This is a genomic window from Pseudorhodoferax aquiterrae, assembly GCF_014652235.1.
Taxonomy (GTDB): Bacteria; Pseudomonadota; Gammaproteobacteria; order Burkholderiales; family Burkholderiaceae_C; genus Pseudorhodoferax; species Pseudorhodoferax aquiterrae.
In genome coordinates this window covers 1-54,479 of the sequence record NZ_BMYK01000015.1, presented here as the reverse complement: position 1 = coordinate 54,479, position 54,479 = coordinate 1, and the positions used below count along the sequence as shown (strand labels likewise).

Below are 54,479 nucleotides of genomic sequence, written 5' to 3'. Positions count from 1 at the left end.
ACATGCAGGAGATCAGCAGGGCGGACATGGCCGAGACGCCTGCACGCACGGCAGGCCGCTCGCCCAGGCACAGGTCGCGGTAGAGAAAATACAGTTCCATGCGCAGGAGCGCAGGCGCGGCATTATCGGTGCCACACGGTGCCGAGTCGGCCATTGGGACTCTGCTATCCTCGCGGGCTGTGGCGCACCCGCCACCGTCCCCCCCCCACAGCAGCCTCCCGTGCCAAGTCACCTCACATCCCTGTGCCTGCGGCCGTCGGCGGGTGGATGTTCTCGGGCGCGGCGTGCGCGTCTGCCAGCCATGTCGGGCGCGGGATTGCGCTTCTGTCCTATCGCGGGCCGGCGCCGCGGAACCGAGGATGGTCGGTGGCCGCGTGACCAACATTTTGAAACCTTGAGCGGGAACTTCCTGGGGCTGATCTGACCCGAGTGGCTCGCGTTCATTACATTTCTTCCATGCCATTTGAGTTTTCCTCCCGCCGCCGGCAATGTGTCGCAGGCCTGGCGCTGGCCGGCGCCTTGCCCGCCTGGGCGCAGTTCCGCGTCGAAGTGACGGGCGTGGGCCTGACCCAGCTGCCGATCGCTGTCGCCACCTTCCGGGGCGACGATCAGTCGCCGCAGAAGATCGCCGCCATCGTGCAGGCCGACCTGGAACGCAGCGGCCAGTTCCGCGGGGTCGATGTCTCGGGTGCCGCACTCGACGAAGCCTCCCGGCCCGACATGTCGCTGTGGCGCCAGCGCGCCGCAGACTCGCTCTTGACCGGCAGCGTGACGCGTCTGGCCGATGGCCGCTTCGACGTGCGCTTCCGTCTGTGGGACGTGGTGCGTGGCCAGGACCTGGGCGGTCAGAGCTACAGCGTGGTGCAGGCCGACCTGCGCCTGTCGGCCCACCGCATTGCCGACTATGTCTACGAGAAGCTGACCGGCGAACGCGGCGTGTTCTCCACGCGCATCGCCTACGTGACGCGCGCCGGCCAGCGCTACACGCTGTGGGTGGCCGATGCCGATGGCGAGAACAGCCAGACCGCGCTGGCCAGCCCCGAATCCATCATCTCGCCGGCCTGGTCGCCGACCGGCCAGCAACTGGCCTACGTGTCCTTCGAGTCGCGCAAGCCGGTGGTCTACGTGCACGACGTGGCCAGCGGCCGGCGCCGGCTGGTGGCCAACTTCCGCGGCTCCAACAGCGCGCCGGCCTGGTCGCCGGACGGCCGCACGCTGGCCGTCACGCTCACGCGCGATGGCGGCTCGCAGCTCTACGCCATCGACAGCAACGGCGGCGAGCCGCGCCGGCTGACCCAGTCCAACAGCATCGACACCGAGCCCGCCTTCTCGCCTGACGGCAAGAGCCTGTATTTCGTGAGCGACCGCGGCGGCGCGCCGCAGATCTACCGCATGCCCTCGTCCGGCGGCGCGGCCGAGCGCGTGACCTTCAGCGGCAGCTACAACATCTCGCCGGCGCTGAGCCCGGATGGGCGCTGGCTGGCCTACGTGTCGCGCATCGGCGGCGCGTTCCGCCTGCAGGTCATGGAACTGGCGAGCTCCACCGTGGCCGGCATCACCGACACCACGGCCGACGAGCGCCCGAGCTTCGCGCCCAACAGCAAGCTCCTGGTCTATGCCACGGTGCAGAACGGCCGCGAGGCGCTCATGACGACCACGCTGGACGGCAAGATCAAGGCCCGCCTGGCCGGCCAGGCGGGCGACATCCGCGAGCCCGACTGGGGCCCGTTCCTGAAGGCTTGAGCATCGGTTTTTTTGTCAAAAAGGGGAGTGTGTAAATGAAGCAGTTCGTATTGACCGCGATCGTCGCCGCCGCTCTGGTGGGTTGCAGTTCGCCCGTGAAGCTGGACGACGTGCCGGTGCAGGACAAGGCCGGCACCTCGGCCTCGACCATCGGCTCGCAAGGCGCTGGCGCCGGCAACGTGGGCCAGAGCAGCGTGGCACCCGTGGACCTGAGCAAGTCCAACGACCTGGCCGCCGGCCCGGCCGGTGCCCGCACCGTCTACTTCGGCTACGACAGCTACAGCATCGAAGCCACCGAGCAGACCACGATCGAGAACAACGCGCGCTTCCTGCGCGCCGACCGCAACCGCAAGAGCGTGGTCGAAGGCCACACCGACGAGCGTGGCGGCCGCGAATACAACCTGGCCCTGGGCCAGAAGCGTGCCGAGGCCGTGCGCCGTTCGCTGGTGCTGCTGGGCGTGGCCGACAACCAGGTCGAAGCCGTGAGCTTCGGCAAGGAAAAGCCGGCCGTGCAGGGCTCCGACGAGGCGGCCTACGCCAAGAACCGCCGCGCCGAAATCACCTACCGTTGAAGCGCATGCGCACCACTGCAGTGATGCGCGCGGGCGCGCGCGCGGCCGCTGCGGCGTGCCTGGGCATGGCGTTGCTGGCCAGCATGCCGGCGCACGCGCTGTTCGGCGACGACGAGGCGCGGCGCGCGATCCTGGAGCTGCGCCAGCGCCACGATGCGTTGCAGGCCGCGCAGCAGAATTCCGCGGAAGAACTGCGCCGGGTGAACGACGAGAACACCCAGATGCGCCGCAGCCTGCTGGACCTGCAGACCCAGATCGACGCCCTGCGCGCCGACCTGGCCAAGTCGCGCGGCCAAGAGGAGCAGCTGGCCCGCGATGTCGCCGAGATGCAGCGCCGCCAGAAGGACATTGCCCAGGGCGTGGACGAGCGGCTGCGCAAATTCGAGCCGGCCAAGGTGACGGTGGACGGCCGCGAGTTCCTGGCCGACCCGGCCGAAACGCGCGACTACGATGCGGCGCTGGCCGTGTTCCGCAAGGGCGATTTCGCGGCCGCCGGCAACGCCTTCACCGAGTTCATGAAGCGCTACCCGCAGAGCGGTTACCGCGCGCTGGCCCTCTTCTGGCTGGGCAACGCGCAGTACGCCACGCGCGAGTACCAGGCCGCCGTCGGCAATTTCAAGAACATGCTGACGGTGGACGCCAACCATCCGCGCGCGCCCGAAGCTGCGCTGTCGATCGCCAACTGCCAGCTGGAGCTCAAGGAAGTGCGCGGCGCGCGCAAGACGCTGGAAGACCTGATCAAGGTCTACCCGCAGTCCGAAGCCGCCGCCGCCGCCAAGGACCGTCTGGCCAAGATGCGCTGAGCGCCGCCACCCTGCCTGCACGCCGTGCGCACGAAGGAGCAGGCGGCGGTGGATGCCCACCTCGGCGCCGCGCGCCCTGCTTCATGCGCCACGTCATCTACAACGCGAGTTCCGAGTTGGCTGCCTTCGTGTTCGAAGGCTTCAGCGATCAAGACACCCGCCTGATTCCCTACCGGGAAATGCCGGACAGCTGGACCGGGCGGGTCGGCCGGGGCGTCGAATCCAGGTTCCCTGGCACCCGGCTCGGGCTGTACCCGGATGCGGGGACGCGGACGCGGCTGCGCAAGATCGCGCCCACGGATGTGGTGCTCTTCTTCGCGATGGAGAACCTCAACAACATCGCCAGCGTGGCGAAGTACATCCGGGCGCAGACGCGCCACGTCTTTCTCTGGAATCCGGTCGCCAGGATCAGGGGCGACCTGGCCCATAGCCGGCGGCAGCTTCACAAGCTGCAGCAGATCGTCGACGCCATCCACACCTTCGACCAGGAGGATGCCGCGGCCTACGGATTGCATTTCACGCCCCAACCCTACCGGCATGTGCCCGCCTTGGCGGACGCTGGCAAGCGGCATGCGTTCTATTTCTCCGGCGTGGACAAGGGGCGCCTCGGTCTGCTGCTGGAGCTCAAGGCGGCCATCGGGCAACTGGGGATGTCCGCACAGTTCCATGTCGTCGCCGACAAGGGCAAGGACTACGCGCCAGCGTTGCAGGCGCATCTGCAGGCGGGCTGGATCCCGTATGCGCGCAACCTGCTCGAGAGCCAGCACGCCGATTGCCTGGTGGAGATCGTGCAAGAGCACCAATCCGGCCCCACGCTGCGCAGCATGGAGGCGCTGTTCCTGCAGAAGAAGATCGTCACCAACCGCCTCTCTGCGCGCGAGGACGCCTACTTCGACCCCGACCGGGTGCTGGTCATCACGCGTGTCGACGCTGCAGAGATCGGCGCCTTCATGCGCCGGCCGTTCCGACCCGTCGATCCGGCCCTGCTGGCGCCGCACGAGATCCATACTTGGGTCCGGCGGGTCGCACCGCTGGAGCGGCGCGCCGCCCGGTGAGGTCGGGGTCTTCCTAGAATTGCGCCGATGCAGTCCCCCGACATTTCGCTGCTGACGCACCAGGTGCTATGGGCAGCGCTCGCGCTGTCCGTGGTCTTCGGCGCCATTGCACAGCGCACGCATTTCTGCACCATGGGCGCCGTCAGCGATGCGGTGCACATGGGCGACTGGACGCGCATGCGCCAATGGGCCCTGGCGGCTGGCGTGGCCACGATCGGCTTCGGCGCGCTGGTGTTCTTCGGGCAGGTCGATCCGTCCAGGACGCTGTACGCATCGCACCGCTGGCTGTGGCTCTCGGCACTCGCAGGCGGCGGCATGTTCGGTTTCGGCATGGTGCTGGCATCGGGATGCGGCAGCAAGACGCTGGTGCGCATCGGCGGCGGCAGCCTCAAGGCCGTGGTCGTGTTCGTGGTGATGGCCGTTGCTGGGTTCGCGACATTGCGCGGTGTCACTGCCGTGCTGCGTGCGGGCTCGGTCGATCAGATGGCCTGGCAACTGGCCACCCAGGCCGCGTTGCCGCAGCTGGTGGCGCCGGCCACGGGCTGGAGCCTGCCCGTCGCCAGCCTGGCCCTGGGTCTGCTCGTCGGGGGGGCACTTGTGTTCTGGGCCTTGGTCGGCAAGGGCTTCCTGCGCGCCGACAACCTGCTGGCCGGACTCGGCGTCGGGGCGGTGCTGGTGGCCATGTGGTGGGTCAGCGGCCATCTCGGGCATGTACCCGAACATCCCGAGACGCTGGAAGAAGCCTACCTCGCGACCAACTCGGGCCGCATCGAGGCGCTGAGCTTCGTCGCCCCCCTGGCGCATACGCTGGACTGGCTGCTCTTCTTCAGCGACCGCAGCAGGGTCTTGACGCTGGGCATCGTGTCGGTCGCCGGCGTGGTCGCTGGCTCCTGGGCCATGGCGCTCATCTCGCGCAGCTTCCGCTGGGAAGGCTTTGGCGACACCGAAGACCTGGCCAACCACTTGATCGGTGCCGTGCTGATGGGCGTGGGCGGCATCACGGCCATGGGCTGCACCGTCGGCCAGGGGCTGTCGGGCCTGTCCACGCTGAGCCTGACCAGCTTGGTGGCCGTCGCGGCCATCCTGGCCGGCGCGGTTCTCGCGCTGCGCTACCAGCGCTGGCGCCTGGAGCGCCTGCCATGACGGCGCTGGACGAACCCGATCTGGCGCGGCGCTTCGGCGGCCTGGAGCGGCTCTACGGCGTGGCCGGGGCCGGCGCGATCCGCCGCGCGCACGCCGTCGTGGTGGGCATCGGTGGCGTCGGCTCGTGGGCTGCGGAGGCACTGGCGCGCAGTGGCGTGGCGCAGTTGACGCTGGTCGACATGGACCATGTCGCCGAGTCGAACATCAACCGCCAGATCCACGCGTTGGACAGCACCGTGGGCCAGGCCAAGGTGCTGGCCATGCGCGAGCGCATCGCACAGATCCATCCGGGCTGCCGCGTGGATGCTGTCGACGACTTCGTGACGCCCGAGAACTGGCCCGCCTTGCTGCCGGCCGATGCCGACGCCGTGATCGACGCCTGCGACCAGGTGGCCGCGAAGACGGCCATGGCGGCCTGGTCCCGCAGTGCGGCCGCGCAGCGCCGGCTGTTCATCGGCGTGGGCGCGGCCGGCGGCAAGCGCCTGGCGCATGCCGTGCAGATCGAGGATCTGGCCGCGGTCACGCACGATCCGCTGCTGGCCCAGGTTCGCCAACGCTTGCGCAAGCACCACCGAGCCCCGCGCGACGGCAAGCGCATGGGCGTGGCCTGCGTGTTCAGCCGTGAGCCCGTGGCGCCGCCCGACCCCTCCTGTGCGATCGCAGGGGACGGCAGCCTGAACTGCCACGGCTACGGGTCCGTCGTCAGCGTGACGGCCACCTTCGGCCAATGCGCCGCGGGCTGGGTGCTCGACCAAATTGCACGGCGCGTGCAAAAAGCCTGATTCGTCTGGCTATAATCGTAGGCTTTGCTGCAGACAGCAGTGGGACGTTAGCTCAGTTGGTAGAGCAGCGGACTTTTAATCCGTTTGTCACTGGTTCGACCCCAGTACGTCCTACCACCCATTGTCTTCTTGGGACATCCGCCATGCCGTCGATGTTCAAGTTCTTCCCCCGTTTCCGTTCCACCCTTCGTCCATGACGGACGAGGAGGCCATGGCGCTCGCGCTCGCGCAGGCACGCAGCGCGGCCGCGCGCGGCGAAGTTCCGGTCGGCGCGGTCGTGCTGCACCAGCGGCAGGTGGTGGCGACGGGGGCCAACGCGCCGATCGGGCAGTGCGATCCCACGGCGCATGCGGAAGTCGTTGCCCTGCGGGCGGCTGCCCGCGCGCTGGGCAACTACCGGCTCGAGGACTGTGAACTGTTCGTCACGCTGGAGCCCTGTGCCATGTGCAGCGGCGCGATGCTGCACGCGCGCCTGTCGCGCGTGGTCTACGGCGCGGCCGATCCCAAGACCGGCGCCGCCGGTTCGGTGCTCGATCTGTTCGCCCAGAACGCACTGAACCACCACACGCGCGTGCGCCGCGGCGTCCTGGGGGAGGCCTGCGGAGCGCTGTTGCGCGACTTCTTTCAGCAGCAGCGCCAGGCGCAGGCCCACGCACGCGTGCCCTTGCGCGAAGACGCGCTGCGCACGCCGGCCGGGCGCTTCGCGGGGCTGGCGGACTACCCATGGCATGGCCAGTACATCCGCAGCCTGCCGAGCCTGGCCGGTTTGTCGATGCACTACCTGGACGAGCGAGGGCAGGGCTCTGGCCGGCCCTTGACGCTGCTCTGTGTCCATGGTGCCGAAGGCTGGAGTCACGACTTCCGTACCCTGCTGCCGGTCTGGCGCGACGCCGGACACCGCGTCGTCGCCATCGACCTGCCGGGCTTCGGCATGAGCGACAAGCCCAAGAAGGAGAGCGCGCACAGTCCGGCCTGGCACCGCGCGGTGCTCGAGGAATTCGTGCAGACCCTCGATCTGCACGACATCGTGCTGGTGCTGCTGGGCAGAGGCGGCCTGCTGGCGCTGGATCTGCCGCAGCGGGCACCGGCACGCTACCGCGGCCTGGTCGCCCTGGCCCCCGATTTGTCGGCGGCGGTGGCGATGCGTCCGGACGCCGCGCCATGGCCGGCGATGTGGCAGCCTGCGCAGGTGCGGCATGCGCTGCAACTGCTGCAGCAGGAGCCGCGCGGTGAAGCGGACGGCACGCCCTTTCCCGACGCGGGCCACCGCGCCGGGCCGCGCGCGTTCCAGCGCTGGGCGGGCGACGACGCCGTGGCGCCGGACTGGTCCGCCGCACAGCCGCCGCCGGCCGCTGGCGGCGAGGCCGCGCTCGCGCGCCAGCTGCTCGACGGATTCACGGTGGGATACTCCCGCCCGTGAATCCCAAGCACATCTACATTTATTCCCCCGCCGGCGCCGTGCGCGACAAGGCCGCGTTCAAGCGCGCGGTGCAGCGCTTGCGCGGGCAAGGCCACGCCGTCGAGATCGACGAGGCCGCGCTGAAGAGCCACATGCGCTTTGCCGGTGACGACGACACGCGGCTGGCTGCAGTGCACCGCGCTGCGGCCAGCGGCGCGGATATCGCACTGATCTCGCGTGGCGGCTACGGCCTCACGCGCATCCTGGACCGCATCCGCTACCCGGTGCTGGCGCGTGCCGCAGAGCGCGGCCTGCGCTTCGTCGGCCACAGCGACTTCACGGCCCTGCAGCTGGCGCTGCTGGCACGCGCTGGCGGCACCAGCTGGGCCGGCCCCGCGCTGTGCGGCGACTTCGGCGGCGAGGAAGAGCCCGACGAGATCATGCAGGCCTGCTTCGACGATCTGCTGCTGGGGCAGGGCGAGGGCACGGGCTGGCGCATCGGCCGTGACGATCCGATGCCGGCCCCGCGCGCGCGGCGCGGTGCGGCCGCTACCGCGCAAGTGCCGCCCTCCTGGAGCATCCGCGACGCCACGCTGTGGGGCGGCAACCTGGCCGTGCTGAGCGGCATGGTCGGCACGCCCTATCTGCCGGACGTACGCGGCGGCATCCTGTTCCTGGAAGACGTGAACGAGCACCCGTACCGGATCGAGCGCATGCTCACGCAGCTGTTGCATGCCGGCGTGCTGGCCCGCCAGAAGGCCGTGGTGCTCGGCCAGTTCACGGGCTACCAGACGGTGGCGCACGACCGCAACTTCCGCATGGCCACGGTGGTGGCCTGGCTGCGCAGCCAGCTCAAGGTGCCGGTCTTCACCCAATTGCCATTCGGCCATGTGCCCACCAAGGTGTTGCTGCCGGTCGGTGCCAAGGTGCAGATGGTGGTGGAGAACCGGGAGGCGCTGCTGTTCTGGGGCCACCTGGAAGGCAGCCACCACGGTCACGGCGACCACGCGCACTGAGCCCGCGGCAGGCGACATCCCCTACACTGCGGGCATCTTCCCGTCACCCACCCGCAGCACCATGGGCGTTCAGGCCACGGTTGTTTTTGCAGACCTATCGGACAGCACGGCGTTCTTCGAGACGTTGGGCAACGAGAAGGCGACGGCGACCATCACACGGCTCACGCAATGGATCGGCGCCATCTGCGAGGCCCACCGCGGGCGCGTGGTCAAGACCCTGGGCGACGGCATCCTGGCCGTGTTCGAGCAGGCCATCGATGCGGCCGATGCCGTCATCCAGATGCAGCGCGGGCACCGCATCCGGCTGGAGCAATGGCCCGAGCCCTTGCGCATGGAGATCAAGGCCGGCGTGGCGCGTGGCGAGGTGGTGGAAGTCGACGGCGACTGCTACGGCGACGCCGTCAACGTGGCCGCGCGCCTGAGCGATCTGGCCGGCGGCAGCGAGATCTGGGCCACGGCGTCCGTGGTCGATGGTGTCGATGAAGGCCACGGCCTGCGCTTTCGCAGCCTGGGCTCGGTCACGCTGCGCGGCAAGGCCGAGCCGCTCGCGCTGTTCAAGGTGGAATGGGAGGAAGACATCGCCTCCGACTTCCTGACCCAGCAGGCCGTGCTGGCGCGGCCCGTGGTCGCCGAAGCCCCAGCGTCGAGCCGCATCCAGTTGCAGCACCTGGACCTCTCGCTGAGTTTTCACGCGCGCGAACTGCCGGTGCATCTGGGCAGGAACGAACATGCCGAAGTGGTCGTCAACGATCCACGCGTATCCCGCCTGCACGCGCGCATCGAATCGCGCAGCGGTGGCTTCGTGCTGATCGACCTCAGCAGCTTCGGCACCTGGGTGCGTTTCTCCGGCAGCGATTCGGACATCGCACTGCGGCGCGACGAATGCCAGCTCCACGGCACCGGAGAGATCGCGCTGGGCGTCCCGCACGGCGACCTCAGTGCGCCGACCGTGACCTTTTCCATCAACGGCGGCACACAACGCTGACCGGCGTACTGCGAGGAATCTCTGATGCGATGGTTCAAGCGCCTCGGCGCCGTTGTGCTGTTCCTCGTTCTGGCCGGACTGCTGGTGCTGGGCATGTACGTCTGGCGCAGCTTCCCGCAGCGCGACGGCACGCTGCGCGTGCAGGGCCTGCAAGGCGCCGTCACGGTCGAGCGGGACGCCTCCGATGTCACGCACATCAAGGCGGCGTCGGCACGGGACGCCTGGTTCACACTGGGCTTCGTGCATGCGCAGGAGCGGGGCTGGCAACTGGAGTTCAACCGGCGCGTGATGCGCGGCACGCTGTCCGAGGTGCTGGGCGAAGCCACGCTGGAAACCGACAAGCTCATGCGCACACTGGGCATCATGCAGGCGGCCGAGCGCCAGCTCGATCGCATGCCGCCCGAGGCGCGGGCGGCGCTGGAAGCCTACAGCGAGGGCATCCAGTCCTTCTACGCGAACCGGCCGCAGGCATTGCAGCCGGAGTTCCTGCTGCTCGGCGTGCGCCCCGGCCGGACCGGCACGGCCTGGGAGGCCGTGGACTGCGTCGGCTGGTCACTGATGATGGCGCTCGATCTCGGCGGCAACTGGGGCACGGAGTTCGCGCGCCTGTCCGCCGCCCAGGTCGTGGACACGCCCCGGCTGTGGGAGCTGTTTCCGCCATACCCTGGTGAGCCGCCGGCCTCCGCGGTGGATTTCGCAGCGCTGTACCGCCAGTTGGGCATCTACCGCGCCGAGCCGCCGGCCAGCCCGAAGACCTCGCGCGCGCCGGGCGCCACCCCGGTCGCGGCCCGGTTGCTCGACGACGCGGCGCGCGCTTGGTCGCAAGCCTTCGTGCGCGATGCCGGACTGTCCGAGGGCAAGGGCAGCAATGCCTGGGTCGTCAGCGGAAGCAACACGGCTTCGGGCAAGCCCCTGCTTGCGAACGATCCCCACCTGGGCCTCAGCGCGCCGGCGATCTGGTACTTCGCGCGCCTGCAGGCGCCCAAGCTCGACGTGATCGGTGCCACCTTGCCGGGGCTGCCGTTCGTGGTGCTCGGCCGCACCCGCACGGCCGCCTGGGGTTTCACGAACACCGGCCCCGACGTGCAGGACCTGTATATCGAGCAGATCAAGCCGGACGACCCGACGTCCTACCGGGTGGACGATGTCCAGGGCCAGGCCGCCTGGGCCAGGTTCGAACAACGCACGGAGACCATCCGCGTCAAGGGCAGGGCGGATGTCCAGCACCTCGTGCGCAGCACGCGCCACGGGCCGGTGCTCAGCGATGCGCAGAGCGCGCATGCCAAGCTGATCGACCTGAACCGCTACGTGCTGGCGTTGCGCTGGACGGCCCTGGAAGCGGACAACAAGACGGCCCTGGCCATGCAGCGCGTGAACGAGGCTGGCACCGTCGGCGAGCTGCTTTCCGCCTTCTCCGACTACCACTCGCCGATGCAGAACGTGATGATGGCCGACACGACCGGCCGCATCGCCTACAAGGCCGTGGGCCGCGTGCCATTGCGCCGACCTGACAACGACATCCGCGGCATCGCGCCCGCACCCGGCTGGGATCCGCGCTACGCGTGGTCCGGCTGGCTGCCCTATGCCGACACCCCGGCGCACGGGGCAGGCGAGGGCGATCAGCCGGCCTGGATCGCCAACGCCAACCAGCGTCCGACCCCACCGGACTATCCGTACTTCATCGGGCAGGACTGGGCAGTGCCCTACCGATTCGACCGCATCGTCGAGCGGCTGGGCGCCACGCCGCACCACGACGCGCAGAGCATGGCGCGGCTGCAGGGCGACACGGTGTCGCTCGCCACGCAGCGGCTGCTGCCCTTTCTGCGCAAGGCCTCTTCCAGCCATCCCCTGGCGCTCGGGGTGCAGCGCATGCTGCAAAGCTTCGACGGCGACATGCGCGGCGACAGCGCGGCCGCCCTCGTGTTTTCCGTGTGGGCGGATGAACTCACGCGGGGCCTGCTGGTGCCACGCCTGGGACAGGAACGCTTCGATGCGCTGTACGGCAAGCGGCATTTCCGCAGCACGGTGGAGACCGCGCTTGAGTCCGACGACGCCTGGTGGTGCGCGCCGGGCGGTTGCGCCGAGCAGGCCGGCCAGGCGCTCACGCGGGCCCTGGACCGGCTGTCCAAGCTTTACGGCGACGATCCATCGCGCTGGCGCTGGGACGCGGCCCACATGGCGCTGAGCGTCCACCGGCCATTCGGCAACGTCGAGCTGCTGGCCCGCTGGTTCGACGTGCGGGTGCCCACGGGCGGCGACACCTTCACTGTGAACGTGGGGCAATACTGGCCGAACGACGCGAAGAACCCCTTCGCCAGCCGCCACGCTGCATCCCTGCGCGCGGTCTATGACCTCGCGGATCCCGAACGCAGCCAGTTCATATACCAGACGGGGCAGAGCGGTTTGGTGTTCGCCAGCCGCTACCGTGACATGGTGAAGGAATGGTCGCACACCGAGTATCGATTTTTGCGCATGGCGCCCGAAAGCATTCCGCATACACTCCAACTAGTACCATGAACTGTTCGACACAGGCGCTTAAACTGCGTGGTTTTTGAACAGATGACGGTGCAAGGCGGTTTCCGGCGGCTCCACCTACATCCCAACATCGAGATGAGTAAAAAGGCAAAGATCGAGTTCGAGGACATGAACCTGCAGGTCGGCGTCCGCCTGCAAATCATGCCCAAACAGGCGAGCAGTCCGACTGTGCAGTACACATCGCTGATCGGCTTTGTGGTGGACGACTATCTGCTGATGCAGGTCCCGCAGCAGGATGGCAAACCGGTCGAGACCGCGGCTGGGGCCGAAGTGGCATTGCGCGTGTTTTCCGGCGTGTCGGTGTTCACCTTCGATTCGCGCATCGAAGCCGTGTTGAGCAAGCCCCGACCGCTCATGCTGCTGTCGTTCCCGACCAACATCCAGAAGGTCGGGCTGCGGAAAGCGGTGCGCGTCAAAGCCAACATCCCCGTACGCGTCGTCAACCCGACGAACCGCGAGCTGGTGAAGGAGGCGACGCTGTCGGACATCAGCCTGTCCGGCGCCTTGGTATCGACGCCCAATCCGCTGGGCGCGGTCGGCGACACCATCGAGATCAATTTCTCCATCCTCGTGCAGTCGCAGAACGAAGAAGTCGCCATTTCGACGACAGCCTCGATCCGCAGCGTGCAGCAGGCGGTCGGCACGGCGCCTGATGGCGGAGCCTTCTATACCGTCTATACCTACGGCATCAATTTCCTCGACATCGATGCGACGCACCAGGCCTTGCTGCAGAACTATGTCTACGAAACGCTGTTGATCCATCGCAACTGAAGTAGAGCAGGATTTCGCATCCTGCTTTCGTCGTCAGCGCAAATTAACATAATATACATCGTATCAATCGGCACAAGGTAGTGCGAGGGGCCGCTATGGTCAGCACCCGATTGCGCCAGAGCCTACAATCGCTGTACATAAACGCAGTGCCAATGCACTCGTCGTGGCGCCGAGACCAAGCCCCACACCAGCACGCCGCATGCAAGCCGACCTGTTCGCCGACGACGCCGTCCAGTCCATTCCTGGTCTGCGGTACGCGCCCGACTTCCTGAGCGTGGAGGAAGAACTGCAGTTGCTCGCGCTCGTGCGGACACTGCCTCTAGTTCCGGCGAAATACAAGGACTACACGGCACGCCGCCAGGTGGTCAGTTTCGGCAGCAGCTACGACTTCGACACGAACACCTTGCGGCCCGGGATGGCGCTCGACGAGCGACTGCTGCCCTTGCGTGACCGCGTCGCCGGCTGGCTCGGCGTGGACCGCGATCAGCTGGTGCAGGTTCTGGTGGCCGCGTACGCGCCCGGCACGCCGCTGGGCTGGCACCGCGATGTGCCGGACTTCGAGACCATCGCCGGCGTCTCTCTGGGCAACGCGGCCCTGCTTCGGTTCAGACCCTACCCACCCGGCGCGGCCGCCAGGCGCCAGGTGGTCCAGCTGCACGTGGCGGCACGGTCCATCTACAGGCTGGCGGGCGCGTCCCGCTGGGCCTGGCAGCACTGCGTGCCGGCGGTGAAGGCGCAGCGGTGGTCCATCACCTTCCGCACGCCGCGCCAACCCGCCAGGCGCAGCTAGTGCGGCGCTTGCGGCAAGCCTTACCACAAGCCGCCGCGCCAGGGCCGTCGACCGGCCAGCGGGAATCTCCTGGAAATCCGCGCGCCGCCAGGCACGCGGTGATGGCGTCGCGCCGGCACACCGATTGCCGACACCGGCCGGACCACCACCCACCAGGAGTTCTTCATGTTCGCCCACAACAAACGCCTGCAGTACACGGTCCGCGTGACCGAGACCAACCCGGGCCTGGCCAATCTCATGCTCGAGCAGTTCGGCGGCCCGCAGGGCGAGCTGGCCGCCGCCTGCCGCTACTTCACCCAGGCCCTGGGCGAGGACGACCCCGGCCGCAAGGACATGCTCATGGACATCGCCACCGAGGAGCTCAGCCACCTGGAGGTGATCGGCACCATCGTGGCCATGCTCAACAAGGGCGCCAAGGGCCGGCTGGCCGAGGGCGTGGAGACCGAGGCCGAGCTGTACCGCGCCATCTCGGGCGCCGGCAACGACAGCCACGTGACCCAGGTGCTGTACGGCGGCGGCCCGCCGCTGGTGAATTCCGCCGGCGTGCCCTGGACGGCCGCCTACATCGACACCATCGGCGAGCCCACGGCGGACCTGCGCTCCAACATCGCGGCCGAGGCGCGCGCCAAGATCGTCTACGAGCGGCTCATCAACCTCACGGACGATCCGGGCGTGAAGGAGGCGCTGGGCTTTTTGATGACGCGCGAGATCGCGCACCAGAAGTCCTTCGAGAAGGCGCTGTACAGCATCGCGCCGAACTTCCCGCCAGGCAAGACGCCGGGCGATCCGCGCTTCACCAGCGTGTACTTCAACATGTCGCAGGGGGATGGCGACACCGTGCGCGGTCCCTGGAACGCCGGCGACCGCTGGCAGTTCGTGTCCGACCGCGACCAGCAGGCCGCGGTCGACGGCGGCTCCGGCCTGCCCGGCGTGCAGCTGGGCGCCGAGGAAGACAGCGTGGTGCAGCAGATGGCCCAGCGCACCGCCTCCGTGCCCACCGGCGATCCGCTCACCGGCGCCGAACTCGGCATGGGCGAGGACGCCGCGCTCAACGACATCACGCGGGCCGTCAAGCCGTCGACGGACGGCGCGGGCGGCACCACTCCGCCCACCACCCCCGGTCTCTGACGTCCACCCACGGGCCGCACCGCGGCCCCTTTCCGGAGAGCGATCCATGCTGGCAATGAATTACCGCGGTCCCTACCGCGTGCGTGCCGACCACATGCCCGAACCGCGCATCGAGCACCCGGGCGATGCCATCGTGCGCGTCACGCGCTCGTGCATCTGCGGCTCGGACCTGCACCTGTTCCATGGCCTGGTGCCCGACACGCGCGTGGGCAGCACCTTCGGCCACGAGTTCTGCGGCGTCGTCGAGGAGGTCGGCCCTGCGGTGCGCAACCTCAAGGTCGGCGACGCCGTGCTCGTGCCCTTCAACATCTTCTGCGGCACCTGCTGGTTCTGCGAGCGCGAGCTCTACAGCAACTGCCACAACGTGAACCCCGAGGCCACGGCCGTCGGCGGCATCTACGGCTACTCGCACACCACGGGCGGCTATGCCGGCGGCCAGGCCGAACGGGTGCGCGTGCCCATGGCCGACATCGGCCCGACCGTGATCCCGGAGGACATTTCGCTGGACGATGCGGTGCTGCTGACCGATGCCTTCCCCACCGGCTACCAGGCCGCCGAGATGGGCGACATCCGCGAGAACGACACGGTGGTGGTGTTCGGCGCCGGGCCGGTCGGCATCTTCGCGGCCAAATCGGCCTGGCTGCTGGGTGCCGGCCGCGTGATCGTCGTCGACGAGGTCGACTACCGGCTGGACTTCGTGCGCCGCTTCGCGCACTGCGAGACCGTGAACTTCCGCGACGTGCGCGACATGGCCGTGCACCTGAAGAAGATGACCGACGGGCTCGGCCCGGACGTCTGCATCGACGCCGTGGGCGCCGAGGCCAGCGGCAGCGCGCTGCAGCGGCTGACCGGTGTGCACCTCATGCTGCAGGCCGGCGCGGCCACCGTGCTGCACTGGGCCATCAATTCGGTGCGCAAGGGCGGCACGGTCTCCATCGTGGGCGTCTACGGCCCCACCTTCAACGCCGTGCCCATCGGCAACGCGCTGAACAAAGGCCTCACGCTGCGCATGAACCAGGCCAGCGTCAAGCGCCACCTGCCGCGGCTCATCGAGCATGTGCGCGCCGGTCGGGTCAAGCCTTCCGAAGTCATCACCCACCGCATTCCGCTGGAGCACGTGGCCGATGCGTACCACATCTTCTCGAGCAAGCTCGACGGCTGCATCAAGACGGTGCTGACCATGCCCTCCGCGCGCTGAACCCAGGAGCCTCCCATGCCCGACGACACCGTCACCGCCGCCAGCACCCCCTCCGAAGGCAGCGCCAGCGCGGCCCCGCCCTTGCGCCCGCGCCCGCCCGGCTGGGGCGCCGACCTGCCGCCGCAGAACCGGCCGGCTGTGCCCAAGGAACGCCAGCCGGCGCGCCTGCCGGGCCTGCACTGGACCCAGCCCGAGCAGCAGCAAAGCCATGTCCACGTGCTCTGCTCGGTCGAGCGGCCCGGCATCACGCCCGTCTTCGGCACCACCGTGCCGCCGCGCGGGATCAGTGGCCTGCTGCGGGGCCTGGCCTTTCGCTGGAGCGAGAACGACCTGCGCCATTGGCTGGTGCTGCTGGCCGCCGACCGCGTGCATGTGGGCGAAGGCCTGGTGGACGACCTGCTGCGTGGCCGCGTGCCCAACATCCCGGCCGAGATGGGCATGCGCGCCGAATGGCAGCACAACCCGCGCGGCGCCGTGCACAAGGTCGGTCTGGCCGTGGGGGCGCTGGCGCTGCTCTACCTGCTGAGGCGCCGACGCTGAGGGCCTGGCGTCAGTCGCCGTCCGCCGGGGGCTTGCCGGCCGGGGCGCGCGGCGGCGCGCTGCCAGGGACCTCGTCGGGCACCGTGGTCACGGTCACGGACACCGGGTCGCTGGCCGGGAAGCTCTCCTGGATGCCGTGGTCGAGCGCGTCTTCGCTGGGCGTCTTGGGCAGCGGCGCAGCGGGATCGGGCGGCGGGTGGTGCTCCGCCGTGGGAAAAGGCCAAGGGCGTTTGCTGGTCATCTCATGCACCTCCGATGCCGACGTTGACGGTGCCCGTGCCCTGGCAGGTGGCGCAGGTCCGGCCATCGATGCGGCCGGTGCCGCCGCAGTCGCGGCACGGGGCTTCGCCCGTGCCCGGCGTGCCGGCAGGCGCTTCGTCGCCCGGGGCCATGGGCGGACTGGCCGGCGCCGCGGGCGCGCCGGTGGCTGGGGATGGGTCGTCGTGCGTCATGCGTGGGTGCGGCAAACCGCGTTCCCGCGCGGGTGCTGCGCCAAGCGGTGCAGCGCGGCCGGCAGTGCATCGCAGATCTCGCTGGCCAGATAGCCCAGCGTGCCGTGCCGGCGCGCGAGCCGGCTGCCGGCCTGCGCGTGCGCGGCCACGGCCCAGGCGGCCGCCTGCTCGGCAGGCACACCCTGGGCCGCCAGCCCGGCCAGCGCGCCGGCCAGCACATCGCCCGACCCGGAGGTGCCCAGGCCCGGCACCGTGCAGCTGTGCTGCCAGGCACGGCCGTCCGCAGCGGCGATGCAGGTGGTGGCGCCCTTGAGCGCCACGACGGCTTGCCAGCGCCGGGCCGCGGCCAGCGCGTGGCGGGCCGGTGCGGCCAGGATCTCGTCCTTGGGAATGTCCAGCAGGCCCGCCATTTCGCCCGCGTGCGGCGTCAGCACCACCGGCTGGGTGAAGCGGCTGCCCGCGCGCACGATGTCCATGGCCAGCGCGTCGAGCACGACCGTGGCCTGCGCGCACAGCGGCAGCGCCACCGCCACGAAGGCACAGGTGGCGGCCCCATGCTGCATGCCCGGCCCGACCAGCACGGCCGAGGCCTTGCCGGCCACCGCCGCGAGTTCTTGCGCGCCATCGGCGGCCAGGCCGCCCTCGGCGGTCTCGGGCAAGGCGATCACACGCGCCTCGGGCATCTGCAGGGCCAGTCCCTGCGCGATGCACTGCGGCACGGCCATGGACAGCTTGCCCGCGCCGGCCCGCAGCGCAGCGCGCGCGGCCAGCAGCGCCGCGCCGGGCATCTCGCGGCTGCCGGCCACGACCAGCACCTGGCCGCGCGCCTCCTTGTCGCCGCCGGCATCGGGCGCCGGCAGCGGCCAGTCGCGCAGCGATTGCGCGGTCAAAGCGAGCGGCTCGGCCGGCGCGGCATTCATGGCTTGGGCGCGGCCGGCGCGTCGGGTGCGGCGGTGGCCGGCACGCCGGCCTCCTGCAAGGGCGCGAGGAAGTTCACGAGGTCCAGCACCAGGCCCTGCCCGTCCGCGGCCCGTCGGTACGAGGTCACGCTGCAATTGGGCACATCGCCCTCGGCATCGATGGCCAGGATCTGCCCTTCGTCCAGTTCCTCGATCAGGTAACGCATGCAGTTCACCACCACTTGGTGCGCCACCACCAGCACGCGTTGCCCGGCGTACTCGCGCGTGAGCATCTCGGTCAGGCTGCGCAGGCGCAGGATCACGTCGCACCAGCTCTCGCCGCCGGGCGGGCGGAAGTAGAACTTGCCGACATGGCCGCGCTGCGCGTTCAGCTCGGGATGCTTCTGGGCAATGCCATGGCGCGTGAGCCGGTCGACGATGCCGAACTCCTTCTCGCGCAGGCGCTCGTCCTGGCGCGTGCGCACCGCGCCATCCCAGCCGCCGGCCGACTCGGCGACGATGCGGGCAGTCTCCAGCGCGCGCAGGTAGGGCGAGCACAGCACCACCTGGGGCCGCTGCTCTGGCGGCAGGCTGCCGAACCAGCGGCCAAGCGCACGCGACTGCGTGACGCCCAGCTCCGACAGCGGCGTGTCGATATCGCGAAACGAGATGTCGATCATGGCCTGGCCCGCGGCTTCGGCCGCGTCGCGCGCCACGTTGCCGGCGCTCTGGCCATGGCGCACGATCCAGAGGGTGTGGGGCCATGCGGTGGAGGTCATGCGGAAATGGTGACGGCGTGGCCGGCGTGCGGATGTAGGTTCATGGCGCATCGCGCAGGTGCAGGCCGGCGTGGGGCGCTGCAGGCTGCGACGCATCAGCGCGGCGCTGCATCCCATCCGTCCGGCAGCGCGAAGCCGCCCTGCGCGTCCATGCCGGTGGGCACCTGCAGGCGCACCGCCAGCCGGCCCGCGTCGAAGGGCGCATGCACCTTCACGTCGTTGTCGAAGTAGACGAACACGTCGCGCGGCCGGCGCCGGCCCTGCCCCTTGCCCACCGTGTGCGCCTGCGCATGCTGGCCGCCCGCGCGCCAGGCGCGCACGCGCCCGGCCCAGTCGTCCAGCGCCGCATCGCCGTAGCCGCTGGCGTAGAGCTCCTCGTCGCCATGCAGGCGCACGTAGACGAAGTCGGCCGTCAGGTCCTCCAGCAGCGGCCAGCGCCCGGCCGTGTCGGCCACCACCAGCGCGATGCCGTGGCGGCGCAGCTGGGCGACGAAGGCCGGGTCGGCGAAGCTGGCATGGCGGACCTCCACCGCGTGGCGCAGCCGCTGCGCCGCACGTGGCCGCAGCAGCGCCCTGCCCTGCATGCGCGCGTCGTGCGCCCGGGCCAGCGCGGCCTCGGTGTCCTGCGGCAGCTGCGCGAAGAAGGCCTCGCAGCGCTCGGCGTCGTAGGCGAGGGAAGGCGGAAACTGCCAGAGCAGCGGCCCCAGCTTGCGGCCCAGCGCGAACAGGCCGGAGGCGAAGAAGTTGGCCAGCGGCGTGTGGACTTCGCGCAGCCGCAGCATGTGGGTGATGTAGCGCGGCCCCTTCACGGCGAACTGGAAGTCCTCGGGCGTTTCGTCGTGCCAGGCCTCGTACGAGGCTGGCTGCTGCAGCGCGTAGTGCGAGCCGTTGAGCTCGATGGTGGGCAGCATGCGCGCGGCGAAGCGCAGCTCCAGGCGCTGTGCCAGGCCGCGCGGATAGAACACGCCGCGCCAGCGCGCATAGCGCCAGCCCGAGATGCCGATGCGCACGCTGGCCAAGCCGGCTTCCCTGCCCCGCTACTGCCCAGGCCGCGGCGTGCCAACGCCGTCGGCCGGGACGGACTCCAGCGTGCGCTGGACCTCGGTCAAGGCTTCGTCGTCGGCCATGCCGAGCTCGGCGCCGGTCATGGGATCGCCAGCCGGCACCGAGGCCGTGCGGCCCGCCATCTGCGCGACGACCGCCGCCTCGGCGTCGTCGAGCTGGGTCGTCGCCGAGCCATCGCCGCCATCGACAGCGCTTTGCGCCTCGCGTTCGGACACCACCTGCCAGCGCTCGCCGGTGTTCCAGGGCCCGGTCGCCGCGTCGCCGTCGCCCTGCGACATGTTGAAGTACACGCTGGTGAAGCGCGGGTCGCCCGGCGTCTTGCCCGGCGGGAAGTTCGGCGCGATGCTGTACAGCGCCTTCTCGAAGGACTTCTGGTGCGCGATCTCGCGCGTCATCAGAAAGCCCAGCGCCTCCTTCACGCCCGGGTCGTCCGTGAGGTTGATGAGCCGCTCGTAGACGATCTTGGCGCGCGCCTCGGCCGCGATGTTGGAGCGCAGGTCCGCCGTGGGCTCGCCGATGGTGTCGATGTAGGCGGCCGTCCAGGGCACGCCGGCGGAGTTCACCAGCGGCGGGCCGCCGCCGTACAGCACCTGGGTCACGTGGCTGTCGTTGCCGGCGCCCGAGATGGCGCGGTACAGCTCGGCCTCGGTCTCCACGCCCTCGGCCAGCCGGCCCTTGGCGCCCTTGTTGAGCATGGCCACGATGGTGCCGATGACCTCCAGGTGGCTGAGTTCTTCGGTGGCGATGTCCATGAGCATGTCCTTGCGGCCGGGGTCGTCCTCGCCCAGGGCCTGGGTGAAGTAGCGGCAGGCGGCGGCCAGCTCGCCCTGCGGCCCGCCGAACTGCTCGAGCATGAGGTTGGCCAGACCCGGGTTGGTCTCGGTCACGCGGACCGTGTACTGCAGACGCTTGTTGTGAAAGAACATGGAAGCTCCGTGGTTGCGTGGAAGAAGCCCGCCGCTGCGGGACCTGTCGCCACTGTCGGCCTGCCGGCGGTGCTGCGGTGTCAGTCGATGGCAGCTCTGCGCTTCAGTGCCGGCGCACGCGCCGGAACAGCACGGCCCGCCGACAGGCTTCACGCAGACGCAGCGAAGCCCCCCAGCGTGGGGTCCACGCCGGAGCTGTCCGCCCTGCCCCCTTGCTACGGCGCCGGTCCGTGCAGGTAGGTGGCGGGCCGCGTGAGCGGAACGCGCACGAAGAACTCGCTGCCCTTGCCGGCACCCTCGCTCTTGACCTCCACCGAGCCGCCATGCAGCGCGACGATCTCCTTGACCAGCGCCAGCCCGATGCCCAGGCCCTTGCCGCGGGCGGTGTCCGCGCCCTCGGCCTGCGTGAACATCTCGAAGATCCTTGGCTGCAGCTCCGGACCGATGCCGCGCCCCGTGTCCTGCACGCGCACGACGAAATGCCGCGTTTCCACATTGGCCTGCAGCGCGACCCGTCCACCGGCCGGCGTGAACTTGATGGCGTTGTCCAGCAGGTTGCCGACGACCTGCACGATGCGGCCGGGGTCCACTTCGACCTGCACCGCCACCGGCGGCAGCACGCAAACCAGGTCGAGCTGCCGGCGCATGGCCGCCTCGCGACAGCTCTCCACGGCCTCGGCCAGCAGCGGCTGCAGTGGCACAGTCTCGTAGACGATGCGCATGCTGCCCTGGCCCACGCGCGTCATGTCGATCAGGTCCTCGACCAGCCGCTCCATCTGGTGGATCTGCCGGCGCAGGATGCGCGTGGCGCGCTCGCGCAGGGCCGGTTCGATGGGCTGGGACAGCAGCTCGGCGGCCGTGGTCAGCGGCTGCAGCGGGCTGCGCAGCTCGTGGGCGATCGTCGCCAGCACAAGGTCCTGGTCCTGGCGGAACTGGCGCACCTGGCGCACCTCCTGCTCCAGCGCATCCAGGCGCAGCCGCAAGTGGGTGGCATCGCGGAACAGCTTGGCATAGCCGCGCGGCTCCCCCGCAGTGCCCAGGGGCACCGTCATGCCACTGGCCCACAGCCGCGAGCCGTCCTTGCGCATATGCCAGCGCTCGTCCTCGGCCGAACCGAGCAGCCGGGCGCTGTTGAGCTCGTGCAGGTGCAGATCCAGCGCCGCGTCCTCGGGCGTGAACAGCATCGACAGGGACCGGCCGAGCACGTCCTGCGCCCTGAATCCGGTCAGCGCGAAGGCGCCCTCGCTCCAGCCCGAGATGCACCCAGCGGTGTCGACGAACACCACGGCGTACTGCTTGAGGCCGGCCGGGAACAGCGCGAACAGCGCCTGGGCGTCCTGCGCGTCCCATGCCGCGTTGCCCTGCGTCTGCAGGCTCATGGGCGGCTGGCCGCGCGGTGGCCGATGGCAAGGAGAGCAAGGGGCATGTGCGGCGGCTCGGTGAGGTCGATGGCTGCTCAGTCTGCACGGCTGTTCGCCGCGCCACGTAGGCGTGCGCCCGGACCGCCTGTCGGCGCCTTGGGCCCACGTTCCAGACCGGTATGCGGCTACACCCTCAGGGACAGGGCGGCTGCGTCTCCCAGGCCAGCGATCCCTGCCGCGCATGCAAGGATGCGCGCATCACGGCTTCGTGGTGTTCGCGCACCCAACCGATGGTCCAGGCGCAGGCCTGCATCTGGGCCAGCCGCGAGCCGGGGTCCGCACCATACGGGTTGGCCCAGCGCTGCTGCCCGCACCGGTAGGCGCTACGCCCCGCTTCCATCGCCCTGTCCACCGCACTGTCCATGCAAGCTTCTACGGGTAGGCACGGCGCACGGCATGTAGGACGTCGCCCCGATCCGACCGTTCTGGCGCCACCGCGCTTTACATCGCCATCGGCCGGCACCACACTGGGGCGGCAGCCTCCTTCGTGCCCTGGTTGCCGAGCCACCGTGAGCGCACCCTCGGAGGTGCTCCCATGGAGTTCCGCGATGCATATGAAGCCTGGAAAGCCGCCCACCAAGCGGCGCAGCAGGCCGAACTCCTGACATTGCGCAACGGGCCGGCGCACGCCAGTGCGCTGGATCGGCAGCAGGCCGCGGCGCTGCGCCAGCTGGCTTCCCAGCACCTGCGCACCATGCTGGCTGCATCGGCCACTGCGGCGGCGGCCTGCCGGCCTCCCGAAGGTCACGAGGCACGCGACAAGGCGCTGGCGGCGCTGCGCGGCCTGGCCCGGCTCTGAGGCCGCTGCGCGCGCAGTGTGGAACGCCGATTGCCACGCAATGCCATGACCCGGACTACCCCACCTTCCCCCGAGCTTGCCACCCATGCCAGCGCCGGCGACCCGCCGCCGGCCAGCGGCAGCCCCGCCGACCGCGGCACCACCCGCACCGTGGTGCAGGACGACGAGGCGCTGCGCCTGCCGCACGAGCGCGACGAGTCGTCCGACAGCGGCGTGCGCGCGCCCAGTGAAAGCATGCGCCAGGCGGGCCGCGAACTGCAGGCCGGCCAGGCCGATGCGCCCCGCGGCCCCGCCACGCAGCGGCGCTACAGCGACTTGACAGCGCGGGCCGGCGGCCAGGCGCGGCCGGCCGAAGCCGCCGCGGCACCGCCCGCGCCTGCGGGCGCCGGCGCCAGCGGGTCCACCACACCCGCGAGAGCCCCCATGGATGACGCCGAGCACCAGGCCGGCCAGCAGGCCTCGTCCTCCCTGTCGCGCGAGGACCTGGCCAAGAAGCGGGCCGTGCTGCGACGCGCCCGCGCCGACCATGCCATCAAGGGCGAGCCCACCAGCGGCCTGCCCGAACAGGCAGAGCGGGGCCGCGCCGAGGACGTGGTGCCGCCGCCCGGGGGACAGACCGACCAGACCCGCTGAGCCGTGCTGTTCGGCGCTGCGCGGCCTGTCCCACAGGGCCTGCCGGCGCCATCCGGCGGTCGGACGCCGTGCACCGGGCGAGACTGGCTTCGCGTCTCGGTCCTGGACGCAAATTGCTTGCAGGGGTCTGCGCCCGCCACACCCGGCGGGCGCTTTTTTCTCCACGCGCGCGCAGCTTCCCATGCGAAAGGCCTCCCGTATGCCCTCCCCCTTGGATCGACCAGCGGCCCGCGCCACGGCCGTGCATGCACTCGTGGCCGGCAGCCTGGCCAGCCTGCTCTCCTGCGCCGTGCTGGCCTGGGCCGGCCGCCGCGAGAATGCCAGCGCCGCTGCGCCGCTGAACGCCGTCAGCCATTGGTACTGGGACGACGAGGCGCTGCAGCACGACGGCGTGGACGCGGCGCACACCGCCACCGGCTATGCCACGCACCATGCCACCTCGGTGTTCTGGGCAGGGCTGTTCGCGCTGGCCTGCCGCCGCCAGCCGGCGCTGCGCCGTGGCAAGGGAGCGCTGATGGGCAGCGCGGCGACGAGTGCGCTGGCCTGCTTCGTCGACTTCCAGCTCACCCCCAGGCGCTTCACGCCCGGGTTCGAACACCGGCTGTCCCGCCCCGCGCTGGCCGGCGTGTATGCGGCCTTCGCGCTGGGGCTGGCACTCGGCACCGCGGCCGTGGAGCGGCGCCGCAACGCGGCGCCAGCCGCAGCGCCGCCCGGGCAGCTGCCGTGAGTCCCAGGCCGCTGCGGATCCTGGTCGTGGGCGCCTCCGGCCTGATCGGCGGCGCACTGGCACGCGCGCTGGCGCAACAGGGCCACAGTGTGGTCGCGGCGGTGCGCACGCCTGCGCTGCATGCCGCCACACCGGCCACGGCCACGCTGCAGGCCGATCTGGCCGAGGTGCCGCCAGCCCCCTGGTGGGCGGGGCAACTGCGCGGCATGGACCTCGTGGTCAACGCGGTCGGCATCTTCCGCGAGCACGGCCGCCAGCGCTTCGACACCCTGCATGCGCGCGGACCCATCGCGCTGTTCGAGGGCGCGGCCCAGGCCGGCGTGCCGCGCGCGGTACAGGTCTCGGCACTGGGCAGCGGTGCCCAGGCCGCCAGCGCCTTTCACCGCAGCAAGCACGCGGCCGATGCTGCACTGCGCGCGCTGCCGCTGCGCTCCCTGGTGGTGCAACCCTCGCTGGTGTACGCACCTGCGGGCGCCAGCACCCGGCTGTTCCATGGCCTGGCCGCGCTGCCGCTGCTGGCGCTGCCGGCCACGCCGGCCCAGGTGCAGCCGCTGCACCTGGACGACCTCGTGCAGGCGGTGCTGCGCTGGATCGGCGATGCCGGGGCACCCAGCATGACGCTGGCCGCCGTGGGTCCGCAGCCGCTGGGCCTGGCGGCCTACCTGGCCACGCTGCGCCGCGCCCTGGGCTGGCGGCGGCCGGCCTGGGTGCTGCCGGTGCCGCCCCGCCTTGCCGAAGGCGCTGCGGGGGTGCTGGGACGCCTGCCCGGCAGCACGGTGGACGCCGAGGCCGTGCGCATGCTGGTGCGCGGCAACACCGCCGACGCGGCCGCCATCACCGGCCTGCTGGGCCGGCCGCCGCGTGCGCCTGCGGCCTTCGTCGCGCCGACCGAACGGCCCGCGCTGCGTCAGGCCGCCGTCCTGCGGCTGCTGCTGCCGCTGGGGCGGGCCAGCGTGGCCGCGGTCTGGCTGTGGACCGCCGCCGTCTCCCTCGGCCTGTACCCGGTGGCGGGCAGCCTGGCGCTGCTTGCCGACTTCGGCCTGCACGGGGCGCCGGCCCGCGTGGCCCTGTACGCCGGCGCCCTGCTCGACCTCGCGCTGGGTGTGGCGACCTTGCTGGCGCCGCGGCGCCACATGGGCCGCGTGTGGTGTGCACTGCTGCTGGTCATCGCCGGCTACACCGCCCTGATCACGCTGCGCATGCCGCACTGGTGGCTGCATCCGTACGGTCCGCTGTCCAAGAACCTGCCCATGCTCGCGCTGATCGGCGTGCTGTGGGCCACGCAGCGCGACAAACCCTGAGGCGGCGCCATGGACTACCTCCCGGCCAAATGGCTGCACATCCTGTCGTCCACGGTGCTGTTCGGCACCGGCATCGGCACGGCCTTCTATCTGCTGGTCGCCAGCCTGAGCCGCGACGTGGGGCTGACGGCCGGCGTCACGCGCTGGGTGGTGCGGGCGGACTGGCTGTTCACGGTTACCACGGCCGTGCTGCAGCCGCTCACGGGCTGGTGGCTCATGCAGCTGGCCGGCTTTCCGGCCACGGCGCGCTGGCTGCAGTGGTCGATCGGCCTGTACGTGCTGGCGATGGCCTGCTGGTTGCCCGTGGTCTGGCTGCAGATGCGCCTGCGCGACGTGGCGGCCCAGGCCTTGCGTGATGGGGTCCCGCTGCCACCGCCTTATTGGCGCTACTTCCGCTGGTGGTGCGCGCTCGGCGTGCCCGCGCTCGGAGCCTTTCTGGCGATCTTCTGGCTCATGGTCGCCAAGCCCGCATGAGCACGCGTTCCAGCCTGTCAATCCGCTCCGACAACAGGACCGGAAGTGCGCGGGGAACGCCCACCGGCCAGGCGCTGACAGCAGCGCCCTGCGGCAGCCCGCACCATCACTGCGTCGCGCCAAGGCATGCCGGCGCGCCACACCCTTCACCTTCACACAGGAGCCCACCATGGCCGTCAAGACCGTCCAGGAACTGTTCATCCACGAACTGTCCGACACCTACAGCGCCGAGAAGCAGATGACGCGCTCGCTGCCCAAGATGGCGCGCGCCGCCGCCGACGAGCAGTTGGCCCAGGCCTTCCGCGACCATCTCGAGGAAACGCGCACCCAGGTGGAACGCATCGACCAGATCGTCGAGCTCACGGGCCTGAAGCTCAAACGCATCAAATGCGCCGCGATGGAAGGCCTGGTCGAGGAAGGCAACGACCTCATCGACGAGATCGACAAGGGCCCGGTGCTGGACGTGGCGCTGATCGGCGCGGCCCAGAAGGTCGAGCACTACGAGATCGCCAGCTACACCACGCTGGTGCTGCTGGCCACCAAACTGGGCCTGACCGAGGCCGTGCCGCTGCTGGAAGCCTCCCTGGCCGAGGAGAAGGCCACCGACGAGAAGCTCGGCACGCTGGGCCAGGCGGCCTCGATCGAGGAAGCGGTCGAGAGCTGATCGCCATGCACGCACCCGTGGCCGCCGGCACGCTGCGCCCGTGGCGCCGCGCGCTGGGCACGTTGATCCTCGTGCTGGGCCTGGTGCTGCTCGCGCTGCGGGCCTGGCAGGCGCTGCCCTGGGAGGATCCGCGCCTGCTGGGCGCACTGGCCGGCGGCGGCATGGCCGCGCTGGCCACGGCACTCGGCACGCTGCCGGTGTTGCTGCGCCAGCAGATGTCGCAGCGTACCTGCGACACGCTGCTGGGCTTCGGCGCGGGCGTGATGCTGGCCGCCTGCGCCTTCTCGCTGGTGCTGCCGGCGCTTGCCGCGGCCAAGGCCCAGGGTGCCGGTCCCTGGGGGGCAGGCGGCCTGGTCGGCAGCGCGCTGCTGCTGGGCGCGGCGCTGCTCATGCTGATCGACCGGCTCGTGCCGCACGAGCATTTCGTCAAGGGCACGGAAGGCCTGCGCGCACGTTCGCTGCGCCGGGCCTGGCTGTTCGTGCTGGCCATTGCACTGCACAACTTTCCCGAAGGTCTGGCCATCGGCGTGGGCTACGGCGGTGCGGACCACTTCGGCGCCAATGCGCTGGCCACCGGCATCGCGATCCAGGACGTGCCCGAGGGCATGGTCGTGGCGCTCGCGCTGCGCAGCGTGGGCTACGGGCGCTGGCTCAGCGCCGGCATCGGCATCGCCTCCGGCCTGATCGAGCCCGTGGCCGCCGTGATGGGCGCCGCGCTCATGACGGTGTCGGTCGGGCTGCTGCCCTGGGGCCTGGCGGCGGCCGCCGGCGCCATGCTGTTCGTGATCAGCCACGAGATCATTCCCGAATCGCACCGCCAGGGCCACGAGGCCTTCGCCACCGGTGGTCTGCTGCTGGGCTTCGTGCTCATGATGGTGCTGGACACGGCGCTGGGCTGAGGCCTAGGCCGGCCGCCGCCTGGCGCGCAGGCAGCGCCACAGCTCCTCCAGCAGCGGCACGACGTTGAAGACCAGCGAGGCCGTGCACAGGCCGACCAACGTGGCGGCCGGCAACGGCTGGTGGCGCAGTGCCAGACCGGCCGCGCCCGTGGCCGGGGGCGTCAGCGCCAGCAACAGCAGCCCGGCCAGCGGCAGCACTTCCATGAAGCTGTGCACCATCTGCTCGAAGGGGCGCACCGCGCGCCGGCCGACGACGAAGCGCAGCTCCAGCCAGGTCGTGGCTTCGTGCGCCACGATGGCTGCGGCCAGGATGGCCAGTACGGCCGGCGTGGGCTCCAGCAGCAGGGTCATCAGGGTTGCTGCGCCCATCTGCGCGAACAGCGCGCAGTGGAAAGCCGACTCGCGCCAGCCACTGTGGTGCTCGATCGCAGTGCGGCGGTGGCACCACCAGTCGGCGAAGCCGGCCGCGATCCACAGCGGCAGCACGCCGTACAGCCACAGCGCCAGCGCGTCACCGACCATGGCGTGGGGGCTCCGCCGCCGGCCCGTCACTGGCGTGCGATCGCCCGGCAAATCTTGCCGCAAACCGTGCCGGCCCGCCGGGCGGGCTCATCAGTGCCTGGCCCGCATCTGCCCGGCCGGCTTCGGCATGGCGTGCGCACCGCGCCACCAGTCCAGCAGCTTGTCCTTGGCCCGGGCTGTCATGCGGTCCTTCGTTCGTTGGGTGGATGACGCCCTGGGGGGAGCAAGACCCATACCCGCCGCAGCGGTGGACGGCGGGAACGCGCCTTGCCCCGGGGCCAAGGCGACACCGCACCCCGCGAACTCCGGAAGGACAGCATGAAGCCGAAGACCAGGCCGCCGAGCGGCCCACCGCAGCAGCAGCAACAGGAACAACCACAGGGGCCTGGCGATGTGGCAAGCGCACCGCCGCCGGGCACGGGGCAGCCCGCGCGCCGCGCGCCGGCCGATGCGCCCACCACCGCCTACGAGTACCCGGCCGGCGAACGCGGCGCCCCCGCGGCGGAGCACGAGCGCCAGCAGCGTGCGGTGCTGAGCGGCCCTTCGCGCGACGACGCCGCACGCGGCGAGCCGCGCCGCAGTCCCACGTCGCTGCCGGACAGCGATCCACAGGAGGACAGCATGGCGACACCCCACCCCTCCCCCACGCCCGCCGATCTGCAGCAGGCCCCCGCGACGCTGCCCGAAGGCCCCAACGTGGCACCCAGCCTGCACGAGCACGAAGCCGCGCAGGGCCGCACGCAGGACGGTGCAGACGCGGCCGGCGGTCGTGAGGAACGCATCCGCGCCGCGGCCTACGCATTGGCCGCCGGGCGCGGCTTCGCACCCGGCCGCGAAGTCGAGGACTGGCTGCAGGCCGAACGCCAGGTCGACGGCAGCGGCGACGGCGCGCCTTAGGCAGCAGCGCCCGCCGCGGCGGCCTGCAGCAGCGCCCGCACCGTCTGCGCGCGGCGTTCCCAGCTGCAGCGCGCGAGCATCGCCTGGATGCGCGCGTGCCGGTGCAGGTCGTGCACTCCCTCGCGCTGCAGTGCCGCCTCGCAGGCCTGCACGAAGCCGGCCGCGTCCTCTGCGGTGTCGACCACGGCAGCGTAGAGGTCGTGCACGTCCGGCAACGGCACGCTGACCACCGGCTTGCCCGCGGCAAGGAACTCCAGCAGCTGCGGCGGATGGGCCAATGCGGTGTGGGCATCGCGGTGCCAGGCCAGCAGGCCCAGCTGCACGCGCGCCAGCAGAGCCGGCAGCAGGCTGTAAGGCTGCGCGCCCAGCCAGTGCAGGTTGGGCCGCTGCGGCAGCGGCGTGTCCACCGGCAGCGCGACCGGGCCGATCAGCACGAGCTGCCAATGCGGCCGCGCGTCGGCGATGGCAGCGAGCAGTGCCAGATTCACATGGGCGCTGATGCGACCCACGTGGCAGAGCACGGGCCCGACCAGACCCCCGAGCAGGCGCGCGGCCTCCTGCGCTTCGCTGCCACCTGGCGCCACGGCCGCTGGCGTGAAGTGCGCGGCGTCCACCGCCTGGAACAGGCTCTGCACCCCAGGGCGCTGCCGTGCCAGCGCACGCGCCAACGCCGGGCCGGCCGCGCAGACCTGCGCCGCCCCGCGCAGCAGCCGCGCCTGCTGCAGCCGCCACCGTGGCGCCAAGGCGCCCACAGGAGGCCCCTCGGCGCAGTCGTAGACCGCAGGGCACAGGCGCAACGCGCGCAGCAGCGGCAGGGCCAGCGGCGTGCAGGCCCAGGCCAGCGCACCAGGCACGATCTCAGGTGCCAGCAGCGCGGCCATGGCCGGCGGCGGCGCGCCATCGAAGCCGTCCGAGGCCCCCGGGAGCAGCGGCTGCAGCACCTCCACCCCAGGCCATGGGCAACTGCGCAGCAGCCGTGCCGGCCCCTCGCCCGGCACCGGCGGCTCGATGAACACGATGCGGTGGTCCACCGCCAGTTCGGTCATCAGGTGGAGCGTGCGATGCTGCAGCGGGTCCCAGGGGCGGTGCGAGAACACGGCAAGCGTGGGTGGTTCCGGTGCCGCTGCCGGTTCCGGCAAGCGCTGCTGCCACAGCGCCAGCGCGCGCGCATAGGGGCGGTGCAGCACCCGCTCGAAGGGCGCGCGCGCGGCCGGCGCTGGCGCCACGTCCCACAGGCCGCTGTGGTGCCAGGCGCTGGCGTCGTTCCAGTCCGGCCGGTCCACCAGCGGATACAGGCACAGACCCAGCAGCGGCACGCCGGCGGCACGCGCGCGCAGCGCCTGGCAGGCCACGTCGCCGAGCCAGGCCGCCCGGCCTGCGCCCACATGGCTGGTCTCTGCCACCAGCAGCGGCCGGCCGTAGCGCTGCCAGGCGTCGTGCAGCAGCATGTCCAGGCCGCGCCGGCGCGGGTCGCGCGCATGCCACCACAGGCGCTGCTCGGTCTCCACCTCCCATTGCCCGCTGTGGTAGTGGTTCACGCCCAGCAGGTCCAGCATGCCGGGCCCACCGCCCAGCCCCGGTTCGGCCAGGCCGGCCAGCAGGTCCCAGGCCTGCCACTGGTAGGCGGCCACTTGCGCGGCCAGCGGTGCCAGCTCGGGCCGGCCGGCCGGCGCCACCACGTGCACGAGCGGCTCGACCTGCAGAAAGCGCGCCTGCGGATCGATGCGGCGCACGGCCTCTGCGGCCGCCAGCGTGGCACGGACGAGGCGGCGCTTGACCTCGTAGCCGCTGGCGCGCGTGCTGGGCCGGCGTTCCTGGGCGCCCTGATAGGCACCGAGCATGTTGGTGTGCGCGACGGCCCACGACAGGAAGCTGATCTCGTTGACCAGGGTATAGATGGGCGGCTCGGCGCCCTGCCCGCCCAGGGCCTGCGCGACGGCCGCAGCGAAGGCGGCGAAGCGGTCGATCAGCGCGTCGTCTCGCAGGTCCACGTCGGGCGGCGTGCCGTAGTGCATCACGGTCCACAGGATCTGCAGTCCATGGCGGCGCGCGCAGCGCGCCATGCGCAGCGGGCGCGCCAGGTCGAACACGCCAGGGCGCGGCTCGCACAGGCGCCAGCCGATGCTCTCGCGCACAGTCTGCAGGCCGGCCGCAGCGGCGCGGGCATAGTCGTCCTCCAGCTGCGCCAGGTGGCCATGCGCGCTGGCCATGTCGAGCGGGCGGCACTGCGGATCCAGGTGGTCGGCGCCTTCGAAGCCGCCCATCCAGAACGAGCGCAGCGACACCGGCTGCTCCCATGCGGCCGTGCCGCCCGCCTGCCTGCCATCGGTCTCCTGCATGCGGTATCCCAGGCTACGCCGGCCGGCGCGCCGGCGCCCGCTTGTGCGCCGTGGCCAGGTACTGCGCGAGGATGCGCCGCTCGGCCGCGGCATCGACGGGCAGGCCCTCCAGGTAGTCGTCGATGGTGTCGTAGGAGACACCGAAGGCCTGCTCGTCGGGCTTGAGCGGCGCCAGGCTCTCCAGGTCGGCCGTGGGCACCTTCATGACCAGCTCCACCGGCGCGCCCAGCGCCAGCCCCAGCGCGCGCACACGGCGCTTGGACAGGCCGGCCAGCGGCAGCACGTCGGCAGCGCCGTCGCCATGCTTGGTGAAGAAGCCCATCAAGGCCTCGGCCGCATGGTCGGTGCCGATGACCAGACCGTCGTAGGCGCCGGCCGCGGCGTACTGCGCCACCATGCGCGCGCGGGCCTTGATGTTGCCGACCAGGAAGTCAGCCGTGCCCGCGTCGCCCAGGTCCACGCCGGCCCCGCGCAGGGCATCGCGCAGCGCATCCACCGCGCCCTGCACGTCCACCGCGTGCACGCGGTCGGGCGCGATGAAGGCGACGCAGCGCTCGGCCTCGGCGGCATCGTGCTGGCGGCCGTACGGCAGGCGCATGGCGATGAACTCCGCGCGCGCGCCTGCGGCCCGCAGCCGCGACACGGCCCGTTGCGCCATGGCGCCGGCCACCAGCGAATCGACACCGCCGCTGATGCCCAGCACCAGCGCGCGCCTGCCGCTGGCGCGCAGGTCTTCGGCCAGGAAGGCGACGCGGCGTTCGAGTTCGCGTTCCGCGTCGAAATCGCCCAGCACTTGCAGCTGCTGCAGCACCGCGTGCCGGGATAGTGGCGCCTCGCCGGCCATGGACGAAACCGCCCGGTCGGTGGCGGGCAGAGACCCCGGTTCAGGGCGCTGGGTGGGCTGCATCGGGCGGTCCCTTCGTCGCTGCGGACCGTCAGGCCGCCAGGGCGGGCGCTGCACCGGCCGCGCCCGTGCCGTGTCCCGGTTCGAAGCGCGCCAGCAGCGCTTCGATGCGTTCGACCTGGCGGTCCCACGAGGTGGCAGCCACCCGCGCCCGCGCCGCGGCAGCGAACGCCGCACGCTGGGCCGCGGACCAGGTCAGGATGCGCTCGCAGGCGGCGACGAAGGCCGCCGGCCCGTCGGCGATGGCGACCTCGGGCCCGTACTCCCGCGCCACGTCGCGAATCCGCGTGCTGACACAGGGCCGCCCGGCCGCGAGATACTCCAGCGTCTTGGTGGGACTGATGAAACGCGTGGAGGCGTTCAGCGCGAACGGCAGCAGCGCCACGTCCCAGCCGACCAGGTGGGCCGGCAGCTCCGCATAGCTGCGCGCGCCCAGCCAGTGCAGATTGGGCCGATGCGGCAGGCTGGCCGGATCGATCTTGACCACGGGCCCCACCATCACGACCTGCCAGTCGGAATGGGCATCGGCCAGCGCCGCGACGAGGTCCAGGTCCAGCCGCTCATCGATCACGCCGTAGTAGCCCAGGCGCGGGTGCGGCAGGGCCGCCTGGCTGGCATGCTCCGGCGGCTGCTTGGCAAAGTGGGCGGCGTCCACGCTGCTGGGCAGGCAGTGCACCTCGGCATGGCGCTCGCGCTTGGCCTCGTACAGGCTGCGCCCGCCGGCCAGCACGACGTCGGCGAGCTGCAGCAGCGCGCTCTCGCGCTCCAGCATCTGCGGCGGCGCGCCGGCAAACGCCGATAGTTCGTCCATGCAGTCGTAGACCACGCCGCGCGGGCGCAGCTCCGCAGCCAGCCCCAGCGCCATGGGCGTGTAGAACCACAGCAGGTGTGCGCCCAGCGCAGGGTCCTGCACCACCTCCTGCACCATGCGCCGCAGCACCGGCAGGTGGGCATCGTCGAAACCTGCCGCCTGCCCGCACACGTGCGGGCGCAGCACGGTCACGCCCTCCGGTGTGCGCGCATGCGCGAGCCAGGGCCGCTCGGCCCCGGTGATGGGCTCCTCGAAGAACAGCACCGGCCTGCGCGCGGCCAGCCGCGCCAGCAGGTGCTGCGGTCTCTGGTAGACGAACTGCCAGCGCAGGTGCGAGAAGACGAGGATGGGGAGCACGGCGTGTCCTTGTGACGGAGTGGATCGGGGATGGCGCCGGCTGGCCAGCACTGCGGACATGCGCGGGCCGACAGGCCCGTGACACGGGCATCCCGCGGTGAAGAGATGGCATCCATCGCGGTCCATGCGGCAAACGACGTGCCCGGGGCAACGGCCGCCCCGCCGCGCGCCGGTTCAGGCGCGGCGCGCGCTGCCGAAGAGCCGCAGATGGCGCTGCAGCGCCGCATGCTGCTTGCTCAGTTCGCGCGCCAGTTCCGCCCGGACCCAGCCCAGCTGCCAGGCCTGCGTCAGCATGTCGGCCAGACGGTAGTTCGCGCTGGCCGCGGCATAGACGGCCACGCCGCGCACACCGCACACAGCGGTGCCCAGGCGCTGCAGGTGGGCGCCGGGCTGCTGCCCAACGTGGTGCTGATGGACATCGGGATGCCGTTCATGAGCGGCCACGAGGCCTGCCGGCGCATGCGCCAGCAGCCATGGGGGCGCGGCATTCCCATCATCGCGCTCACGGGCCTGGGCCAGCATGCCAACCGGCAACTGACGGAACAGGCGGGCTTCGACGCCCACCTCGTCAAGCCGGTGGACATGGCGGTGCTGCGGGCCCTGTTGTCGGGCGGCGCTCGGAAATCGCCAGTCGGTGGACCTGCTGCGTGAACTGCGCCCGAACTTCGACGAATCGGCGCGGCGGACGCAGACATGGCCGCCGTCACCCCACGTCGACCGGATGCTCCACCGGCGCCGCGCGGGGCGTGTCGGGCGCAAGTTGCCAGAAGATCCAGGCGGAGGCGATGGTCATGAGGCCCATGGTCGCGAAGGTCGCCCGGAAGGCGAACAGCGTCTGGGTCTGCCCGACCGCCGTGAAGTAGCCCGTGTAGGCCGCCAGCACCGCGCCAGCGGCGGCCACACCCATGCTCATGGCCAGCATCTGCACCATCGACAGCAGGCTGTTGCCGCTGCTGGCCAGCGGCCCGTCCAGGTCCTTGAGGCTCACGCTGTTCATGGCCGTGAACTGCATCGAGTTGACCGCGCCGAAGGCCGCCAGCTGGATGATGCGCAGCCACAGCGGTTGCTCCGGCGCGCTCAGCGCGAAGCTGGCCATCGCCAGACCGACCAGCATGGTGTTGGTGACCAGCACCTTGCGGTAGCCGGCGCGGCCGATCCACCGGGTGGCCAGCGACTTGCTCGCCATGCCCGCGATGGCGACCGGCAGCATCATCATGCCGGCCTGGGCCGGCGAGTAGCCCATGCTGACCTGCAGCAGCAAGGGGATCAAAAACGGCATGCAGCTGCTGCCCAGGCGCGCGAACAGGTTGCCCAGCAGGCCGACCGTGACGCTCTGGATGTCGAACAGGCGCGGCGTGAACAGCGGATCGGGCCGGCGCGCCGCATGCAGCCAGTAGGCCACCAGGCTGGCCATGCCGAACACCAGCAGCACCAGCACCGCGGCCTGGCGCAGGCCCAGCTCCGACACGCCGTCCAGCGACAGCGAGATCGCCACCATGCCGAAGGACAGCAGCAGGTAGCCGGCCGTGTCGAAGCGCGTGACCGCGGGCATCCGGCCATCGGGCATGTAGATCCTTGACGCGACGAGGCCGATCAGCCCCACCGGCAGGTTGATCAAGAAGATCCAGTGCCAGCTCACGTATTCCACCAGCCAGCCACCCAGCGTCGGGCCGATCAGCGGGCCGATGAGGCCGGGGATGGCGACGAAGCTCATGGCCTTGAGGAAGCGCTCGCGCGGATAGGCGCGCAGCACCGCCAGCCGGCCGACCGGCAGCAGCATGGCGCCGCCCATGCCCTGCAGCACGCGCGCAGCCACCAGCTGCGTGAGGTTCTGGGCCAGCGCGCAAGCCGCCGAACCGGCCACGAACAGCGAGATGGCCGTGATGTAGACGCGCCGCGTGCCGAAGCGGTCCGCCACCCAGCCCGAGGCCGGGATCAGCATCGCCATGGTCAGCGTGTAGGCCACGACCACCGACTGCATGCGCAGCGGGCTTTCGCCCAGGCTCCTGGCCATGGTGGGCAGCGCCGTGTTGACGATGGTGCCGTCAAGTGCCTGCATGAAGAAGCCGATGGCCACCAGCCACAGCAAGGGCGATCGGTCACTGTCGTGCGGGGAAGCGGCGGCTGTCGGCATGGCGGGCGGGGTGCAGCGCAAAGGCGCCAGTATGGCGCGGCCGCCGGGCACGCCGGTTGCCCTCGGGAAGCTGTCCTCCCTCTGCTCCTCAAGGAACACCATGCTCCCCACGTCCCACGCCCCCGAGACTTTCGACTACCTGATCGTGGGGGCCGGTTTCGCGGGCTGCGTGCTCGCGGAACGGCTGGCCAGCCAGCTGGGCCTGCGCGTGCTGCTGATCGACCGCCGCGACCACCTGGGCGGCAACGCCTACGACTGCACCGATGCGGCGGGCGTCCTGGTCCACCGCTACGGGCCGCACATCTTCCACACCAATGCGCAGAAGGTGGTGGACTACCTGTCGCAGTTCACGCGCTGGCGGCCCTACCAGCACCGCGTGCTGGCCGATGTGCAGGGCCAGCAGCTGCCCATGCCGATCAACCTCACGACCATCAACCGGCTTTACGGCCTGTCGCTGGACAGCGCCGGCGCGGCGGCATTTCTTGCCGCACGGGCGACCGCCCTGCCCGAGTTGCGCAGTTCGCGCGACGTGGTGGTGAGCCAGGTCGGCGAGGAGCTGTACCGCACCTTTTTCGAGGGCTACACGCGCAAGCAGTGGGGCCGCGACGCGACCGAGCTGGACAAGTCGGTCACCGCCCGCGTGCCCACCCGCACGGATGCGGACGACCGCTATTTCCAGGACCGCTTCCAGTGCATGCCGCTGGAAGGCTACACGCGCATGTTCGAGCGCATGGTGGACCATCCCAACATCCGCTTCCTGCCAGACACCGACCACGCCGAACTGGGCGGCACCGTGCGCTGGCGCCATCTGGTCTACACCGGGCCGGTGGACGAGTTCTTCGGCTACTGCTTCGGCCCGCTGCCCTACCGTTCGCTGCGCTTCGAGCACCGCACGCTGGACCAGGAGTGGCTGCAGCCCGTGGCGGTGGTCAACTACCCGGCACCCGAGGTGCCCTACACGCGCATCACCGAGTACAAGCACCTGACCGGCCAGCGGCACCCGCGCACCAGCATCACGCACGAGTACCCGACCGACCAGGGCGACCCCTATTACCCCATTCCGGCGCCCGAGAACGCCGCGCTCTACGAGCGCTATGCCCAGCTGGCCGAACAGACGCCCGGTGTCACCTTCACGGGCCGCCTGGGCACCTACCGCTACTACAACATGGACCAGGTGGTGGCGCAGAGCCTGGCGCTGTTCGCCCGCATCGCGCAGACGGCCCCGGCGGCGTCCGGTGTCCGCGCGCCGCAGGCCCTGCGGCCCAGCCTGCTGCCGCCGCAGCTGCCCGCCGTTGCCGGCGGCTGAAGCGGCGCTGCCGGCGCGACCGGCGGCCTTCCTGTGGCACTACGTGCGGCGCCGGCCACTGCTGTTCGGCACGCTTGCGCTGCTGATCGTGGCCGGCGCGGCCTGCTCGGTCGGCGTGCAGTACGGCATGAAGCTCATCGTCGACGCGATGGCGCTGGACGACCGGCACAGCCGCGCCATCTGGCGCTGGCTGGCCCTGTTCATCGTGCTGATCGCGGCCGAAAGCCTGTGCTGGCGGCTGGGCGGCTGGCTCGGCTGCCACGCCGTGGTGGCGACCGGCGTGGATGTGCGGCTGGACATGTTCCGCCACCTCTCGGGCCATTCGCAGGACTACTTCTCGCGGCACATGGCCGGATCGCTGGGCAACCGCGTGACGGCCACGGCGGGCGCGACCGGCTCCATCCTCGGCACGCTGATCTGGAAGATCCTGCCGCCCTGCGTGGACTTCCTCGGCGCGGCGGTGGTGCTGTGGACGGTGGACGTGCGCATGGCGCTGGCCCTGGCCGGCTTCGTCGCCCTCATGGGCGCGGTGCTGGCGCGCTTCGGCCGGCGCGCCCGGCCGCTGCAGCAGCAGTTCGCCGAACAGGCAGCCCGGGTCGGCGGCGAACTGGTGGACGTGGTGGCCAACATCTGGACGGTGCAGGCCTTCGGCGCCCGCGCACGCGAGCACCGCCGGCTGCGGGCCGCCTTCGGCCTGGAGGCACAGGCGCAGCGGCGCAGCTGGCTGTACCTGGAGAAGGTGCGCGCCGCGCACGACCTGTGCCTGTGGCTGATGGCCGGCGGCATGCTGGTCTGGGTGGTGCAGGCCTGGCGCGCGGGAGAGGCCATGCCCGGCGACGTGGTGGTGGTCAGCGCGCTGACCTTCCGCATCCTGCACGGCTCGCGCGACCTGGCGCTGTCGCTGGTCGATGCGTCGCAGCAGTTCGGCGTGATTGCCGACATGCTGCAGGCCGTGGCCGTGCCGCACGAGGTGGCCGACCGGCCGGGCGCCACGCCGTTGCAGCCCGGCCCCGGCGAGATCCGCATCGAGGCGCTGCACTTCGCCTACCCCGCCCAGCCGCCGGTGTTCCGCGGCCTGCACCTGCACATCCCGGCCGGCCAGCGCGTGGGCATCGTCGGGCCCTCGGGCGCGGGCAAGTCCACGCTGCTGCGGCTCATCGCGCGCACGGCCGATCCGGACGCGGGCCGCATCCTGGTGGACGGCCAGCCCATCGCGCAGCTGCAGCTGGCCTCGCTGCGCGCGGCCATCGGCGTGGTGCCGCAAGACATCAGCCTGCTGCACCGCACGCTCATGGAGAACCTGCGCTACGGCCGGCCCCAGGCCACCGACGCCGAGGTGCTGCAGGCCGCCCGCGACGCGCATTGCGACGGCTTCGTGCGCGGGTTGGCCCAGGGCTATGCCACCGTGGTCGGCGAGCGCGGCACGCGGCTGTCGGGCGGGCAGCGCCAGCGCATCGGCATCGCCCGCGCCATGCTCAAGAACGCACCCATCCTGCTGCTGGACGAGGCCACCTCGGCGCTGGACAGCCGCTCCGAAGGCCAGATCCAGCGCGCGCTGGACCACCTCATGCGCGGGCGCACCGTGCTGGCCGTGGCGCACCGGTTGTCCACCGTGGCCGACTTCGACCGCATCCTCGTGATGGCCGAAGGCCGCATCGTCGAGGACGGTTCGCCGCAGCAGCTGCGCCGCGCCGGCGGCCTGTACGCCCAGCTGTGGGCGCTGCAGGCCGAGGGGCTGGAAACGGAATGAGCCGGGCACGGCGTTTGCCGCCAGCGTGGGCGCCATGCCGAGCCACCAACCCGGAACCATCTCCATGCCCGCCAGCCACTCCATGCCCTTCGGCGCCCAGCCCCGTCCCGGGGGCGGCGTGGACTTTCGGCTGTGGGCGCCCGCCGCCCGCAGCGTCGCGCTCGCGCTCGGTGCCCAGGCGCCGCTGCGCACGCTGCTTGCGACGCCGCAGCCCGAGGGCTGGTGGCACTGCAGCGTGGACGACGCCGGCCCCGGCACGGCCTACCGCTGGCGCATCGACGAGGGCCCGGCGGTGGCCGACCCCGCCTCGCGCAGCAACCCCGACGGCGTGCACGGTGCCAGCCGCGTGGTGGACGCGCGCCGCTTCGCCTGGGACGACGACGGCTGGCAGGGCCGGCCCTGGAACGAAGTCGTGCTGTACGAGCTGCACGTGGGCTGCTTCACGCCCGAGGGCAGCTTCGCCGCCGCCGCGGCCCGCCTGCCCGAGCTGGCCGCGCTGGGCATCACGGCCGTGGAGCTGATGCCCGTGGCGGCCTTCGGCGGGCGCTTCGGCTGGGGCTACGACGGCGTGCTGCCGTTCGCGCCGCATGCCGCCTACGGCAGCCCGGACGCGCTGCGCGCCTTCGTGCAGCAGGCCCACCGGCTCGGCCTCATGGTGTTCCTGGACGTGGTCTACAACCACTTCGGTCCGGACGGCAACCACCTGGCACGCTACGCGCCCGACTTCTTCTCGCGCACGCACCACAGCCCCTGGGGCGCGGCCATCAACTTCGATGGGCCGGCCAGCCACTGGGTGCGCCAGTTCTTCGTGCACAACGCGCTGTACTGGGTGCAGGAGTTCCGCATCGACGGCCTGCGGCTGGACGCCGTGCACGCCATCGTCGACACCGGCCCGCGCCACATCGTGCAGGAGATCGCCACCGCCGTGCGCAGCGCCACGGCCGGCCGCCATGTGCACCTGACGCTGGAGAACGAACACAACGGCCACAGCTGGCTGGCGCCCATGCCGGTGCCCGGCCGCCACGACGCGCAGTGGAACGACGACTTCCACCACGTGCTGCACGTGGCGCTGACCGGCGAGCACCGGGGCTACTACGGCGACTACACCGCAGAGCCGCTGGACCTGCTGGCGCGGGCCTGCACGCACGGCATGGTGTTCGAGGGCGCGCAGCGCGAGGACGGGCGGCGCCAGGCCTGCGTGCCGGTGCCGGCGCAGCCGCTGGGCACGCTCGTGAACTTCGCGCAGAACCACGACCAGGTCGGCAACCGGGCCTTCGGCGAGCGGCTGGCGCAGCTGGTTGCGCCCGAGGCCGCGCTGCTGGCCACGCTGCTCGCGCTGCTCACGCCGGCGACCCCCCTGCTGTTCTTCGGCGAGGAGTTCGGCGCGCAGACGCCCTTCCTGTACTTCGCCGACTGGCACGGCGAACTGCGCGAGGCCGTGCGCGCGGGCCGCCGGCGCGAGTTCGGCCATGCCGTCGACACCCAGGGCGGACGGCCCCTGCCCGATGCCTGCAGCGAGGAGACTTTCGCTGCGAGCCGGCTCGACTGGACCCAGGCCGACAGCCCGGCCGGCCGCGCGCACCGCGCCGTGGTGCAGCGCGCCCTGGCCGCGCGCTGGCAGTGGATCCGCCCGCGCCAGCAGATGCTGCTGACCGGCCGGCACACGGCGCGGCGCGTCGGCGCGACGGGCCTGGCCGTGCAATGGCGCTACGACGACGGCCAGGTGCTGGCCATGGACCTGAACCTGGGCGCCGCGCCGCTCGCGGTCGATGGGCCCGGGCCCGGCCCGGTGGAGGCGAGCCCGGTGTTCGCCCACCGCTGGCCGGCCGACACGCCACCCGGCACCTGGCCGGCCTGGGCGGCGCGCTGGCAGATCGGCCCGGAGATTACGCTGTGAGCGCCGCCCCGTCGCCCGAGGACTGGGCCGGCTGCGCCGCTGCCGCCGGCGTGCTGGCGCGCTACGAGGCCTTCGACGGCAGCGAGCGCCAGGTGCCCGAGGCGGCATTGCGGCGCGCGTTGGCCGCCATGGGCGTGGCGCCCGACCGGCCCTGCACGCCGGTCGGCCTGCCGGCCTGCCAGGTGCTGCGCGAGGGCCAGCCGCTGCAGCTGCGCTGGCAGGCCGCCGACGACACGCCCGCGCACTGGGAACTGCAGGACGAGGAACTGGTCGGCGCGCCGGCCCTGGCCAGCGGTGCCGTGGCCTTTGCCGGCGGCACGGCCAGCATCGCCCACAGCGGCGCGCTGGCGCCGGGCTACTACCGGCTGCGCGTGCGCACGGCCGCCGGCCGCCAGCAGTGCCGCGTGGCCGTGGCGCCCGCACGCTGCTGGGCGCCGGCGCCGCTGCAGGCCGGCGCGCGCTGGTGGGGCTACACGGTGCAGCTGTACGCGCTGCGCTCTGCGCACGACTGCGGCATCGGCGACTTCGGCGACCTGCGCCGGCTGGTGGACCTGGCGGCTGCCCAGGGCGCGGCCTTCATCGGGCTGAACCCGCTGCACGCACTGTTCCCGCACCGGCCGCAGCGGGCCAGCCCCTATAGCCCGTCCAGCCGGCTGGCGCTGAACCCGCTGTACCTGGATCTGCAGGCGGTGGTGACAGGCGCCGATTGCGCCGAGGCCCGCGTGCTCTGGAACGACGCGGCCTACCAGCAGCGCCGGCAGGCCCTGCGCGACACCGAACTGGTCGACTACGCGGGCGTGGCCGCCGCCAAGGAGGAGCTGCTGTCCGTCGTCTGGCGCCATGTCGATGCCCAGCACGCCTGGCCGGCGACCGGCAGCCGCGCCTTTCGCGCCTTTCTGCTCGAACACGACGCACGGCTGGGCATGCACGCGCTGTACGAGGCCCTGCAGGAGCACCTGGCGCAGCAGCACGAGGGCATCCATGGCTGGCAGGACTGGCCCGAGGCCTACCGCGACCCGCAGGGCGCGGCCGTGCAGTCCTTCCGCGTCACGCATGCCGAACGCGTGCGCTACCGCATGTGGCTGCAGTTCCTGGCCGAGCAGCAGCTCGCCGATGTGCAGGCCCATGCCCGCCGCGCCGGCATGCCGATCGGCCTGTACCGCGACCTGGCGGTGGGCGTGGACCCCGGCGGTTCGGAGACCTGGCTGCGCCCGCAGCTGTATGCGCTGGACATGCGCATCGGCGCCCCGCCCGATCTGCTGCAGCCGCAGGGCCAGGACTGGGGCCTGGCCCCGCCCACGCCGCCGGCCTTGCGCGCTGCCGGCTACCAGCCCTTCATCGACACCCTGCGCGCCAACATGCGCAGCGCCGGCGCGCTGCGGCTGGACCATGTGATGGTGCTGATGCGCCTGTTCTGGACCGGTCCCGAAGGCGGCGCCTACGTGCGCTACCCGGCCGAGGACCTGCTGGGCCTGCTGGCCCTGGAGAGCCACCGCCAGCGCTGCCTGGTGGTGGGCGAGGACCTGGGCACGGTGCCGGCCGAGATGCAGGAGGCCATGCAACAGCGCTGCGTGCTGTCGTACCGCCCGCTGATGTTTGCGCAGGACGCGCAGGGCCGCTTCCTGGCACCGGCCGACTTCCCGGCCCAGGCCTTCGCCTCCTTCGGCACGCACGACCTGCCCACGCTGGCCGGCTTCTGGCAGGCCATGGACCTACGGCTGCAGCAGCAGCTGGGGCAGGCCGTGGACCTACAGAGCGCCGAGCGCCAGCGCGCCGCCGTGCGCCAGGCGCTGCTGCAGGCCCTGGCGCGGGCCGGGCTGTGGCCGGCCTCGGGCGATGCGCCCGGCCAGGTGGACACGGCGCTGCTGTTCGCCATCCATGCCTACCTGGCGCGCACGCCCTGCTGGCTGGTGGGCGTGCAGCTGGAGGACGCCACGCTGCAACCGGTGCAGGTCAACCTTCCCGGCACGCGCGAGGACGAGTTCCCGAACTGGCGCCGCAAGCTGGGCCCGGCGCTGGAGGCGCTGGCCGAGCACCCGCGCCTGCAGGCCGTGGTGCAGGCCCTGGCCGCGCGCAGCTGGCGCGGCGGCTGAACCGCCGCGCCGACCCGCTCAGCGCTTGCCGTGGCCCTTGTCAGCCGCGTGTGCCGCGGGCAGCTTCTGCGCCATGTCCAGGTGGCCTTGCAGGGCCGGCAGCGTCTTGGTGGCGAAGGCCTTGACCTCCGGGTCGCGCGCCTCCTTGGCCGCCTTCTGGAACAGCGCGATGGTGTCGCGGTGCGCCGCCAGGCCCATGGTCTCGCTGTAGCGGCGGTCGAATTTCTCGCCGTCGGCAGCCTCCAGCAGCTTGAGCTTGGCCTTTTGCATCATGGACGGCCCGTCGGGCAGTTCCACCCCCTTGGTGCTGGCCAGGGCGGCAAGCTCCTGCCCGGTCTTCCCATGGTCGGCCACCATCTGCTGGGCGAAGGCCTTGACGGCCGGATCGCTGGCCTTCTGCACCGCCAGGCGGCTGCTCTCGATCTCCGCGTGGTTGTTCTCGGCCGCCTGCTTCATGAAAGCGGTGTCGGCGCGCGACAGCTGGGACGACGCCCGGCCTGCGCGTTCGCCCTGCCCCGCGGTCGTGCCGCCCTGCGTGGCGGTGCTGGTCTGCGCCGCGGCCGCCAGCGCCAGGCACAGGACGCTGCCAGCGAGGCCCAGGCGCAGCGCCAGGGGGGTCTTGGAGGTGGTGTTTGCCATGCGTAGTGCTCCTTGGATTGAATAACAGCCCGTTGCGGCAAACGGGGTTCCCGGCCGCGGCGCGGGCGGGAGCGCCGCTTGCCACAGCGCTGCGCAAGGAGATCGCATGACCCAAGACCACGAGCAGGACATCGCCGACCTCGGCCGGCGCCTCGGCGCGCGCCGCGCAGAGCTGGCCCAGGAGGTGCGCACGCTGGACGCCGAGACCGCGGACGCCACCGCCCAGGCCGCCCAGAGCACCACCGGCGGCCCCCATGAGCCCGGGGACGAGGGCGACCGCGGCGAGCAGGCCATCCGCACCGCGGTGCGCCATGCCGAGAAGGAGCGCGACCAGCAGGAATTGCAGCAGATCGCCCAGGCGCAGGAACGCATGCGCAGCGGCGACTACGGCTTGTGCGTGGACTGCGGCGCTCCCATCGCGATGGAGCGGCTGCAGGCGCTGCCGGCGGCCGAGCGCTGCATCGCCTGCCAGGAGCGCCACGAGCGTGCGCATCCGGGCGCGATCAGGATCTCGCTGAGCTCCTGACGCCGGGGCCCCCCAAAGGCCGGGCGCTCGCACGGCTGGCGCAGGCGGGGCCTAGGCCCGGCCGGCGGCCTGGCCGAGGTCGTCCACGAACGCCGCCAGGCCTTGGGCGAAGTCGTCCCCGCGCAGGCGCAGCAGGGCCGAGGGATGCACGGTGACGAGCACGGGACGCCCGTCGTCGCGGGCCAGCCACTGGCCGCGGTTGCGCAGCACCGGCGTTGGACGGCCCAGCAGCGCGCGCGCCGCCGTCGCACCCAGTGCCACGAAGGCCTGCGGGGCCACGAACGCGATTTCGGCCTGCAGCCACTGCAGGCAGGCATCGACCTCGCGCTGGCCCGGCGTCTCGTGCAGCCGGCGCTTGCCGCGCCAGGTGAAGCCGAAGTGCTTGACCGCGTTGGTCAGGAACACGGCGCCGCGGTCGATGCCGGCGCGCTGCAGCGCCGCGTCGAGCAGCCGGCCCGCCGGGCCCACGAAGGCCTGGCCCGCGAGGTCTTCGCGATCGCCGGGCTGCTCGCCCACCACCATCAGCCGGGCCCGGCGCGGCCCGGCGCCGACCACGGCCTGCGTGGCCGGCTCGCCCAGGGGACAGTCGCGGCAGGCGTCGCAGGCAGCCTTGAGCGCTCCCACCGACCGCGGCACCGCAGCACGGGTGGCCATGGCTTGCAGGCCTAGCGGGACCGGCCGCGGCGCAGCGCCCGCATCAGCAGCTCGGCCACCACAGCGCCGAGGGCGGCAGCGTACAGGGCCGCCTGAACCGGCCTGGCCCGTACGTACGCTTCGAACAGCTGCTGGCCGTGGGCGGCAGACTGCCGTGCGCGCTGGGCCAGGTCCGCGGTCCTGGCCGGTGCTGGTCCGTGCATCGTGGGCCTCTTCGGGTTGGAGGAAGGGGGGCGCGCAGGGCGCTGGCCATCCCCCCGGCAAACGGCGTGCCGTCACCCAGGCCGCAGAGTCGGCCGGCGTCCTACCCGCACCCTGGCAACTGCTCGACATGCGAAGGGCAGTACCGGCGCTACGGTGGTGCCCTTCCCCGTTCTTCCCACCGCACCACCCACCATGGACCTCATCGACCTCATCCAGTGGCCCGCCATGGCCGCATCGCTCGCGGCCGCCTGGCTTGTCGCATCGGCCTCGGAGCGGCGCCGCGCCTACGGCTTCTGGGTGTTCCTGCTCAGCAACGTGCTGTGGGTGGTCTGGGGTGTGCACACCAGTGGCTGGGCGCTGGTGGCGCTGCAGCTGGGACTGGCGGCCATGAACATCCGCGGTCTCAAGAAGAACGACATCGAGGGCGCGGGTTGAGCCGCGGGACCGCCGTTTGCCAGTCCCCGTTCTGCCGCCCCCCAGCACCACCAGGAGACCCAACCATGAGAAGCCTGTTCTTCGGTCCCAGCGCCCTGTTCTGCGCGCTGTGCTGGGCCCTGGGCGCGCACGCGCAGCCGGACACCGGCCTGGCCGCAGGCCATCGCGGCGCCGACGCGACCCGCCACAGCCGCCCGGACAACGGCCCGGAATTCGCGGGCGAGGACGGGGTCCGCAAGGGCCGCCAGCAGGCCTTCCTGACGCGGGTGGACACCACCTTCCTCAACGATGCCGCCAAGCTGGCCATGGCCGAACTGCCGGCGGCGCGGCTCGCGGCGCAGAAGGCCCGCGATCCGCAACTGGCCGCCTTTGCGCGCCGCCTTGCGCAGGACCTCGCGCAAAGCGAGGCCGAACTGCGCCGCCTGGCGCAGCGCAAGGGCGTGGAGCTGCCCGACGGACCGCCGATGGGCGCACGCGCGCAGCTGCGGCGGCTGGAGGACGCCGACCGCGCCGATTTCGACGGCCGCTACCGCGAACGCCTGGACGGCGACACCTACACCGACGCGGTGGAACGCTTCACCGAGGCGGCCGACAAGGCCGGCGATGCCGACGTGCGGGCGTTCGCGCGCAAGACCCTGCCCATGCTGCAGGCCCATCTCGCCCAGGCGCGCCAGCTCGCCGCGGGCCGCACGGCACCGCGCCCTCCGGGCTGAGGCGCGCCGCCCGTCCGCTTGCAGACCCCACTTCGGAGAATGACCATGCGCACCGCTCGATCGCTCACCCTCGCAGCCGCCCTGCTCGCCGGCATGCTGCCCGCGCTGCACGCCCAGAACGCCAGCAGCCCGCCCCGCCCCACGACCGGCGAGGGCGCCAACCCGCGCCAGGACGGCAGCACGCGCGCCGGCACGCCACGCCCGCCCAGCGCCGCCGCATCGGCCGGCGCCACGCCGCGTTCCGAGCACGACGCCAAGCACCCGCCTGGCTACCGCAAGGGCAGCAGCACCCCGCGCGACAGCGACGCGGGCAGCATCCTGGGCACACCCAAGTAGGCCGGCGCGCCATGAGCGCCCCGGCAAACGCACCAGGCCGATCCGCGCTGCTGCTCGGCATCGCGCTGGGCGGCTTCTTCGACGGCATCGTGCTGCACCAGATCCTGCAGTGGCACCACCTGCTGTCGGGCCTGGAGCGCGTGCGCGACCTGCGCCTGCAGCTGCTGGCCGACGGCATGTTCCATGCGCTGATGTACCTGCTCGCGCTGGCCGGCCTCGTGGGACTGTGGCGCGCGCGGGGGGCCTGGGACGAGCCCGGGGCCGGCCGCGTGCTGGGCAGCGCCGCGCTGCTCGGCTTCGGCGGCTGGCATGTGCTGGACGCCCTGCTCTCGCACTGGCTGCTGGGACTGCACCGCGTGCGCATGGACGTGGCCGACCCGCTGGCCTGGGACCTGGGCTGGCTCGCCGCTTTCGGCCTTGTGCCGCTGGCGCTGGCCCTGTGGTGGCGGCGCCGGCCACCGCCGCCCAAGGGAGGAGGCGCCGGCCGCCGTGGCGCCGCCGCGCTGGGGCTCGCCGCGCTGCTCGCCGGCCCGCTGGCGGCCCTTCCCGCCGACACCGACCAGGTGCTCGTGGTCTTCGCACCCGGCACGCGGGGCGCGCGGGCCTTCGACGCGCTCGCACGGCTGGATGCGCGCGTGCTCTGGGCCCGGGACGGGGTGTGGGCGTTGCAGATGGACCAGCCGCGCCAGGCCTGGGGACTGCTCGCCGACGGTGCGCTGCTGGTCGGCCGCGGGCCGCTGGCCGGCTGCCTGGGCGCCACGCGGTTCGCGCCGCGCTGAGCAGCACGCATGTGGGCCGGGCACCCGGCTTGCCCGCCCGTGGCAGCCGTCGGCAGCGTGCCGGCGGCCTGCGACACCGCGGCGCGATGGGCAGTTCTTGCGGCAGATCTTGCCGAAGGCGCCGCCGCCCATCCGTGCACCACGCAAGGAGCCCCCGATGAAACCCGCCCACGCCCTGATCCTGCCCCTCGCGCTGCTCGCGGCCGAGGCCGGCGCCGCGCCGGCCTATGCCCAGGTGCAGCCTCTGCTCGCGAAGAACAACTGCCTGGCCTGCCATGCGCCCGACCACAAGGTCGTGGGGCCGGGCTACAACGAGGTCGCGGCCAAGTACAAGGGCCGCGCCGACGCCGCAGACTACCTGGCCAACAAGATCCGCGCCGGCAGCGTGGGCGCCTGGGGCCCGGTGCCCATGCCGCCCAACCCGGGCGTGGACGCGGCGGCTGCGCGCACCCTCGCCGAGTGGATCGCCTCCGGAGCGCCTGCCAAATGAACGCGCCGCCCAAGCCCCCCGGGACCGCGCTGCCGCGGCGCAGCTTCGTCCTGCATTCGGCCGGCGTGGCCGCAGCCGGCGAACGCCTGTACCGCAGCGGCCCCTGGCAGGGCGGCCTGCCGCAGCAGGGCCACCAGTTGCCCTACACCCCGGCCGAGCTGTTCCGCGCCGCGCTGACGGCCTGGCGCAGCGCAGAACAGGCCGGCGGCGGCACCGCCTTCGCCGAGCTGGACGGCCCCGCGCGCGATGCGCAGCTGCGCGCGCTGCAGACCGGCGAACGCCAGCGCGGCGAGGTGCCGGGCCGCGCTCACGCGCGCGGGCCTCACGGTGGTGGGCCTGGAGCGCGACCGCCATCAGGCCACCGTGCCGGACTTCCAGGGACCGGCCATGCACGACGAGCTGCGCTACGCGGTGCGCAAGGGCATGATGCAGGACAACACGCGCGAGACGCTGACCTTCCGCAACAACGCCAGCCAGACCGCGCTGCCGGTGCGGCGCTATCAGGCCCAGCGCACCTTCGGCGCCGGCCAGTGCGCCAGGCCGGCGTTGAGAGGGTGTTTCCGAAATGAATAGGCCCACGCCGGGGTGCCCTGCGGCCATGGGCAAGGCGCGACACGCAGGCCGTGCTGCAGCCCGGCCAAGTGGCGCAACGCCGCCCATGGCTGCAGGGCGCCCCGGCCCGAAGGGTGCGGCCCCAGGGCACGCCCACTCGGCGTTGCAAGGCTTGTGCGGGCAGACAGCCCGCACGGCGCCTTGCGCCTTGATTGGCCGCGCCCTGGGGCCACACGTGGGCCTATTGATTTCGGAAACACCCTCTGAGCGCCATGGCCTCGTGCGGCGTTCGGCCGCGCACGCTGCGCCATGGCGCACATGCCGCGTGCCGTGGCCGACGGGCCGGCCGGCGATTGCACCTGACGCAGCCATGGGCATGGCGCCAGCGCAGCCAAGCGCGCGTACAGTCGCCGCGCCACAGGCCGTACCAGGGCAGCCGTCCAACCAGCATCCGATGCGGCGGGTCCGCCGTGAACCGCCCCGCCGCGCCCCATCGCCATGCACAGACAAGTGACCCGCGAACAGTTGGAACAATGCGTGCGTGCGCTCGCCGCGGCCGACACCTCGGACGAGATGCGTGCGCTGGCCTATGACCTGCTCGACAAGTTGCTCCGCATGTACGACGGCGGCCGGCTCAGCCGCGAAGTCCTGCTGCTGGTCTTGGATTCGCTCGCGCTGATCCCGGACCTGGCGGCCTGCGTCGAGCGGATCCGCACGCAGATGGGCGAGGCCCCGAGCAAGCCGGGCGCGCTCTAGCCTTGCCGCCACGGCCCGTCCGTGGCGCTGCGCCGGCCCGGCCGCTGGCGTTTCGCCCACCCCTGCAGCGCGCCTGCATGGACACGGCGGCGGCGCCCGCGCCTACCCGGCGCGCGGCGGCCGCTCTCAGAATCGGTCCATGTCGATCAAGACCGTCCTCGTCGAAGACAGCAAGACCATCCGCGATGCGCTGATCCCGACGCTCGCCGAACTCGGCGACATGGAGGTGATGGCCACCGCCGAGAGCGCCGACGAGGCGATCGACGCGCTGCAGGCCCCCGGATCCGAGTGGCAGCTGGCCGTGGTGGACCTGTTCCTCAAGAAGGGCTCGGGGCTCGACGTGCTGCGCGCCTGCGGCCGGCACCACCGCGGGCGGGTCGTCGTGGTGCTCAGCAATTACGCCACGGACAGGATCCGCGCGGAATGCGCGGCCTTGGGCGCAGACGCGGTGTTCGACAAGTCGACCCAGCTCGACGCCTTCTTCGACTTCTGTTCGGCGCGCTTTCCCCACGCCCATTGAAGCGGCGCGTTTCCTACAGGCGCTTGCGGATGCGCGCGACAGCGCGCCTGCGCCGGCCGGTCTAGCCTCGTGACACTGAAGTCCACACTGGAGAGCAATGCATGGCCACCAACCAACCCCGTGAACGCGAACGTGCCGACCTGCGGCCCGATACCGCCGACGACGGCGCCCGCACCGGCGTGCAGGCCGAGCGCGGCGCACCCGAGGCCGAGCACGGTCAGTACGGCTTGGTGCGCGAAGACAGCAAGGCCGCCGAAGGCCTCAGCGAGCCGCAGATCCGCGGCGTCGCCCCACGCAAGGGGACTTGAGCCGCGCGCCGGGCTGCCGGCTGTGACAGGGGCTGCGGCGAACCTTGCCGCAAGCCCTGCCTGCACGACGAGACGACGAGGAGGATGCGGATGTTCGAGATGAGCCTGCCCTGGTGGGAGCTGGTGCTGCGCGGTGCGGCGGTCTACGCCGTGCTGCTGGTGCTCATGCGGCTGTCGGGCAAACGCACGGTCGGGCAGTTCACGCCCTTCGACCTGCTGGTCGTGATGCTGCTCAGCGAAGGCGTTTCCAACGCCCTGACCGGCGGCGAGGAATCGCTGGTGGGCGGCCTGATCGCGGCCTGCACGCTGCTGGGCCTCAACGCGCTCGTGAGCCGGCTCAGCGCGCGCAGCGACCGCATCCGCAAGCTCACCGAAGGCGAGCCGGTGGTAGTGGGCTACGGCGGCCGCATACTGGACGAGCGGCTGCGCGCCGAGCACGTGACGCGCGAAGATGTGCTGGAGGCCCTGCGCGAGGCCGATTGCGATGTGGCCGACATGAAGCTCGCGCTGCTCGAGGCCGACGGCAAGATCAGCATCCTGCGCCAGGCCAAGGACATGGCCGCGCACCTGCGCGGCTGAACATGAACCACCCCGTTTGGACTTCTCACTTCGTGTAGAAGGCCCATCCCCCTCCAGGGGCGCCGCCAGCGCCCGGGCGAAGCCCGTTGCGCGGCGTCTGCTGGCAGGGCCTGCTCCGCGACCGTTCGAACGGCTGCTGGCGAACCGGTCCCGTGCGATGGGAATGTCGGGAGCGCCGCTTGCCGCCGCAGCGGCCATGCGCATCCACCACCTGAACTGCATCACGGCCTGCCCGCTCGGCGGCCACCTCATGGACGGGCAGCGGGGCGGCCCGATCACGCGCGCGCAGCTGTGCTGCCACTGCCTGCTGCTGGAGACCGCGCAGGGCCTGGTGCTGGTGGACACGGGCTATGGACTGCGCGACGTGCACGATCCGCACAACCGGCTCAGCCCCTTCTTCCTGCGCCTGATGGCGCCCGCGCTGCGCGAGGAGATGACGGCGCTGCGCCAGATCCAGCGGCTCGGCTTCGATCCGCTGGATGTGCGCCACATCGTGCTGACCCACCTGGACTTCGACCACGCCGGCGGTCTGGACGACTTCCCGCAGGCGCGCGTGCACATGCTGCGGCGCGAGCGCGACGATGCCGCGGCCCAGTCGAGCTGGCTGGACCGCCAGCGCTACCGGCCGCAGCAATGGGGCCAGCAGCGCCGCTGGGAGGTCTACGACGGCAGCGAGGGCGAGCCCTGGTTCGGTTTCGGCTGCGTGCGCGGGCTGGCCGGCCTGCCGCCCGAGCTGCTGCTGGTGCCCCTGCCTGGCCACACGCTGGGCCATGCGGGCGTGGCCGTGCAGTCCGCCGGGCGCTGGCTTCTGCTGGCCGGCGACGCCTACTTCCACCATGCCGAGATGCACCGCAGCCAGCCCTGGTGCCCGCCCGGCCTGCGCCTGTACCAGACCGTCATGGAAAAGGATCGGCGCGCGCGGCTGGCCAACCAGCAGCGCCTGCGCGAGCTGCGCAACCGCGGCGATGCGACTGTGGCGCTCTTCTGCGCGCACGACCGCCTGGAATTCGAGCAGCTCGCAGGCCGCTCCATCGAGGCACCCGCCGCGCGGCCGGCGGCCGGCTGACAGCCCTGTGCGGCACGTCGATTGCCGCTTGCCACGGCCTCTCCCACCCCATCCCAAGGAGCTCCCCATGGCCATCGGTCAGAACACCGCGTCCCAGAAACTGCACGTCGCGGCACGCCGCCCCTTCAACGCGCTCGACTACATCGCGCTGGTGCTGCTCGTGGTCGGCGGCTTGAACTGGGGCCTCGTCGGGCTGCTGCAGTTCGACCTCGTGGCAGCGCTGTTCGGTCCCATGAGCCTGCTGTCGCGCGTGGTCTACGTGCTGGTCGGTCTGGCCGCGCTCTGGGGCATCGTGCTGATGCTGCGCCGGCCCCGGGCCTGAGCGCATCGTGCAGGCCCTGCCGAGCGGCCACGGCCGCCGCGCGTGAAGCGGGCACAGCCATGGCCATCATCGACGCGCACCTGCATTGCACCGGCCGCGAGCGGGCCGACGATGTGCTGCGCACGCCCGACGCCGCGGGCGTGGACATGGCGGTGCTGATCGCGCCCTTCCTGGGCGAGGCTACGCGCTGGACGATGCGCCCTCGCTGCAGCGTGGCAACGCGCATCTGGCCCGGCTGGTGCGCGGCCATGGCGACCGCCTGGTGGGCCTGGCCGCGGTGAACCCGCGCCACGCAGGCGCGGCCGATGCGTTGCGCCATGCGGTGCAGACGCTGGGTCTGGCCGGGGCCAAGATGGTGCCCAGCGGCTGGTACCCCGAGGACGCCTGCGCGCAGCCGGTCTTCGGCTGGCCACGCTGCACGGCCGCCAGCCCACGCCCGCGGACCTGGAGGCGCACCGCCACCTCAACACCGTGCTTTGCACCGTGTGCCAACACAGCTACTTCCATGCGCTGGCCATGGGCGTGGCGCAGGAGCGGCTGCATTGCGTGCCCAACGGCGTGGACGCGGAGGTGTTCCGGCCCGACGTGGCCCCGGCCCGCCCCACCCTGCGCGCGCAGCTGGGGCTGGCCCAGGACGTGCCGCTCATGGGCTTCGTCGGCCGCCTGTCGCCCGAGAAGGGGCCGGAACTCTTCGTGCAGGCCGCGCAGCTGCTGCAGCGCCGGTGCCCACAGATGCACGCCGTGCTGGTCGGCGAAGGCCCCTTGCATAGCGCCCTGGCGCAGCAGATCGAGGACGCCGGCCTGGCCGCACGCGTGCACCTGGCCGGCGGCTGCGAGGACATGCCCGGCTTGTACCCGCAGCTGCAGCTGCTGGTCTGCAGCTCCCACTCGGAGGCCATGCCGCTGGCCGTCATGCAAGCCATGGCGGCCGGCCTGCCGGTGATCGCCACGCGCGTGGGCGGCGTGCCCGACCTCGTGGTGCATGGCGAGACCGGCTGGCTGGTGCCGCCGCGCGACGCCCAGGCATTGGCCACACAGGCGGCGGCCTTGCTCGACCGACCCGCGCGCGCCCAGGCCATGGGCGCTGCGGCGCGCCAGCGCGCGCAGCAGCAGTTCGCGCTCGGCCACAGCGCGGCGGCCATGCAAGGGCTGTACCGCGCACTGGTCTGGCCGGCCGCCGTGGGCACGCGGACCGCTGCGCAGGAACCGGCATGCCCGCCGATGCCATGCCAGGAAACGCCATGAGCCCCGGCCCACCAGAACACCTCCGAGCGCCAGCGCGACCAGAGCCGGTAGCCGCGCCAGGTCTGCGGTCAGGCGCCGACCTGCGGCGAGGCTTGCAGCAAGTCTGACCCTTGCGCACTTCGCTCCTCTGCAGCGGCAGACGGGGCGTCGGGACCTGGCTGGCATGCCGATTGCTCGTGTCCCGTGGTGTAGGAAGGACGCCCCACCATGACCCTGGCCTTGCTCAGAAAACTCGAAGCCACCACCTTGCCTGTCCAGCTCTCGCAGCCCGCGGAGATGGACGAGACGCAGGTCCTGCGCGCAGCCGACCTGGTCGCAGCGCTCTTCCTGCGCACGGGCGACGGCGCGTCCAGCCCGCAGCGTGTGGCACGCGTGCTGGCCATCACGGCGCGCGGACGCGCGCTGCTGGCGGCCGAGCGCGCGGCGCCGAGCTCGCACTAGCCCACCACGCGCGTGGCCGTGGCGTCGAGTTGGGGCGGATGCTCGAAGACCAGCACGTAGTGGAAGTGCGCGACGACGAAGCAGGTGTCGTGGTACTGCAGGTCCAGCGGCGCCAGCGCCAGCATCACGCCGGACAGGCCTCCTACCGTGAACACGAAGATGAAGCCCACCGCGAACAGCATGGGCGTCTCGAACGTCATGGAGCCCTGCCACATGGTGGCGATCCAGTTGAACACCTTGACCGCCGTGGGCACGGCCACCAGCAGCGTGGCGTACATGAAGAACGACAGCGGCGCATAGAGCGTCCAGCCCGCGGCCGGCGCGCCGCCCGTGACGAAGAACGACGCGAGCAGCGCCACGCCGGCCACAGCAGCCAGAAGCTGAAATTGTTCATGCGCGCGAAGGCCATGTCGGAGGCGCCGATCTGCAGCGGGACCATCCAGTTCGCGAAGCCCACGAAGGCCGGCATGATGGCGCCGAACACCATGACCAAGCCGTGCATGGTCACGAGCTGGTTGTACAGGTCGGGGTTCAGCAGCTGCAGGCCGGGCTGCAGCAGCTCGGCGCGCAGGGCCAGCGCGAAGGCGCCGCCCACCATCAGCATCGCGAAGCTGAACAGCAGGTACAGCGTGCCGATGTCCTTGTGGTTGGTGGCGCCCAGCCAGCGGGCCCAGCCATGGGGCATGGCGTGCGGCTCGTGGACGGCATGGGCCAGAGGAGGTGGAGTGCTGACGGGGCGCTCCTGTGCAAAGGGACGCCGCAGCGCCGGCAAGCCGCGGTCCCGGGCTGCCCCCCGGCCTGCGCCCTTGCGCCGGGCCGCTAGGCATTGCCGAACGTGCGTGCGCTTGAAGTGCCCGGAGGCACGCGCGCCATCCTGTCAGGCGAAGGCGCCCCGCGGCAGGGCGAGACAGCGTTCTAAGATGGTGTATCTAAAATGATTCACCCGGCCAGCCTAGTCGCGAGCATACGCGCTTCGGCGAGCCAGACCCAGGCCACGGGCGCCCATTTGGAGCGGTCATGGTGAGCGATGAGCCTGCGCGCACGCTCGTTCCAGGCATGGGTGCGCTCGACGACCCAGCGTTTGGCCTGTACGACAAAGCCCTTGGCGGGAGCCTCAGGCCACAGTTGCTGCTGCTCGACGACGAAGGTGCCCGTCACGCGGTTGGAGGGCCGGCGCACGATCTCCACGGCAATGCCGTGGGTCTTCTCCAGATTCATCGCGCACTGGCCACCGTAGGCCGAATCTGCGTAAAGCCTCTTCAGGCCCGTCACCTTGGCACAGGCTTGCGCGACAACGCAGGCAGCACCGTCGCGGTCCTGCACGCTGGCGCAAGTGACGGTCACGGCCAGCAGCAGCCCCAGCGTGTCGACCACCAGGTGGCGCTTGCGGCCTTTGACCTTCTTG

At 71.7% G+C, this 54,479-nt stretch carries 62 protein-coding genes, 1 tRNA gene and 1 pseudogene (1 of these 64 running past the window's edge); 45 read left to right on the top strand and 19 right to left on the bottom strand.

What is annotated here, in order from left to right:
- Positions 1–100 carry the beginning of a hypothetical protein gene (locus IE209_RS20800; protein ID WP_189688823.1) on the bottom strand. Its footprint begins 119 nt before the window's first position, so the window shows 100 of its 219 coding nt (coding positions 1–100); the start codon lies at positions 98–100; the stop codon falls past the left edge of the window.
- A 356-nt stretch (positions 101–456) separates the two neighbouring features.
- Here IE209_RS20800 and tolB point away from each other — a divergent pair, with 356 nt between their 5' ends.
- The 16 genes from tolB (at position 457) to IE209_RS20720 (ending at position 16,460) form a co-directional block, all read left to right on the top strand.
- Positions 457–1,743, top strand: a complete 1,287-nt coding sequence (tolB, locus tag IE209_RS20795) for a Tol-Pal system beta propeller repeat protein TolB (protein WP_189688822.1) — start codon at positions 457–459, stop codon at positions 1,741–1,743.
- A 35-nt stretch (positions 1,744–1,778) separates the two neighbouring features.
- The gene (gene pal, locus IE209_RS20790) at positions 1,779–2,315 is read left to right on the top strand and encodes a peptidoglycan-associated lipoprotein Pal (RefSeq protein WP_145548229.1); all 537 of its coding nucleotides are present in this window, start codon (positions 1,779–1,781) and stop codon (positions 2,313–2,315) included.
- A 5-nt stretch (positions 2,316–2,320) separates the two neighbouring features.
- The gene (gene ybgF, locus IE209_RS20785; RefSeq protein WP_189688821.1) at positions 2,321–3,118 is read left to right on the top strand and encodes a tol-pal system protein YbgF; all 798 of its coding nucleotides are present in this window, start codon (positions 2,321–2,323) and stop codon (positions 3,116–3,118) included.
- Between the two features lie 83 nt (positions 3,119–3,201).
- The gene (locus tag IE209_RS20780; RefSeq protein WP_189688820.1) at positions 3,202–4,173 is read left to right on the top strand and encodes a WaaS/CpsH family glycosyltransferase; all 972 of its coding nucleotides are present in this window, start codon (positions 3,202–3,204) and stop codon (positions 4,171–4,173) included.
- A 27-nt stretch (positions 4,174–4,200) separates the two neighbouring features.
- Complete coding sequence (locus IE209_RS20775; protein WP_189688819.1) at positions 4,201–5,316, top strand: YeeE/YedE family protein; 1,116 nt, start codon at positions 4,201–4,203, stop codon at positions 5,314–5,316.
- Positions 5,313–6,098, top strand: a complete 786-nt coding sequence (locus IE209_RS20770) for a tRNA threonylcarbamoyladenosine dehydratase (RefSeq protein WP_189688818.1) — start codon at positions 5,313–5,315, stop codon at positions 6,096–6,098. Before IE209_RS20775 ends, IE209_RS20770 begins: the two co-directional genes overlap by 4 nt.
- Before the next feature lie 41 nt (positions 6,099–6,139).
- Positions 6,140–6,215, top strand: a tRNA-Lys gene (locus IE209_RS20765).
- Between the two features lie 76 nt (positions 6,216–6,291).
- Positions 6,292–7,518 (top strand): tRNA adenosine(34) deaminase TadA, encoded by a 1,227-nt coding sequence (tadA, locus tag IE209_RS20760; RefSeq protein WP_189688817.1) that lies wholly within the window; start codon positions 6,292–6,294, stop codon positions 7,516–7,518.
- Complete coding sequence (locus IE209_RS20755; RefSeq protein ID WP_229882967.1) at positions 7,515–8,513, top strand: LD-carboxypeptidase; 999 nt, start codon at positions 7,515–7,517, stop codon at positions 8,511–8,513. The genes tadA and IE209_RS20755 overlap by 4 nt, the downstream gene beginning before the upstream one ends.
- A 61-nt stretch (positions 8,514–8,574) precedes the next feature.
- Positions 8,575–9,498, top strand: coding sequence for an adenylate/guanylate cyclase domain-containing protein (locus IE209_RS20750; RefSeq protein WP_189688816.1), 924 nt, complete (start codon positions 8,575–8,577; stop codon positions 9,496–9,498).
- A gap of 24 nt (positions 9,499–9,522) precedes the next feature.
- Positions 9,523–12,015, top strand: a complete 2,493-nt coding sequence (locus IE209_RS20745) for a penicillin acylase family protein (RefSeq protein ID WP_189688815.1) — start codon at positions 9,523–9,525, stop codon at positions 12,013–12,015.
- Between the two features lie 42 nt (positions 12,016–12,057).
- The gene (locus IE209_RS20740) at positions 12,058–12,804 is read left to right on the top strand and encodes a flagellar brake protein (protein ID WP_189688814.1); all 747 of its coding nucleotides are present in this window, start codon (positions 12,058–12,060) and stop codon (positions 12,802–12,804) included.
- A gap of 199 nt (positions 12,805–13,003) precedes the next feature.
- Positions 13,004–13,594 carry an alpha-ketoglutarate-dependent dioxygenase AlkB gene (locus tag IE209_RS20735; protein WP_189688813.1) on the top strand — a complete coding sequence of 197 codons (591 nt, stop codon included), beginning with the start codon at positions 13,004–13,006 and terminating at the stop codon, positions 13,592–13,594.
- Between the two features lie 165 nt (positions 13,595–13,759).
- Positions 13,760–14,722 carry a manganese catalase family protein gene (locus IE209_RS20730; RefSeq protein WP_189688812.1) on the top strand — a complete coding sequence of 321 codons (963 nt, stop codon included), beginning with the start codon at positions 13,760–13,762 and terminating at the stop codon, positions 14,720–14,722.
- Positions 14,723–14,768: 46 nt separating this feature from the next.
- Positions 14,769–15,920, top strand: a complete 1,152-nt coding sequence (locus IE209_RS20725) for a zinc-dependent alcohol dehydrogenase (protein WP_189688811.1) — start codon at positions 14,769–14,771, stop codon at positions 15,918–15,920.
- 15 nt (positions 15,921–15,935) lie between these two features.
- Positions 15,936–16,460: a hypothetical protein gene (locus IE209_RS20720; protein WP_189688810.1), complete on the top strand. Its 525-nt coding sequence runs from the start codon at positions 15,936–15,938 to the stop codon at positions 16,458–16,460.
- Between the two features lie 10 nt (positions 16,461–16,470).
- On the opposite strand, the gene IE209_RS20715 is transcribed toward IE209_RS20720, so the two are convergent.
- The 8 genes from IE209_RS20715 to IE209_RS20680 form a co-directional block, all read right to left on the bottom strand.
- Positions 16,471–16,701 (bottom strand): hypothetical protein, encoded by a 231-nt coding sequence (locus tag IE209_RS20715; protein ID WP_189688809.1) that lies wholly within the window; start codon positions 16,699–16,701, stop codon positions 16,471–16,473.
- A gap of 1 nt (position 16,702) precedes the next feature.
- Entirely contained in the window at positions 16,703–16,912 is a 210-nt protein-coding gene (locus IE209_RS20710; protein ID WP_189688904.1) for a hypothetical protein, read from the bottom strand.
- The gene (locus IE209_RS20705) at positions 16,909–17,832 is read right to left on the bottom strand and encodes an NAD(P)H-hydrate dehydratase (protein ID WP_189688808.1); all 924 of its coding nucleotides are present in this window, start codon (positions 17,830–17,832) and stop codon (positions 16,909–16,911) included. Before IE209_RS20705 ends, IE209_RS20710 begins: the two co-directional genes overlap by 4 nt.
- Positions 17,829–18,590: a histidine phosphatase family protein gene (locus tag IE209_RS20700; RefSeq protein WP_189688807.1), complete on the bottom strand. Its 762-nt coding sequence runs from the start codon at positions 18,588–18,590 to the stop codon at positions 17,829–17,831. The genes IE209_RS20705 and IE209_RS20700 overlap by 4 nt, the downstream gene beginning before the upstream one ends.
- A 95-nt stretch (positions 18,591–18,685) precedes the next feature.
- Positions 18,686–19,609 carry a DUF72 domain-containing protein gene (locus IE209_RS20695; RefSeq protein WP_189688806.1) on the bottom strand — a complete coding sequence of 308 codons (924 nt, stop codon included), beginning with the start codon at positions 19,607–19,609 and terminating at the stop codon, positions 18,686–18,688.
- Positions 19,610–19,627: 18 nt separating this feature from the next.
- Complete coding sequence (locus tag IE209_RS20690) at positions 19,628–20,581, bottom strand: manganese catalase family protein (RefSeq protein WP_189688805.1); 954 nt, start codon at positions 20,579–20,581, stop codon at positions 19,628–19,630.
- 215 nt (positions 20,582–20,796) lie between these two features.
- Entirely contained in the window at positions 20,797–21,960 is a 1,164-nt protein-coding gene (locus IE209_RS20685) for a PAS domain-containing sensor histidine kinase (RefSeq protein WP_189688804.1), read from the bottom strand.
- 175 nt (positions 21,961–22,135) lie between these two features.
- Entirely contained in the window at positions 22,136–22,366 is a 231-nt protein-coding gene (locus IE209_RS20680) for a hypothetical protein (RefSeq protein ID WP_189688803.1), read from the bottom strand.
- Between the two features lie 171 nt (positions 22,367–22,537).
- Between IE209_RS20680 and IE209_RS20675 the strand changes: the two genes are divergently transcribed.
- The 7 genes from IE209_RS20675 (at position 22,538) to IE209_RS20645 (ending at position 27,499) form a co-directional block, all read left to right on the top strand.
- Positions 22,538–22,801, top strand: coding sequence for a hypothetical protein (locus IE209_RS20675; protein WP_189688802.1), 264 nt, complete (start codon positions 22,538–22,540; stop codon positions 22,799–22,801).
- A gap of 45 nt (positions 22,802–22,846) precedes the next feature.
- On the top strand, positions 22,847–23,434 hold the full coding sequence (locus IE209_RS20670; protein ID WP_189688801.1) for a hypothetical protein: 588 nt from the start codon (positions 22,847–22,849) through the stop codon (positions 23,432–23,434).
- 211 nt (positions 23,435–23,645) lie between these two features.
- Entirely contained in the window at positions 23,646–24,161 is a 516-nt protein-coding gene (locus IE209_RS20665) for a hypothetical protein (protein ID WP_229882966.1), read from the top strand.
- Entirely contained in the window at positions 24,158–25,462 is a 1,305-nt protein-coding gene (locus IE209_RS20660) for an SDR family oxidoreductase (RefSeq protein WP_229882965.1), read from the top strand. The genes IE209_RS20665 and IE209_RS20660 overlap by 4 nt, the downstream gene beginning before the upstream one ends.
- A 9-nt stretch (positions 25,463–25,471) precedes the next feature.
- Positions 25,472–25,936: a DUF2269 family protein gene (locus IE209_RS20655; RefSeq protein WP_189688799.1), complete on the top strand. Its 465-nt coding sequence runs from the start codon at positions 25,472–25,474 to the stop codon at positions 25,934–25,936.
- 169 nt (positions 25,937–26,105) lie between these two features.
- On the top strand, positions 26,106–26,600 hold the full coding sequence (locus IE209_RS20650; protein ID WP_189688798.1) for a YciE/YciF ferroxidase family protein: 495 nt from the start codon (positions 26,106–26,108) through the stop codon (positions 26,598–26,600).
- A gap of 5 nt (positions 26,601–26,605) precedes the next feature.
- A complete protein-coding gene (locus IE209_RS20645; protein WP_189688797.1) occupies positions 26,606–27,499 on the top strand; it encodes a ZIP family metal transporter in 894 nt (297 codons plus the stop codon).
- A gap of 3 nt (positions 27,500–27,502) precedes the next feature.
- Here IE209_RS20645 and IE209_RS20640 read toward each other — a convergent pair whose 3' ends face one another.
- Positions 27,503–28,021 carry a hypothetical protein gene (locus tag IE209_RS20640; protein WP_189688796.1) on the bottom strand — a complete coding sequence of 173 codons (519 nt, stop codon included), beginning with the start codon at positions 28,019–28,021 and terminating at the stop codon, positions 27,503–27,505.
- Between the two features lie 318 nt (positions 28,022–28,339).
- Here IE209_RS20640 and IE209_RS20635 point away from each other — a divergent pair, with 318 nt between their 5' ends.
- On the top strand, positions 28,340–28,918 hold the full coding sequence (locus tag IE209_RS20635; RefSeq protein WP_189688795.1) for a DUF2934 domain-containing protein: 579 nt from the start codon (positions 28,340–28,342) through the stop codon (positions 28,916–28,918).
- Here the strand turns inward: IE209_RS20635 and IE209_RS20630 are convergent.
- The 3 genes from IE209_RS20630 to IE209_RS20620 all read right to left on the bottom strand — a co-directional run bounded on the left by IE209_RS20630 (position 28,915) and on the right by IE209_RS20620 (position 33,329).
- A complete protein-coding gene (locus tag IE209_RS20630) occupies positions 28,915–31,257 on the bottom strand; it encodes a glycosyltransferase family protein (protein ID WP_189688794.1) in 2,343 nt (780 codons plus the stop codon). The genes IE209_RS20635 and IE209_RS20630 overlap by 4 nt on opposite strands.
- Positions 31,258–31,270: 13 nt before the next feature.
- On the bottom strand, positions 31,271–32,101 hold the full coding sequence (nadE, locus tag IE209_RS20625; RefSeq protein ID WP_189688895.1) for an NAD(+) synthase: 831 nt from the start codon (positions 32,099–32,101) through the stop codon (positions 31,271–31,273).
- Positions 32,102–32,192: 91 nt separating this feature from the next.
- A complete protein-coding gene (locus tag IE209_RS20620) occupies positions 32,193–33,329 on the bottom strand; it encodes a glycosyltransferase (RefSeq protein WP_229882964.1) in 1,137 nt (378 codons plus the stop codon).
- A 207-nt stretch (positions 33,330–33,536) separates the two neighbouring features.
- Between IE209_RS20620 and IE209_RS20615 the strand changes: the two genes are divergently transcribed.
- On the top strand, positions 33,537–33,980 hold the full coding sequence (locus IE209_RS20615; RefSeq protein ID WP_229882963.1) for a response regulator: 444 nt from the start codon (positions 33,537–33,539) through the stop codon (positions 33,978–33,980).
- Between the two features lie 52 nt (positions 33,981–34,032).
- On the opposite strand, the gene mdtD is transcribed toward IE209_RS20615, so the two are convergent.
- Positions 34,033–35,463, bottom strand: a complete 1,431-nt coding sequence (mdtD, locus tag IE209_RS20610) for a multidrug transporter subunit MdtD (RefSeq protein ID WP_189688791.1) — start codon at positions 35,461–35,463, stop codon at positions 34,033–34,035.
- Between the two features lie 100 nt (positions 35,464–35,563).
- On the opposite strand from mdtD, the gene glf reads away from it, so the two are divergent.
- The 4 genes from glf (at position 35,564) to malQ (ending at position 42,509) form a co-directional block, all read left to right on the top strand.
- Positions 35,564–36,769, top strand: a complete 1,206-nt coding sequence (gene glf / locus IE209_RS20605; protein WP_189688790.1) for a UDP-galactopyranose mutase — start codon at positions 35,564–35,566, stop codon at positions 36,767–36,769.
- Positions 36,756–38,519, top strand: a complete 1,764-nt coding sequence (locus IE209_RS20600; protein ID WP_229882962.1) for an ABC transporter ATP-binding protein — start codon at positions 36,756–36,758, stop codon at positions 38,517–38,519. The genes glf and IE209_RS20600 overlap by 14 nt, the downstream gene beginning before the upstream one ends.
- 64 nt (positions 38,520–38,583) lie before the next feature.
- A complete protein-coding gene (gene treZ, locus IE209_RS20595) occupies positions 38,584–40,416 on the top strand; it encodes a malto-oligosyltrehalose trehalohydrolase (protein WP_189688789.1) in 1,833 nt (610 codons plus the stop codon).
- Positions 40,413–42,509: a 4-alpha-glucanotransferase gene (malQ, locus tag IE209_RS20590; RefSeq protein WP_189688788.1), complete on the top strand. Its 2,097-nt coding sequence runs from the start codon at positions 40,413–40,415 to the stop codon at positions 42,507–42,509. The genes treZ and malQ overlap by 4 nt, the downstream gene beginning before the upstream one ends.
- Positions 42,510–42,527: 18 nt before the next feature.
- On the opposite strand, the gene IE209_RS20585 is transcribed toward malQ, so the two are convergent.
- The gene (locus IE209_RS20585) at positions 42,528–43,148 is read right to left on the bottom strand and encodes a DUF4142 domain-containing protein (RefSeq protein ID WP_189688787.1); all 621 of its coding nucleotides are present in this window, start codon (positions 43,146–43,148) and stop codon (positions 42,528–42,530) included.
- 106 nt (positions 43,149–43,254) lie between these two features.
- On the opposite strand from IE209_RS20585, the gene IE209_RS20580 reads away from it, so the two are divergent.
- Positions 43,255–43,674, top strand: a complete 420-nt coding sequence (locus IE209_RS20580; RefSeq protein ID WP_189688786.1) for a TraR/DksA family transcriptional regulator — start codon at positions 43,255–43,257, stop codon at positions 43,672–43,674.
- A 51-nt stretch (positions 43,675–43,725) separates the two neighbouring features.
- On the opposite strand, the gene IE209_RS33950 is transcribed toward IE209_RS20580, so the two are convergent.
- Both IE209_RS33950 and IE209_RS33945 read right to left on the bottom strand, forming a co-directional pair.
- Positions 43,726–44,328: a UdgX family uracil-DNA binding protein gene (locus IE209_RS33950; protein ID WP_229882961.1), complete on the bottom strand. Its 603-nt coding sequence runs from the start codon at positions 44,326–44,328 to the stop codon at positions 43,726–43,728.
- An 11-nt stretch (positions 44,329–44,339) separates the two neighbouring features.
- A complete protein-coding gene (locus IE209_RS33945) occupies positions 44,340–44,531 on the bottom strand; it encodes a hypothetical protein (RefSeq protein WP_229882960.1) in 192 nt (63 codons plus the stop codon).
- Between the two features lie 193 nt (positions 44,532–44,724).
- Between IE209_RS33945 and IE209_RS20570 the strand changes: the two genes are divergently transcribed.
- The 15 genes from IE209_RS20570 (at position 44,725) to IE209_RS20500 (ending at position 53,074) form a co-directional block, all read left to right on the top strand.
- Positions 44,725–44,967 (top strand): hypothetical protein, encoded by a 243-nt coding sequence (locus tag IE209_RS20570; protein ID WP_189688784.1) that lies wholly within the window; start codon positions 44,725–44,727, stop codon positions 44,965–44,967.
- Positions 44,968–45,032: 65 nt separating this feature from the next.
- Positions 45,033–45,680, top strand: coding sequence for a DUF4142 domain-containing protein (locus IE209_RS20565; RefSeq protein WP_189688783.1), 648 nt, complete (start codon positions 45,033–45,035; stop codon positions 45,678–45,680).
- 45 nt (positions 45,681–45,725) lie between these two features.
- The gene (locus tag IE209_RS20560) at positions 45,726–46,016 is read left to right on the top strand and encodes a hypothetical protein (RefSeq protein ID WP_189688782.1); all 291 of its coding nucleotides are present in this window, start codon (positions 45,726–45,728) and stop codon (positions 46,014–46,016) included.
- An 11-nt stretch (positions 46,017–46,027) separates the two neighbouring features.
- Positions 46,028–46,795, top strand: coding sequence for a DUF2243 domain-containing protein (locus tag IE209_RS20555; RefSeq protein ID WP_189688781.1), 768 nt, complete (start codon positions 46,028–46,030; stop codon positions 46,793–46,795).
- Between the two features lie 157 nt (positions 46,796–46,952).
- Positions 46,953–47,285: a c-type cytochrome gene (locus IE209_RS20550; protein WP_189688780.1), complete on the top strand. Its 333-nt coding sequence runs from the start codon at positions 46,953–46,955 to the stop codon at positions 47,283–47,285.
- Positions 47,286–47,531: 246 nt separating this feature from the next.
- Positions 47,532–47,858 (top strand): hypothetical protein, encoded by a 327-nt coding sequence (locus IE209_RS20545; RefSeq protein ID WP_189688779.1) that lies wholly within the window; start codon positions 47,532–47,534, stop codon positions 47,856–47,858.
- Between the two features lie 489 nt (positions 47,859–48,347).
- Positions 48,348–48,593 (top strand): hypothetical protein, encoded by a 246-nt coding sequence (locus tag IE209_RS20540; RefSeq protein ID WP_189688778.1) that lies wholly within the window; start codon positions 48,348–48,350, stop codon positions 48,591–48,593.
- Positions 48,594–48,732: 139 nt separating this feature from the next.
- Complete coding sequence (locus IE209_RS20535; protein WP_189688777.1) at positions 48,733–49,113, top strand: response regulator; 381 nt, start codon at positions 48,733–48,735, stop codon at positions 49,111–49,113.
- A 101-nt stretch (positions 49,114–49,214) separates the two neighbouring features.
- Positions 49,215–49,421, top strand: coding sequence for a hypothetical protein (locus IE209_RS20530; RefSeq protein WP_189688776.1), 207 nt, complete (start codon positions 49,215–49,217; stop codon positions 49,419–49,421).
- Positions 49,422–49,511: 90 nt separating this feature from the next.
- Positions 49,512–50,000 carry a DUF421 domain-containing protein gene (locus IE209_RS20525; protein WP_189688775.1) on the top strand — a complete coding sequence of 163 codons (489 nt, stop codon included), beginning with the start codon at positions 49,512–49,514 and terminating at the stop codon, positions 49,998–50,000.
- Between the two features lie 196 nt (positions 50,001–50,196).
- Positions 50,197–51,066 (top strand): MBL fold metallo-hydrolase, encoded by an 870-nt coding sequence (locus IE209_RS20520; RefSeq protein WP_189688774.1) that lies wholly within the window; start codon positions 50,197–50,199, stop codon positions 51,064–51,066.
- 67 nt (positions 51,067–51,133) lie between these two features.
- Positions 51,134–51,388: a DUF378 domain-containing protein gene (locus IE209_RS20515; RefSeq protein WP_189688773.1), complete on the top strand. Its 255-nt coding sequence runs from the start codon at positions 51,134–51,136 to the stop codon at positions 51,386–51,388.
- A 59-nt stretch (positions 51,389–51,447) separates the two neighbouring features.
- Complete coding sequence (locus IE209_RS20510) at positions 51,448–51,669, top strand: hypothetical protein (RefSeq protein ID WP_189688772.1); 222 nt, start codon at positions 51,448–51,450, stop codon at positions 51,667–51,669.
- Positions 51,670–51,871: 202 nt separating this feature from the next.
- Entirely contained in the window at positions 51,872–52,633 is a 762-nt protein-coding gene (locus tag IE209_RS20505) for a glycosyltransferase (protein ID WP_189688771.1), read from the top strand.
- A 207-nt stretch (positions 52,634–52,840) separates the two neighbouring features.
- A complete protein-coding gene (locus IE209_RS20500) occupies positions 52,841–53,074 on the top strand; it encodes a hypothetical protein (RefSeq protein WP_189688770.1) in 234 nt (77 codons plus the stop codon).
- A 47-nt stretch (positions 53,075–53,121) separates the two neighbouring features.
- Here IE209_RS20500 and IE209_RS20495 read toward each other — a convergent pair.
- Together IE209_RS20495 and IE209_RS20490 are read right to left on the bottom strand one after the other, a co-directional pair.
- Positions 53,122–53,759: pseudogene (locus IE209_RS20495) on the bottom strand (cbb3-type cytochrome c oxidase subunit I); the annotation flags it as partial.
- Between the two features lie 254 nt (positions 53,760–54,013).
- Positions 54,014–54,479: transposase (locus IE209_RS20490; RefSeq protein ID WP_189688769.1), on the bottom strand; the 466-nt coding region annotated here is incomplete at its 5' end.

Bases quoted from the DNA above. Each gene is read 5' to 3' on its own strand.
- tadA (WP_189688817.1), top strand. From the start codon at position 6,292: ATGACGGACGAGGAGGCCATGGCGCTCGCGCTCGCGCAGGCACGCAGC.
- IE209_RS20570 (WP_189688784.1), top strand. From the start codon at position 44,725: ATGGACCTCATCGACCTCATCCAGTGGCCCGCCATGGCCGCATCGCTC.
- IE209_RS20775 (WP_189688819.1), top strand. From the start codon at position 4,201: ATGCAGTCCCCCGACATTTCGCTGCTGACGCACCAGGTGCTATGGGCA.
- IE209_RS20650 (WP_189688798.1), top strand. From the start codon at position 26,106: ATGGCCGTCAAGACCGTCCAGGAACTGTTCATCCACGAACTGTCCGAC.
- IE209_RS20565 (WP_189688783.1), top strand. From the start codon at position 45,033: ATGAGAAGCCTGTTCTTCGGTCCCAGCGCCCTGTTCTGCGCGCTGTGC.
- glf (WP_189688790.1), top strand. From the start codon at position 35,564: ATGCTCCCCACGTCCCACGCCCCCGAGACTTTCGACTACCTGATCGTG.
- IE209_RS20770 (WP_189688818.1), top strand. From the start codon at position 5,313: ATGACGGCGCTGGACGAACCCGATCTGGCGCGGCGCTTCGGCGGCCTG.
- IE209_RS20715 (WP_189688809.1), bottom strand. From the start codon at position 16,701: ATGACCAGCAAACGCCCTTGGCCTTTTCCCACGGCGGAGCACCACCCG.
- IE209_RS20680 (WP_189688803.1), bottom strand. From the start codon at position 22,366: ATGGACAGTGCGGTGGACAGGGCGATGGAAGCGGGGCGTAGCGCCTAC.
- IE209_RS20545 (WP_189688779.1), top strand. From the start codon at position 47,532: ATGCGCAGCTGCGCGCGCTGCAGACCGGCGAACGCCAGCGCGGCGAGG.
- IE209_RS20520 (WP_189688774.1), top strand. From the start codon at position 50,197: ATGCGCATCCACCACCTGAACTGCATCACGGCCTGCCCGCTCGGCGGC.
- IE209_RS20560 (WP_189688782.1), top strand. From the start codon at position 45,726: ATGCGCACCGCTCGATCGCTCACCCTCGCAGCCGCCCTGCTCGCCGGC.
- IE209_RS20585 (WP_189688787.1), bottom strand. From the start codon at position 43,148: ATGGCAAACACCACCTCCAAGACCCCCCTGGCGCTGCGCCTGGGCCTC.
- nadE (WP_189688895.1), bottom strand. From the start codon at position 32,101: ATGGCCGGCGAGGCGCCACTATCCCGGCACGCGGTGCTGCAGCAGCTG.
- IE209_RS20515 (WP_189688773.1), top strand. From the start codon at position 51,134: ATGGCCATCGGTCAGAACACCGCGTCCCAGAAACTGCACGTCGCGGCA.
- IE209_RS20720 (WP_189688810.1), top strand. From the start codon at position 15,936: ATGCCCGACGACACCGTCACCGCCGCCAGCACCCCCTCCGAAGGCAGC.
- IE209_RS20710 (WP_189688904.1), bottom strand. From the start codon at position 16,912: ATGACGCACGACGACCCATCCCCAGCCACCGGCGCGCCCGCGGCGCCG.
- IE209_RS20780 (WP_189688820.1), top strand. From the start codon at position 3,202: ATGCGCCACGTCATCTACAACGCGAGTTCCGAGTTGGCTGCCTTCGTG.
- IE209_RS20525 (WP_189688775.1), top strand. From the start codon at position 49,512: ATGTTCGAGATGAGCCTGCCCTGGTGGGAGCTGGTGCTGCGCGGTGCG.
- IE209_RS20635 (WP_189688795.1), top strand. From the start codon at position 28,340: ATGAAGCCGAAGACCAGGCCGCCGAGCGGCCCACCGCAGCAGCAGCAA.
- IE209_RS20630 (WP_189688794.1), bottom strand. From the start codon at position 31,257: ATGCAGGAGACCGATGGCAGGCAGGCGGGCGGCACGGCCGCATGGGAG.
- IE209_RS20640 (WP_189688796.1), bottom strand. From the start codon at position 28,021: ATGGTCGGTGACGCGCTGGCGCTGTGGCTGTACGGCGTGCTGCCGCTG.
- IE209_RS20510 (WP_189688772.1), top strand. From the start codon at position 51,448: ATGGCCATCATCGACGCGCACCTGCATTGCACCGGCCGCGAGCGGGCC.
- IE209_RS20655 (WP_189688799.1), top strand. From the start codon at position 25,472: ATGGACTACCTCCCGGCCAAATGGCTGCACATCCTGTCGTCCACGGTG.
- IE209_RS20750 (WP_189688816.1), top strand. From the start codon at position 8,575: ATGGGCGTTCAGGCCACGGTTGTTTTTGCAGACCTATCGGACAGCACG.
- ybgF (WP_189688821.1), top strand. From the start codon at position 2,321: ATGCGCACCACTGCAGTGATGCGCGCGGGCGCGCGCGCGGCCGCTGCG.
- IE209_RS20530 (WP_189688776.1), top strand. From the start codon at position 49,215: ATGGCCACCAACCAACCCCGTGAACGCGAACGTGCCGACCTGCGGCCC.
- treZ (WP_189688789.1), top strand. From the start codon at position 38,584: ATGCCCGCCAGCCACTCCATGCCCTTCGGCGCCCAGCCCCGTCCCGGG.
- pal (WP_145548229.1), top strand. From the start codon at position 1,779: ATGAAGCAGTTCGTATTGACCGCGATCGTCGCCGCCGCTCTGGTGGGT.
- mdtD (WP_189688791.1), bottom strand. From the start codon at position 35,463: ATGCCGACAGCCGCCGCTTCCCCGCACGACAGTGACCGATCGCCCTTG.
- IE209_RS20745 (WP_189688815.1), top strand. From the start codon at position 9,523: ATGCGATGGTTCAAGCGCCTCGGCGCCGTTGTGCTGTTCCTCGTTCTG.
- IE209_RS20580 (WP_189688786.1), top strand. From the start codon at position 43,255: ATGACCCAAGACCACGAGCAGGACATCGCCGACCTCGGCCGGCGCCTC.
- IE209_RS20730 (WP_189688812.1), top strand. From the start codon at position 13,760: ATGTTCGCCCACAACAAACGCCTGCAGTACACGGTCCGCGTGACCGAG.
- IE209_RS20535 (WP_189688777.1), top strand. From the start codon at position 48,733: ATGTCGATCAAGACCGTCCTCGTCGAAGACAGCAAGACCATCCGCGAT.
- IE209_RS20725 (WP_189688811.1), top strand. From the start codon at position 14,769: ATGCTGGCAATGAATTACCGCGGTCCCTACCGCGTGCGTGCCGACCAC.
- IE209_RS20675 (WP_189688802.1), top strand. From the start codon at position 22,538: ATGGAGTTCCGCGATGCATATGAAGCCTGGAAAGCCGCCCACCAAGCG.
- IE209_RS20740 (WP_189688814.1), top strand. From the start codon at position 12,058: ATGACGGTGCAAGGCGGTTTCCGGCGGCTCCACCTACATCCCAACATC.
- IE209_RS20645 (WP_189688797.1), top strand. From the start codon at position 26,606: ATGCACGCACCCGTGGCCGCCGGCACGCTGCGCCCGTGGCGCCGCGCG.
- IE209_RS20735 (WP_189688813.1), top strand. From the start codon at position 13,004: ATGCAAGCCGACCTGTTCGCCGACGACGCCGTCCAGTCCATTCCTGGT.
- IE209_RS20670 (WP_189688801.1), top strand. From the start codon at position 22,847: ATGACCCGGACTACCCCACCTTCCCCCGAGCTTGCCACCCATGCCAGC.
- IE209_RS20615 (WP_229882963.1), top strand. From the start codon at position 33,537: ATGGCGCTGCAGCGCCGCATGCTGCTTGCTCAGTTCGCGCGCCAGTTC.
- IE209_RS33950 (WP_229882961.1), bottom strand. From the start codon at position 44,328: ATGGCCACCCGTGCTGCGGTGCCGCGGTCGGTGGGAGCGCTCAAGGCT.
- IE209_RS20705 (WP_189688808.1), bottom strand. From the start codon at position 17,832: ATGAATGCCGCGCCGGCCGAGCCGCTCGCTTTGACCGCGCAATCGCTG.
- IE209_RS20550 (WP_189688780.1), top strand. From the start codon at position 46,953: ATGAAACCCGCCCACGCCCTGATCCTGCCCCTCGCGCTGCTCGCGGCC.
- tolB (WP_189688822.1), top strand. From the start codon at position 457: ATGCCATTTGAGTTTTCCTCCCGCCGCCGGCAATGTGTCGCAGGCCTG.
- IE209_RS20555 (WP_189688781.1), top strand. From the start codon at position 46,028: ATGAGCGCCCCGGCAAACGCACCAGGCCGATCCGCGCTGCTGCTCGGC.
- IE209_RS20690 (WP_189688805.1), bottom strand. From the start codon at position 20,581: ATGTTCTTTCACAACAAGCGTCTGCAGTACACGGTCCGCGTGACCGAG.
- IE209_RS20500 (WP_189688770.1), top strand. From the start codon at position 52,841: ATGACCCTGGCCTTGCTCAGAAAACTCGAAGCCACCACCTTGCCTGTC.
- IE209_RS33945 (WP_229882960.1), bottom strand. From the start codon at position 44,531: ATGCACGGACCAGCACCGGCCAGGACCGCGGACCTGGCCCAGCGCGCA.
- IE209_RS20685 (WP_189688804.1), bottom strand. From the start codon at position 21,960: ATGAGCCTGCAGACGCAGGGCAACGCGGCATGGGACGCGCAGGACGCC.
- IE209_RS20700 (WP_189688807.1), bottom strand. From the start codon at position 18,590: ATGACCTCCACCGCATGGCCCCACACCCTCTGGATCGTGCGCCATGGC.